Source organism: Streptococcus equinus, assembly GCF_900104225.1.
Lineage (GTDB): Bacteria > Bacillota > Bacilli > Lactobacillales > Streptococcaceae > Streptococcus > Streptococcus equinus_D.
Genome location: NZ_FNJK01000002.1, coordinates 230,686 through 288,356 on the forward strand (window position 1 = coordinate 230,686; position 57,671 = coordinate 288,356).

Consider the following 57,671-nt stretch of genomic DNA (forward strand, 5'->3'; position numbering starts at 1 on the left):
TTGTAATAAAAATTAAAAAATAAATCAGAAAGGAGTGTTCGGTTTTAGTAAACTGAACACGGGACTAAATCTCTTGGAAAAAGATAAGTCTTCCTAGACGCTGGTCGTCTACGTCAGATTTCCTATTTTTCTGTGAGATTTTTCGCTAGCGAAACGTCCCTTTGTATTTTAAATTATGTCTGAATACAAAAATATCATTGTAACCGGTGGTGCAGGTTTCATCGGTTCAAACTTCGTACACTATGTTTACAATAACCACCCAGATGTACACGTTACTGTTCTTGATAAATTAACATACGCTGGTAACCGTGCAAACTTGGAAGAAATCCTTGGTGACCGCGTTGAGTTGGTTGTTGGTGATATCGCAGATGCTGAATTGGTTGACAAATTGGCTGCTAAAGCTGATGCTATCGTTCACTACGCTGCAGAAAGTCACAACGATAACTCATTGAAAGATCCAAGTCCATTTATCCAAACAAACTTTGTTGGTACATACACACTTTTAGAAGCAGCTCGCAAATACGATATCCGTTTCCACCACGTGTCAACTGATGAAGTTTATGGAGATCTTCCACTTCGTGAAGACCTTCCAGGACATGGTGAAGGTCCAGGTGAAAAATTCACTGCTGAAACTAAATACAACCCAAGTTCACCATACTCATCAACAAAAGCAGCATCAGATTTGATCGTTAAAGCTTGGGTACGTTCATTTGGTGTTAAAGCAACAATCTCTAACTGCTCTAACAACTACGGACCATACCAACACATCGAAAAATTCATTCCTCGTCAAATCACAAACATCTTGTCAGGTATTAAACCAAAACTTTACGGTGATGGTAAAAACGTTCGTGACTGGATTCACACAAATGACCACTCAACAGGTGTTTGGGCAATTTTGACTAAAGGACGTATCGGTGAAACTTACCTTATCGGTGCAGATGGTGAAAAGAACAATAAAGAAGTTCTTGAACTTATCCTTGAAAAAATGGGTCAACCAAAAGATGCCTACGATCACGTAACAGACCGTGCAGGTCACGACCTTCGTTACGCTATCGACTCAACTAAACTTCGTGAAGAACTTGGTTGGGAACCAAAATACACTAACTTTGAAGAAGGACTTGAAGCTACAATCAAATGGTATACAGATAACCAAGATTGGTGGAAAGCAGAAAAAGAAGCTGTTGAAGCTAACTACGCTAAGACACAAAAAGTTCTTGATAAATAATGAGAAAAGCCTACCGTACCTCGCATCGCTTGATACGGGGCTTTTTTTATCTCCAAATCGAGGTAAGTGGGAAATGGTATAATTAACTTAATTTTAAGACGAAGGAATGATAGAAATGAAAGATGATGTAAAACTAGCTCACGAAATTGCTAAAAGGGCGCATAAAGGGCAAGTTGATAAGGCTGGTGCACCTTATATTTTACACCCTGAGACAGTTGCGTCATTTGTTACGAAAGACAATGAAAAAATCGTTGCTTATTTGCATGATGTGATAGAAGACACTTCTTATCAACTGAGTGATTTAGAAGAAGCAGGTTTTTCGCATGAAATCATAAAGGCAGTTGATTTATTGACTAGAAAAGCTGGGTAATCATACAAGCAATATCTTAAGCTTGTTAAAACAAATGAGTTGGCGCGTATTGTTAAATTAGCTGATTTAAAGCATAATTCCGATTTATCAAGGCTATCACATGTTACTAAAAAAGATATTGAGCGATTGAAAAAATACCAAGATGCCATTACATTTTTAAGCACCTAGGTATTTCTATGTGCTTTTTATCCCTTAAAAAATAGGAAATACCATATAACTTAACTTTTGATTCAGAATTGTGTTTGGTTTTCTGGTACAATAGAAGAAAACGAGAAAGAAGAGAAAAATGACAAAGTTAGCTACAATTTGTTATATTGACAACGGTGAAGCTCTTTTGCTTTTACATCGCAATAAAAAGCCAAATGATGTTCATGAAGGTAAATGGATTTCAGTTGGGGGTAAACTTGAAGCTGGTGAAACACCAGATGAGTGTGCTAAACGTGAAATTTTTGAAGAAACTCATTTTACTGTTAAAGAAATGGATTTTAAAGGTGTAATTACTTTTCCAGAATTTACGCCTGGACACGATTGGTACACTTATGTTTTTAAAGTGACTGATTTTGAGGGAGAATTAATCTCGGATGAAGAATCACGTGAAGGAACGCTTGAGTGGGTACCTTATGATCAAGTCTTGTCAAAACCAACTTGGGAAGGTGACTATGAGATTTTTAAATGGATTTTAGATGATGTTCCCTTTTTCTCAGCTAAGTTTACTTATGATGACAAGCAACGTCTTGTAGATAAGAGTGTCACTTTTTATGATAATAAGTAGTGTGTGATAGTATAGCTTATAGAGAGGAGTTTTCATGGATCGACATCAAGAAAAGAAGTTTACCGATTCTTGGTTTTTTAAATGGGTATTAAACAGTCAAGCTACTGTGACTGTTATGGTTACTTTTCTTGTCTTTTTGACCCTTTATTTGTTTACCAAGATTTCGTTCTTATTTAAGCCAGTTTTATCATTTTTAGCTATTATTATGCTTCCTTTGGTGATTTCGGCAATTCTTTACTATCTTATCAAGCCTTTAGTTGGTCTTATTGAGCATCGTGGTGTTAGCCGTACGGCTTCGATTTTTATTGTTTATGCCATTATTGTTGCTTTGATTATTTGGGCTTTGGCTAGTTTTATTCCGATGATTGAAGGGCAATTGATGTCATTTGTTGAAAACTTGCCGTCTTATGTCAAAAGTGTCAACGTAGAAGGGGCTAAGTTACTAAAGAGTCCTTGGTTAGCAAATTATCAGTCAGAGCTACAAGATATGTTGGCTAATATTAGTAATAAGGCAGTTGACTATGCAGAAAGTTTTTCAAAAAATGCTATTGATTGGGCATCGAATTTTGCTAGTGCGATTGCTCGTGTGACGGTAGCTATTATCATGTCGCCTTTTATTCTTTTCTATTTCTTGAGAGATAGTCATAAGATGAAAGAAGGTTTGATTAAGGCTCTTCCAACCAGAATGCGTCGTCCATCAGCACGTATCTTAGGTGATATCAATAAACAACTATCTGGCTATGTTCAAGGTCAAGTAACCGTAGCGATTGTTGTTGGTATCATGTTTACGATTTTCTTTAATATCATCGGTTTGCGTTATGCGGCAACTTTTGGTATTATTGCAGGGTTCTTAAATATGATTCCTTATTTAGGCAGCTTTTTAGCAATGGTTCCTGTTGTGATTATGGGGATTGTTCAAGGGCCGATTATGCTGATTAAAGTCTTAGTGACCTTTGTTATCGAACAAACAATCGAAGGACGTTTTGTAGCACCTTTGGTTCTAGGAAGCAAGCTAAGCATTCACCCAATTACTATCATGTTTATTTTGCTAACGTCAGGTTCAATGTTTGGTATTTGGGGAGTTTTTCTTGGAATACCAGTTTATGCCTCAATTAAGGTAATTGTTAAAGAAATTTTTGACTGGTACAAGGTTGTCAGTGGTTTATATGCCGAAGATTATATAGAAGAAGGAGAAGGAAATACAAAAGATGTTGAATAGTGAAAAAATGGTTGCCTCAATCCAAAGCCAGGATTTAGAGCACGCTAATAAATATTTTAAACGTGCTTTGAAAGAAGATGATGCTGAGACACTTTTGGAGTTAGCAGAGTATCTTGAAAGCATTGGTTTTTTACCACAAGCAAAAGAGATTTATTTGCAAGAGCGCGAGGATTATCCTGAAGTTAATATTAACCTAGCTCAGATAGCGACTGAAGATGGTGATATTGAGGGTGCCTTTATGTACCTTGACGCCATTTCACCAGATAGCGACAGCTATTTATCAGCTTTGTTAGTTATGGCTGATATTTATGAAATGGAAGGTTTGGCTGATGTTGCGCGCGAAAAACTTTTGCAAGCAAATGAAATCAGTGACGAACCTTTGGTGATTTTTGGTTTGGCAGAAATTGAAATGGAGCTTGGCAATTATAACCAAGCCATAAAAGAATATGCAAAATTGGATAATCGTGACATTCTAGAATTAACAGGTGTATCAACTTATCAACGTATTGGTCGTGCTTATGCCAGCCTTGGAAAATTTGAAGCAGCTATCGAATTTCTTGAAAAAGCAGTTGAAATTGAGTATGATGATAACACTGTCTTTGAGTTAGCGACTATTTTGTATGATCAAGGTGAGTACCAAAAAGCTAATATCTATTTCAAACAATTGGAAACAATGAACCCTGATTTTGAAGGGTATGAATACGTTTATGCTCATTCTCTTCACGAGGAAAACAAAACAGAAGAAGCGCTTCGCTTGGTTCAAAAAGGTTTGTCTAAAAATGAATTTGATACAAATCTCTTGTTAGCGGCTTCTCAATTCTCATATGAGTTGCATGATTCAAAACAAGCAGAAAGTTATCTTTTAAAAGCAAAAGAAGTTGCTGTTGATGATGAAGATGTTTTGATGCGTTTGACAAACTTGTACTTAGAAGAAGAACGCTATGATGATGTTGTTGCGCTTTATCGTGACAATATTGATAACGTGCTTACAAAATGGAACATTGCCAAGGCTTATCAAGCGCTTGAGGCTGATAAAAAAGCGCTCAAGATTTACGATGATTTGGCAACAGATTTAGCTGATAATCCAGAATTCTTGCAAGATTATGCTTATATTTTGCGTGAGTTTGGTTACGCAGACCGTGCTAAAGATGTCGCTAAACGTTACTTGAACTTGGTTCCAGATGATGTCAATATGGTGGAATTTTTAAATGAAGATGAATTTTAAAAGTCTTTTGGCTAGTAACCTTATAACGGTTATTATCATTTTTGTTTTGTTGTCATTCTTTGATCAAAGTGGTGATCCTATTCGCAATATCCTCGTGGTATTTGGTGGTTTTATCATAATGACCATCTATGATTTTGTTAGAACAAGACGAAAAAAATAGGGAGAAAGAACGTGAGTTTTGTCACGTTCTTTTCTTGTAATTTTCATAGAATTTTTCATTTTCTTGAAGCAAAGATAAATAAAAATTTCACAAGCGAAATTTCACAAACTTTTCGTAAAACTATGGTATAATTGATTCATATTTGTGAAAAAATAAAAATTTGTGATTTAGATTTGACCAATTTTATCGCTTTTTTTATTGCTATTTTGATTAGTTTTTAATAGGCAATAAGTGCTGGAATTAGTCATCTAAAGACATATAGGAGATAAAATGACTGAACAAAAGCAATATGGGGCTGATCTTGTTGTAGATAGCCTTATCAACCATGATATTGATTATGTTTTTGGTATTCCAGGTGCAAAGATTGACCGAATTTTTGACACACTTGAAGATAAAGGGCCGCAATTGATTGTCGCTCGCCATGAACAAAATGCAGCTTTTATGGCGCAAGGTATCGGACGTATCACTGGTAATCCTGGTGTTGTTATCACAACAAGTGGTCCTGGTGTATCAAACTTGGCAACTGGTTTGGTAACAGCCACTGATGAAGGTGATCCGGTTCTTGCCATCTCAGGACAAGTAAAACGTTGTGATTTGTTGAAACGTTCACATCAATCAATGAAAAATGTAGCTATGATGGAACCTGTAACAAAATCAGCAGTTGAGGTTCACGATCCTAACACGCTTTCTGAAATTATTGCCAATGCTTATCGTGTGGCTAAATCAGGTAAACGTGGCGCAAGCTTTATTTCAATTCCGCAAGATGTGACTGATAGTTTGGTATCAGTAAAAGCTATCAAACCATTGACAGATCCAAAACTTGGTTCAGCATCAGTTGATGATGTGAATTACCTTGCACAAGCTATTCGTAATGCTGAATTGCCAGTTCTTCTTTTGGGAAATGGTGCTTCAACACGCGCGGTTACAAAATCAATTCGTAAATTGCTTGAAGCTGTTAAATTGCCAGTAGTCGAAACTTTCCAAGGTGCAGGTATTGTTTCACGTGAACTTGAAGAGGATACTTTCTTTGGGCGTGTTGGACTTTTCCGTAACCAACCTGGTGATATGTTGCTTAAAAAAGCAGACCTTGTTATTGCTATTGGTTATGACCCGATTGAATATGAAGCTCGTAACTGGAATGCTGAAATTTCAGCACGTATCATTGTTATTGATGTGGCTCAAGCTGAAGTTGATACTTATTTCCAACCTGAACGTGAATTGATTGGTGATATTGCTGATACGATTGATTTGCTTTTACCAGCAGTTAATGGTTACACTTTGCCAAAAGCATCAGTAGACTACCTTCAAAATCTTAAGAAAAATGTGGTTGAAGATGTGAAATTTGACCGCGACTCAAATCCTGGTGTGGTTCACCCACTTGATGTGATTGATGTTATGCAAGAAAATATCACAGATGATATGACTGTAACTGTTGACGTTGGTAGTCACTACATCTGGATGGCACGTTACTTTAAATCATACGAAGCACGTCACCTGCTCTTCTCAAATGGTATGCAAACACTCGGTGTAGCACTTCCTTGGGCAATTTCAGCAGCCCTTGTTCGTCCAAATACAACCGTTATCTCTGTATCTGGTGACGGTGGTTTCCTCTTCTCAGCGCAAGAATTGGAAACTGCTGTACGCCTTAACTTGCCAATCGTTCACATTATTTGGAATGATGGTAAATATAACATGGTTGAATTCCAAGAAGAAATGAAATATGGTCGTTCTTCTGGTGTTGAATTTGGTCCAGTTGATTTTGTTAAATATGCTGAAAGCTTTGGTGCAAAAGGTTACCGTGTTGATAGCAAAGAATCATTTGAAACTACTCTTCAGAAAGCTTTGCAAGAAGCAGAAAATGGACCAGTGCTTATCGATATTCCAATTGATTATAAAGATAATATCAAACTTGGTGAAACAATCTTACCAGACGAATTTTATTAAGCTTGCATTTTAGCTCATTTGGCAATAAAATAATAATGTTAGTTAATTTTAAATGACGAAAGTGAAGGAGAATATGTCAGAAGCAATTAAACTTTTTCAATATAATACCTTAAGCGCCTTAATGGCTGGTCTTTATGGTGGAACATTAACCATTGGTGAGCTATTGGAGCATGGTGATTTGGGAATCGGGACACTCGATTCTATTGATGGAGAGTTGATTATTCTAGACGGTAAAGCCTATCAAGCTATTGGCTCAAACGGAAAACCTGAAATTGTTGAGGTTTCTGATGATGTCAAAGTTCCTTACGCTGCAGTTGTTCCTCATCAAGCTGAAGTTATTTTCAAACAACGTTTTGAAATGACAGACGCTGAGCTTAAAAAACGCATCGAATCGTATTATGATGGGGTTAACTTGTTCCGTTCGATTAAAATTAAAGGGACTTTTTCTAACATGCATGTTCGCATGATTCCAAAATCTGCACCAAATACTAAGTTTGCAGAAGTCGCAACACGCCAACCAGAATACTCTCGTGAAAATGTGACTGGTACAATTGTGGGCATCTGGACACCTAAGATGTTTCACGGTGTGAGTGTTGCAGGTTATCATTTACACTTTATTTCAGATGATTTAACATTTGGTGGTCATGTGATGGATTTTGTCATTTCAGAAGGTGTTGTTGAAGTGGGACCGGTTGATCAATTGGATCAACGTTTCCCAGTACAAGATCGCAAATACCTTTTTGCAAAATTTAACATGGACGAATTGAAAGAAGACATCAAAAAAAGCGAATAAATCGTCTAGTTATCGTACATGAAAAAGCACATTACTAAAAACGAGTTTTCTTGTTTTAGCAATGTGTTTTTTTACGCAATAAAATAGGTGTAGAGAGTTGATTTTTACTGCTATTTATCCTAAAATAAAAGACGTTGTGCATACGAGGCTTGTATCAAAAATTGATAGAATTGTAAAAATTGTATGACGATTTTAATTAAAAACAGGAGAATGTATGGATATTTTTCGAAAGACCCCTATGGCGCAAAAGAAAAGCTATTTACAGAGACGCTTGGGGCTTGCTGAACTTATCTTTTTAGGGGTAGGTTCGATTGTTGGGACTGGGATTTTCACGATAACAGGAGTAGGAGCAGCTGAATATGCAGGTCCTGCGATTACCATTTCAATTATTGTTGCTGCTGTCTGTGTAACCATGTCAGCTTTATTCTTTGCAGAATTTTCTTCAAGACTGCCGCACTCAGGTGGTGTTTATCGCTATCTATATACCGTTTTTGGAGAATACCCAGCTTGGATTGCTGGTTGGTTTATGATTATCGAGTTTGCAGGAGCCATTTCGACAGCGGCTTCTGGCTGGGGAGAATATCTAAAGGCTTTCTTAAGAACTTTTGGTATCAGTCTTCCAACCGCACTCAGTGGACCTTTTAACCCTGAAAAAGGAACTTATATTGATATTATTCCAGTTATCTTGTTGCTGTGTGTAACAGCCTTGGTTGTTTTGGGAGTTCAAACGGTACTGAGATTTAATTCAGTTTTGGTTATTTTTAAATTAGCTGTTTTATTGATTTTCATTGCCCTTGGTTTAACAGCTATTAACACGGATAATTGGAGTCATTTTGCACCTTATGGTTTTGGTCAAGTTTATGGTGGTAAAGTTGGTATCATGGCAGGTGCCTCTTTGATGTTCTTTGCTTTCCTTGGTTTTGAGTCTATTTCAATGGCTGCTGATGAAACCAAAGAACCAGAAAAGAAAATTCCACAAGGTATTTTCTTCTCAATTGGTTTGACAACTTTATTGTATGTTTTGGTAACCTTGGTGCTAACAGGAACAGTTCATTATACAAAATTAAATACAGCAGACGTGGTTCCATTTGTACTACGTAGCATTGGTTTCCCATTGGTTGGTAATTTTGTTTCGATTGTCGTGATTTTGACCTTGGTTACTGTATGTATCTCAATGATGTTTGCCTTGTCACGTGTGATTTATAACATTAGTTGCGATGGTTTACTACCAGAACAATTTCAAGAATTGACGCCAAAGAGCAAAGTACCGAAGAAAGCAACGATTTTTGTTGGTTTGGTAACAATGTTTATGTCAGGTTTTTTACAACTTGAAATCCTAGCTTTATTGGTTAATATTGTAACTCTTGCTTACCTTATTTTGCTTGCTTTTGGTATTTTGAAACTTCGTAAAGATTATGGTGAGCCAAAAGAAGGAGAGTTTCGAACACCATGGGTTCCATTCTTGCCAATTGTGTCAATTGTGGTTTGTTTATCTTTGATGACACAATGTAAAGCAATTACATGGTATGGCTTTATCATTTCATTTGTACTCGGAAGTCTCATTTACTTTGGTTATGGTTACAGACATTCTAAATTAAGAGAAGAAAACAAAGATTAAAAAAACTGCCCAGTGGGCAGTTTTTTCACGAGCCAGAAAATAAGAAAGCGAGTCATGCCCAGTGGGCAGTTTTTTCATGAGCTAAAAATAAGAAATCAAGTCAAGCCTAGTGGACTGTTGAGCCTGCCGCCGGGTCAAAACATCCAACGGATGTTTTGAGGTCTGAGTTTAGAAATTGAAAAGCGATGAACCTAAGCTAAGTATCAAAAAAACTTTTTCTTCAGTCTAAAAATAGAGAAGCAAGTCAATGTATAAAGAGTAAAAGAAAAGCCCACTTCAAATCAACCATGTGGAAGATTTAAAGTGGGTTTTCTTTTTTATTTATCAATGCGCATGTTATTGATTTTTTCTTCGGTTGGTGTCACGCGAAGTGTTTTTTGGCCAGTGTAGGTTACAAATCCTGGTTTTGCACCTGTTGGCTTATTGAGTTTTTTAGCTTCTATCATATCAACTTGGATAAGGTTTGATAGACGAGCTTTTGAATAATAGGCCGCTAACTCAGCAGCATCTGTTTTGACCTCGTCGCTTGGATTGAGGTTGTCTTTGATAAGAACGTGACTGCCTGGGATATCTTTGGCGTGGAACCAAAGTTCACCTTTTTTAGCCATTTTGAAAGTTAATTCATCGTTTTGAAGATTATTTCGTCCAACCATGATGATTGTCTTACCATCAGAAGCTAAGTATTGTTCTGGTTTTTTACGTTTGTGACGTTTATCGCGCGTGCGACGTTTGACAAAACCTGTCTCAACCAATTCTTCTCGAATATCTTCGATGTCAGAGATAGAAGCATGGCTTAAAGCTGTTTCAACACTTTCGAGGTAAGCGATAGTATGTTTGGTTTCTTCAATGAGACCGGCTAAGTGTTTAACAGCTTCTTTAAGCTTCTGATATTTTTTGAAATAACGCTGAGCATTTTGGTTAGGGGTCAAACTTTTATCAAGAGCAATAGTGATTTTTTCGTTTGTGTAGTAGTTATCAAGTTCTACTTGGTCTTGATTATTTGGCACCATTGAGAGATAAGTTGTAAGAAGTTCTCCTTTTTGGCGGAATTCTTCAGCGTTTTCAGTAGCTGCCAATTCTTTTTCTTGTTTGCCAAGTTTTTTGATGTTTTTATCCAACTCTGTTTGGACACGGTGAATCAAATCACTTGATTGTTGGTTGACACGATCGCGTTCTGCTTTATCTTGGTAGAAAACATCCAAAAGTTCAGAAAGACTATCAAATTCTTTATCGCTTTTATCAAATAGCACAGCGGCAAATGATTTATCAGTCATATTTGGCTGAACTGGTCTATTGAAGAATGCTCGGAATTGTTTTAGTTTATCATCGCTAAGCTGCGCAGCCAAATTTTCGGCGGTATCACGCCCTAACCCTTGGAAGAGTTTTTGAAGATGACGTGGAGCCAAGTCTTCCGTTTGTAGGATTTCAAATAATTTTTCATCTGAAATTGTAAATGGATTTTGACTACCAGTTTGCGGAGGGGCAAGATAAGTTGATCCAGGTAAGATAGTACGGTAACTGTTTTGTGAGAAACCGATATGTTTAATTGATTCAATGATTTTGCTTTCAGCTTTATCAATCAAGATGATATTACTGTGTTTACCCATAATTTCAACGACTAAGGTTACCTTAATGTTGTCCCCAATTTCGTTTTTATTTGAAAAAGCAATTTCCAAAATGCGGTCATTTTCAATTTGAGTGATGCTCTCAATCACAGCCCCTTGAAGGTATTTACGCATAATCATGGTAAATGTATTTGGGGTTTGGGGATTCTGAAAATCTGTTTTAGTGATTTGCAGACGACCAAAAACAGGGTGTGCAGAAAGCAAAAGTTTATAGTTTTTACGATTATTACGAATGGTTAAAACAAGCTCGTGTTCAAAAGGTTGATTCACTTTTTGAATGCGTCCATAGAGGAGCTCATCTTGTAATTCTTTTGTTAAATGGTGTAGGAAAAAACCATCAAATGACATGATTAAAGTTGCCGCAAGGTTACTAAGAAAAATGCCTAGAAAACTTACGACGTCTCCTTTCTAATCTCATGTTTTCAATTCTTTTATTATACCATATCCCATGACAAATCTCTTGCTTGTGAAATAGGAAAGTTAAGCTAAAGCTATTTTTTTAGTTTTTGAATGATTGAAATTAGGTCCTGATAGTGTTTGTTATCCATTTTGACGATAGCATAGGTTTTGACCAAGATATCTTTGAATTTTTTTGAACTTGAAATGATAGTTTCGTTGTCCAGCAATCTTTCGGCGATGTCTTGGCTAACAATAGTAATCCCTGTGCCTTTGAGTACCTCGTGTTCGATAAGTGAAAGGTTATCAATAGAGATGTGGTGTTGAGTAGGCAGTTGATTGATCTTGATGAACTCCTTCAAGAAATTATGGTAACTGCTTGTCATGTGATAGAGTAAAAAGAGTGTTTTCTCCCCTTTATCAAATGCTTTGATCAAATCTTTTTGCCCGACTATCATCAGTTTATCAGCGCGAAGTGGGATTTTAAGGACACCTTTTTGAGTGTAGCTACCAGACATGATGCCAAGATCAATCTGCTCATCTAACAGTGCTTGGAAAATCTGATGAGAATTACTATAAGTTTGGACGTTTAGTTTGCGATTTTCTGGTAGATTATCTTGGATAGTAGAAAGATAGGTCTTGAGGTAGGAAGTGTCAGAACCAAGAATAATAGTTTCTTCAAAGTTTGATTCTAAATTATCAAGAAGAGTGTTATAAGCCAGTAAGGTCTGATTGGCAAATTGATAAATCTCTCTTCCTTTTGGTGTAAGGGAGATTTTTTTATTTTTACGTAAGAAAACCTCACATAAATTATTGCTAATTTCTTTTACACGCTTAGAAACGGCTGGCTGGCTGATGTTGTTCAGCTTAGCAGCTTCAGAAAAACTTTGCGTTTCATAGATATCTTTGATTAATTTTAAGTCAAAAATAGATAATTTATAATTAAATTTCATATTTTTGATTTTAACATAAACAAAAGTTATATTCAAATCTTCTAAAGTGGGACGTTTTTTCAAAAAAATAGCCAAAAACACATAAAATTTAGTCGATATGTAAGGAAACCTCACATAAACTATTGAAATAAAATTCTGAAAATTATAAAATGTTGACATCAATTGAGAAAGAGGTTTGCAGCATGGTTGCTTTGGAAGAGGAGTTGGCGAGTTTTGATTTAACGGCAAAGTATATGATTGAAATGAAGGGGATTCGAAAGAGTTTTGGTAAGCAAGAAGTTTTGAAAAATATCAATCTTTCCGTTAAAAAAGGTGAAGTTGTGGTTCTAATTGGCCCATCTGGTAGTGGGAAATCAACTTTGATTCGAACGATTAATAAGTTAGAGAAAATTAATGGTGGGAAAATTGCTGTAATGGGGAAAAACATTTACGACATGAACATGAATGATAATTTACTTCGTGAACGTGTCAATATGGTTTTCCAGCATTTCAATCTTTTTAATAATATGACTATTGCCAAAAATATTAGTATTGGTCCAGAGAAATTACATCGGAAAAGTAGCGAAGAAATGCAAGAAGTCGTTTTTAGGTTGTTAATGGCGGTAGGATTGCTTGATAAGAAAGACGCTTATCCTGAAAATCTATCTGGTGGGCAAAAGCAACGTGTGGCGATTGCAAGAGCTTTAGCTATGGAGCCGGATATCATTTTATTTGATGAACCGACATCAGCGCTTGACCCAGAAATGGTTGGTGAAGTTTTGCAAGTGATGAAGGCTATCGCCAAAAGTGGGACAACGATGATTATTGTGACGCATGAAATTGGCTTTGCTAAAGAAGTGGCAGATCGAATTGTTTTTCTTGAAAATGGTGAGTTGATTGCTGACATGTTACCTGAGGAAGTTAATAGTTCTTATCCAAATCAACGTGTGGCAAGTTTCTTAAAACAAATTTTGTAAGTTATAAGTTAAGTGTAGGAGTGTTTTATGTTTGGTGGGTTTCTGGAAAGTTATGGTGGATTTATTTTAGACGGTGCCCTGATGACGGTCTTTTTATCAGTGGTTTCGATGATTCTAGCCTTGATTTTAGGTGGTCTTGTCACAGCAGCTCGAATGAGTGACAATCTTTTGATTAGTGGTTTGACAAAACTTTATATTGAAGTGGTTCGTGGTTTGCCAATGCTAGTCATTTTGTCACTCTTCTTTTATGGCTTGCCTGAGCTAGGGCTTAATATTCCTAAAGGGACTTTATTTGGGGTTGATTTAGATCGTTTGATTGCTGCTTTAACAGGTTTAACGGTGGGTGAGTCGGTATTTGTTGCTGAGATTTATCGTTCTGGGATTCAAGCTGTTGATTCAGGTCAGTTTGAAGGAGCGCGAAGTATTGGTTTTAATAAATTTCAAGCTTATCGTTATGTGATTATTCCACAAGCTTTTAAAAATATTTTGCCAACCTTGGGTAATGAGTTTGCGAATAATATCAAATCAAGTTCGCAAGCGTCTGTTATTGGGGTGGCAGATTTGATGTTTACAGCAAGTACTATTCAAGGGATTTCTTATAAACCCTTTCAGGCAGTCATTGCTGTTGGTATCGTATATTTAGTTTTTACTTTTTCAACGACGCGCATTGTTGCCCACTGTGAAAAGAAAATGAATCGTAGTTCAGAAGAAAGTTTGAGCTTGGGTGAAAAGATTGCACAGTTCTTACAAAGTATTAAATCAAGTTGGAGGAAACTGACTGTGACGACAGCTGTTATTGCAGTTATTATGGGGTTATTTGCTTTGAATCATGGCAGAGCTTCTCAGGCAGCGAGTGGCATTAGTAAGATTCAAGAGTCAGGTCAGTTGGTAGTGGCGACAAATATTGGCTATGCACCGTATGAGTTTTACGACTTGAGTTCAGGACATAAAAAAGCAGTTGGGGTTGACTTAGCTTTTGCCAAACAATTGGCTGACAAGTTGCAGGTGAAATTGGTTGTTAAAAATATGAACTTTGATTCAATCTTAGGAACCATCACATCAGGTAATGCTGATATAGCTATTGCAGGGATGACTAAGACAAAGGAACGTGAAAAGTCAGTTGATTTTACTAAAAACTACGTTAAACAAACCAATAAGGTCATTGTTCGCAAAGAGTTTGCTAGTCAGTATACATCGATAAAATCTTTAGCCCCAACATCAATTGCTGTGCAAAAATCAACAACGCAAGCGGATGTGGTTAAAGATAGTATCAAGCCAAAACAGATTGTTGCTTTAACAAGTCTGCCAGATGCTTTTCTAAATTTATTACAAGGAAAGGTCGATGCGGTTGTGGCTGATGATATGGTGGCAGACCAATACATCGCAAGTAACAGTGACTTAACCTATGCTGATATTGAATTGCCTGGAACAACTGAAACAGCTATGGCTTTGACAAAAGGCAATCAATCATTGAAAGCTTATGTTGATGACCTTATTGAACAAGATAAAAAAGATGGAACTTTTGACAATTGGATGAAAACTTATAGTAATCTTGCTCAAAAGAATACCGGAGAAAATGAATAGGAGAAGAATCTTATGACAGTAGTAGATGGAACTAGTCGTTTACGAAAAGTGTTAATGTGCCGTCCAGATTTTTTGGTCAATGCTGCGCCGATTAATGTGATTTCAGAGCAGTACACAGAGCCTTTAGACCACGATAAAATGATGCGAGAATATGAAGCGGTGGTTAAGGCATATCAAGATAATGGTGTTGAAGTGGTTGAAGTGACTTCAAGTAAGAAAATGCCAAATGCTGTTTTTGCAAGAGACTTTGGAGGTGATGTTAAGGAAGGTTACATCTTAGGACGCTTTAAAAAAGAAATTCGTTTTGCTGAACGTCAGTATTATGAAGACATCATGTCAGGACTTGGCATTCCAAAGATTGCCGAAGTCACTGAAGGTTACTTTGAAGGGGGTGATTTTGCTTTTATTGATAACAAAACGTTAGCGATTGGTGTGATTGACCGCACTAATCTCACGGGTGTTGATGAAATTCGTAAGCAGCTAGAACCATATGGTTATAAGGTTTATGCCGTTAAAGCCAATCCAGATTATTTGCATTTGGATATGTGTTTTAACTTAGTAGCACCTAAACTTGCTATTGCTTATGAGGCTGGATTACCAGATGATTTTATTACCTTGATTAAGGAAAAAGGTATTAAGGTTATTTCTGGAACGCAAGAAATGATTTTTAAACATGGTTATAACGTTGAAGCTTTGGGAGATAATCGTGTGATGAGTTTAAAACAAAATACCTTTATTAACGAAGCACTTCGTAGTGAAGGTATGGAAGTTATTGAGGTCGATATTACAGAGTTATTGAAAGCAGGCGGTGGCGTGCATTGCATGACTTTCCCACTTGAACGTTATTAATCAATTGCTCAGGAATTATTTGTAGATGTGGATTGCCACGTAAAAAACAATTTAGAAAGTTTGTTATGTCAACATTTTTAGCTAAATCATTTGAAACTATTGTCGCTTATGAGCCTGGTGAACAACTTGGGGATGATTATCTTAAATTAAACGCCAATGAAAGTTCACAGGAACCTAGTCCTCGTGTTTTAGAGGTTTTGAAGAATGCTCAGACCTTAAATTATTATAACGATCCATGTCAACATAAATTACGTCAAAAATTAGCTCAGCTACATTCACTTGACCAAGCAAACATCATTGTTGGAACAGGGGCAGATGATGTTTTGGATTTAATTTTTAGGACATTTTTTGATCGTGGGGACAAAATTGCTTTTCCAAAAGTGACTTATCCGTTTTACAAAGGATATGCGGATACGTATGGATATGAAGCATTAGAAGTGCCTTTAACAAAAGATTTACGCGTTGATTTATCAGATTATGAAGATCTTCCACATGCCGTTTTAGTTGTTAATCCGGATGCACCAACAGGATTTTTAAAACCTTTATCAGCCATCAAGAAATTGGTTGCTTCGCATCCAGAGCGCCTGGTTATTGTTGATGAGGCTTATATTGATTTTGGTGGTGCTTCAGAAACAGCTATTAAGTTGGTTGAGGAATTTTCAAATGTTATTGTTGTTCGTACTTTTTCAAAATCGCGTCAATTAGCTGGCGGTCGGATTGGTTACGCGGTTGCTTGTAAAGAACTCATCAAAGATATGGAAGATTTAAAGATGGCGGTTAATCCATTCAATGTGAGTTTGTTACAAGAAGAAGTGGCGATAGCAAGTTTAGAAGATGAATTTCATTTTGAAAGACATGTCAAGGAAATTATCGACAATCGTGATTACTTGACATCTGCTCTTCGTATTTTAGGCTTTAAAGTTTTAAACAGTAAGACGAATTTTGTCTATGCGTCTTCACGTTTGATTTCAGGGGAGGAATTATATGAAAAATTACGTGAACGCCATATCTTGGTTCGTCACTACGAGACAGAAGAAGTCAAAGACTTTGTTCGTATCACCATTGGTACAAAACAAGAAATGCACCATTTAGTTAGTGAGGTAGATGCTATTTTAAAGGAGAAAGATCATGTTAAAAGTGTTAATTTCTGATTATCCAAATGTTTTGGCGGAGCGTGATTTGAGTATCGAAGTTAACCTTTTAAAGGAACTTTTACCTGCTGATAGCGAAATTACTGTTTATCCTTATATCAATGAAGATGAGTTTATTGAAAGAATGTCTGGTGTGGACGTGCTTTTGACAGCTTTTCTTCCACTTAAGGAAGATATTTTAGGGAAATTTCCTGACTTAAAGGGGATTGCAGTTAATGCAACAGGGACAAATACCATTGATACTGACTATGCTGAAAAGTTGGGCATTGCTGTTCGCAATTTAGGAGCTTATTCAACAGAAGATGTTGCCAACCATGCGATTGCTCTCCTGCTTGCTTTAAATCAAAAACTCTTTATACATAGCAAATTCATAGAAGCAGGATTTTGGAGTTATCAAAAGGCTGGCGAAGTGAAGCGTCTTTCTTCGCAAACCTTGGCTATTTTCGGTCTTGGTCGAATCGGACAGGCAGTTGCTAAACGTGCAAAAAGTTTTGGAATGTCTGTGATAGCTTATGACCCTTTTATTCCTGATGAAGTGGCAAATGAGCTTGGCGTCAAATTGGTTTCAGTTGAAACCATTCAAGCTGAGGCAGATGTCATCAGTTTGCATTTGTTTGCTAATTCGGCTAACGAGCATTTCTTTAATCGGGACTTCTTTAAGAAGTTGAAAAAACCAGTGATTTTTATCAATGTGGCGCGTGGTAGTCTTGTGGATGAAGCAGCACTGATTGAAGCGTTAGATGAGGGAAAAGTAATCGGTGCGGGATTGGATGTTTTAGAGAGTGAAAATCCAGACCTTTCAGATAATCCATTTCTTAAACGAGATAATGTTATCTTAACCCCTCATTCTGCCTTTTATAGTCAAGACAGTCTGAATACCTTGCAAGTTCAAACGGTTAAAAATGCAGTTGCTATTTTGAAGGAGTATCATCATGAAATTTGAAACCATTGAAGAATTGAGCACGCCAGAACGTATAGAATCCATTGCTAAATATTTGGTGTCTATACTTTCAGTTAATGGTACAGAAGGCGAAGTCAATTTGGCTGATGCTATCTATGAATTGGTGCAGTCAGCGCCATATTTTACAGCTCACCCTGAGTGTGTTTGGCAACAAGTTTTAGAAGATGATTCCTTAAAACGTAAAAATAATTTTGCATTGCTTAAAAAAGCTGGAACATCAAAGACAGTAATCCTGCATTCTCATATGGATACTGTTGGGATTGAAGATTATGGTCCTATAAAAGGCATCGCCAATGATTCAGATGCGCTTCAAGAGTTCTTTAAAAACTATGACGAAGACCCACTTATTCAAGAGCAAGCTAAATCTGGTGACTGGTTGTTTGGTCGCGGAATGCTTGATATGAAATCAGGAGATGCAGTCAATATTGCGACACTTTTCTACTATATGGAACATCCAGATGAACTTCCTTGCAATTTACTTTTGATGACCAATTGTGTTGAGGAAAATGACCATACTGGTGCCATCCAGGCCTCAAGTGAACTGTTACGTCTTCGTCAAGCAGGTTATGAGTTTCAAGCAGCGGTTAATACGGATTTTATTTCTCCTTCATATGACGGTGATGAGAAGAAATATATCTACACGGGCGCTGCTGGGAAAATGCTGACATGTTTTTATATTAAAGGGAGAGAAACACATGTCGGCAGTTGCTTGATGGGGATTGATGCGACTTTAATATCGAGTGCTATTAATCTCAAAATCAATACCAACCTTGATTTAGTTGAAACAATTGACAACGAAGACATTTTACCTAGTTCTGCCTTGCTTCAACGTGATTGTAAAGACTTCTATAATGTACAAACTAACAAGCGTGCTAATCTTTACTTCAATACTTTTCTTTATGAAAAGAGTGCAGATGATGTCTTACAAATTTTACTTGAAGCAAGTAAAAAAGTGGTTCAAGAGTTGTCAATGACCTATCGTAAACGGTTTAAAGCCTATTCTGAAAGAAGTCACATTCACAGCAGTATCTCACATGATATCGATGTGACGACATTTGCCCAATATCTTGATGCCTTAGAACAAAAAGGGTATGATACCAAAACTTTGATTAGAGAGTTTTTCGAAAGCATTGGAGATTATGATAAACGAGAAGTTGGCTTTGATTTAATTGATTACTTGGAAGCTAAGACACAATCAGATGAAGCAAAAGTAATTGTCTTTTTAGCACCACCGTTTTGCCCTCATAATTATGTTGATTTAGGTAGTGAAGTTGACCGAGCTCTTGAAGAAGTGATGGCAGAATTTCCTCAAGAACATTTCGTGAAACGACGTTTTTTCCCATTCTTAAGTGATTCAAGTTATCTTGCTATGCGAGAAAGCTTAGAAGACATTGACAAGTTGAAGGCTAATTTTCCTTTGATGGATGCTATTTATCCTTTGCCAGTTGAGACAATCAGGAGTCTCGATATTCCTGCTGTAGATTTAGGGGTCTACGGTATTGGTGCTCATACATGGAAGGAGAGACTCTATAAACCTTATTCTTATCACACTCTTCCAAAGGTTATTAGAAGCTTTATCAAGCATCTTAATTAGGAATTTCACTAAAAAATTCTTGTGTTTTGAATAAAAATAAGAAAATTTCGAAAAGAGGTTGAAATTTTCAGAATTTAGGTTATAATTATTAAAAAACACAGGAGGAAGCTAAGATATGAACATGACACAAACTCTTACAAGTTGGCAAAGTTGGCGTATGTAAAAGTTGTGTTTATGTTATGGCATAGATACGACTTTTGGAGTACTTCTAAAAAGTATCTATGCGCTAATCTTAGTTACAAGATAAAAAAGCGTGTAGTAAGTTTTTACTAGACGCTTTTCTTTTTAGTTGACTCATCGGGATTACACATTAGTAAATTAATAATAAAGCATTCAACGGAGAAAAAGATGAAAAATAAAGCACTTATTGGAACACTTATTGCCCTTGTTATTTTAGTTGCTGGTTCAATGATTTATGACCAGACAAAAAATGAGTCAGCAAAAAATGGAGATATTAAAATCGGTATTTTACAATATGTTACCCACGATGCTCTTGATGAAATCGAAAGAGGGATTGAAGATGGCTTAGCTGATGCTGGCTACGACAAAGCAAATGCGAAGATTACCGTTTTAAATGCCGAAGGTGACCAAAGTAAAATCCAAACCATGAGTAAACAATTGGTTCATGCTAAAAATGATGTGGTTATTGGGATTGCCACACCAGCTGCTCAAGGACTAGCTTCAGCAACCAAAGACATTCCAGTTGTAATGGGAGCTATTTCAGACCCAGTCGGAGCAAAATTGGTTAAGCATTTGAAAAAACCGGAAGGAAATGTAACAGGAGTTTCTAACCAAGTGCCGATTAAACAAACGGTTGAGATGATTCAAGAAATTACACCAAACGCAAAAACAATCGGAGTTTTGTATGCTAGTAGCGAAGATAATTCTGTATCTCAAGTGGCTGAATTTAAAAAGTACGCTAAAGCAGCTGGTATCAATGTAATCGAGTACGCTGTCCCATCAACCAATGAAATTAAAACAACCATGTCTGTCATGACTGGTAAAGTCGATGCTGTTTTTGTCCCACAAGATAATACGATTGCCTCAGCCTTCACAACGGTTGTTAACTCAGCTAATGCAGCGAAAATTCCAGTTTATTCATGTGTGGATACCATGGTTGAACAAGGAAGTATCGCTTCAGTTGCTCAAAGCCAATATGATTTGGGTGTTGAAACAGCTAAGATTGCTGTTAAATTACTAGCAGGCAAAAAAGTATCTGACGTACCGGTTAATATCGTTAATACTGGTACACCAACCCTTAACTTAAAAGAAGCACAAGAACTAGGAATTACGATTCCAGACAGCGTTCTTTCAAAAGCAACTGTAGCTGTCAAAGCAGATGAAAATTAGGAGAGAAGGAGAAAACATCATATGATTATTTCGTCAGTTTCACAAGGACTTTTGTGGGGGATTCTTGGTTTAGGAATTTACCTGACTTTCCGAATTCTTAATTTTCCAGATATGACGACTGAGGGTTCTTTCCCTCTTGGTGGAGCAGTAGCTGTTACTTTGATGAATCACGGAACACATCCTTTGTTAGCTACTTTGGCAGGTATGCTTGCGGGTTGTTTAGCTGGTCTTGTTACTGGTCTACTTTATACTAAAGGAAAAATTCCAACGCTTTTAGCAGGGATTTTGGTAATGACGTCATGTAACTCCGTTATGCTTATGGTTATGAAACGTGCCAACCTAGGTTTGCTTAACATCAAACCTTTGCAAGCCTTGCTTCCATTTGCTGACAGTACAAATCTTTTGGTAATCGGTCTTTTGGCAGTGGTAATCGTCATTTCAGCGTTGATTTTCTTTCTATACACACGTCTTGGTCAAGCTTACATCGCAACTGGTGATAACCGTGATATGGCAAAGAGTTTTGGAATCAATACTGACCGTATGGAAGTTATGGGACTTACCATTTCAAATGGTTTGATTGCTTTGTCTGGTGCGCTTGTTAGTCAACAAGATGGCTACGCTGATGTGTCAAAAGGGATTGGTGTCATTGTAATCGGTCTTGCAAGTATCATTATCGGTGAGGTACTTTACTCAACTGGTTTGACACTACTTGAACGTTTGATTGCTATCGTGGTTGGGTCAATTTTGTACCAATTCTTAATCACAGGTGTGATTGCCCTTGGTTTCAATACCAACTACCTCAAATTATTCAGTGCCATTGTCTTAGCTATTTGTCTTATGGTTCCTGTTCTTAAAAATAAATTCTTTAAAGGAGTGACCTTATCACGATGAAAAAAATTGTCGAATTAAAAAATGCAACCGTTCAAGTTAATAATGGTCTTGATGAGGTCAAAACAATCCTTGACGATGTGAATTTGACCATTTATGAACATGACTTTTTAACGATTTTAGGTGGAAATGGTGCTGGTAAATCAACTCTTTTCAATGTGATTGCTGGGACTTTGATGTTAACTAGCGGAAGCATTTCAATCCTTGGAAAAGATGTGACGCATCTGCCTGCTGAAAAACGTGCCAATTATCTTGCGCGTGTCTTTCAAGACCCTAAAATGGGGACAGCACCGCGTATGACGGTGGCAGAAAATCTTTTGATTGCCAAATACCGTGGTGAAAAACGTGGTCTCTTGCCACGAAAAATCCATGCTTTCACAGATGAATTTAAAGCACTTGTGGCACGAACTGGTAATGGTCTTGAAAAACATTTAGATACTCCAACGGGTCTTTTATCAGGTGGGCAACGTCAAGCGCTCAGCCTTTTGATGGCTACGCTGAAACGTCCAGAATTGCTATTGCTCGATGAACACACCGCAGCACTTGACCCTAAAACAAGCGTGTCTTTGATGAACTTGACAGATGAATTTGTAACGGGTGACCAATTGACTGCGCTCATGATTACCCACCATATGGAAGATGCTCTTAAATATGGAAATCGCTTGATTGTTATGAAAGATGGTAAAATCATCAAAGATCTTAATCAAGACGAAAAAGCCCAACTGGCAATTGCTGATTACTATCAATTATTTGAATAAAATGAAACGCCCTCGGGCGTTTTTTTATGTGCCCAAGTAACTTTTCCAAATCACAAAGAAGAAAATCTTCTGAAAATATGTTACAATTAAATTGCTGTAATTCGACTTGCTAACCTTTTTGGAGGCAAGGACCGTTAGTAAAATTCATAAGCAATTAAGTTGCACGTATAAAAAAATAAAAAAGAGGAGAAAACATCGTCATGAGCGATATTAAAATTATTGCCCTAGGTGGGGTTCGTGAAAATGCGAAAAACCTCTATGTGGTAGAAGTTAATGACTCAATTTTCGTTTTGGATGCTGGACTGAAGTATCCTGAAAATGAGCAACTTGGTGTGGATGAAGTGATTCCAAACCTTGATTATCTAATTGAAAACAAAAAACGTGTACAAGGGATTTTCTTGACACACGGGCACGCCGATGCTATTGGAGCTTTGCCTTATATTTTGCAAGAATTCAAAGCGCCAGTCTTTGGTTCACCACTGACTATTGAGTTAGCTAAGCTTTTCGTTAAGAAAAACAATAACGTTAAAAAATTCAATAACTTCCATGTTATTGATGCTGAAACAGAAATTGAATTTGCGGATGCGACAATTTCATTCTTCAAAACAACACACTCAGTTCCTGAAAGTTTGGGGATTGTTGTTGGTACTGATGAAGGAAATATTGTCTACACTGGTGACTTCAAATTTGACCAAGCTGCGCGTAAATATTACCGCACTGACTTGGGACGTTTGACAGAAATTGGACGTGAAGGTGTTCTTGCCCTTCTTTCTGATTCTGCTAACGCTACAAGCCATGTAATGACAGCTAGTGAAGCAGAAGTTGCTGCTGAAATGGATAGCGCCATTGCTGACGCTGAAGGCCGTGTGATTATCGCTGCGGTTGCTTCAAACCTTGTGCGTATTCAACAAGTCTTTGACTCAGCTGCTGAATACGGTCGTCGTGTGGTCTTGACTGGATTTGATGCTGAAAATATTGTTCGCACAGCTATCCGCATGAAGCGTCTTCGTTTGGTTGATGAAAAATTAATCATCAAACCAAAAGACATGCATAAATACGAAGATCACGAATTGATTATCCTAGAAGCTGGTCGTATGGGTGAACCAATCAACGGTTTGCACAAAATGGCTCTTGGTCGTCACCGTTATGTTCAAATTAAAGATGGTGATTTGGTTTACATCGTTACAACACCAAGTCTTTCAAAAGAAGCAGCTGTTGCGCGTGTTGAAAATCTGATTTACAAAGCTGGTGGTACAGTTAACCTTATTACGAAGACTCTTAATGTCTCAGGTCATGCCAACGGTCGTGATTTGCAGTTGATGCTTAACCTTCTTCAACCCAAATACCTTTTCCCAGTTCAAGGTGAGTACCGCAATTTGGCGGCTCATGCTGAATTGGCCCAAGAAGTTGGTATGTATCCTGAAAACATCTACATCGTCAAACGTGGTGATGTCATGGTTCTTGGTAAAAATGGTTTCAACCATGAAGGAAGCGTCCCAGCTGGTGATGTCATGATTGATGGTAATGCCATCGGTGATGTTGGTAACATCGTACTTCGTGACCGTAAAGTCTTGTCAGAAGATGGTATCTTCATTGTTGCACTAACTGTTAATAAACGTGAGAAGAAAATTGTATCAAAAGCGAAAATTCACACGCGCGGATTTGTTTACGTTAAGAAGAGCCGTGATATTCTTCGTGAATCAGCTGAACTGGTTAACCAAACCGTTGAAAACTATCTTGAACAAGATAGTTTTGACTGGGGTGAATTGAAGGGAGCTGTCCGCGATGAAGTGGCTAAATTCCTCTTCGACCAAACCAAACGTCGCCCAGCTATCTTACCAGTCGTTATGGAAGTGAGATAAAAATAATTTGAAGCTAGTTTTTTTACTAGCTTCTTTTTTGTTGTGTACCGAAATGTTTATTTTTTCTTGTTTTTTTAAGCTGGGCTTGTTATACTAAAGCCCGAGGTAATTTGTTATTGCTTAGAATTCTAGAAAGAAAGGGTATGTATGAGAACAATTTTTAAGATTATCTTTTTTATTCCCAGCCTTATAATCAATATTATCTGGAATTTTTTCTGGGCAATTATTAAGACGATTGTTCTGATTGCCATTTTATGTTTTGGCCTTCTTTATTACGCCAATAACAGCAGTTCTCAGTTAGCAAATTCCATTTCAAATATTGCTAATAGTGTCGTTACGTACTTTGATGCTAATAAAGATGATATTGCTAATAATTTAAAAGACTTGTCAACAGATGATTTTACTCATTATTCTGGTGCTCGTTGGTCTAGCAATTCGGCTAATGTTTATATTAAAACAACTAATAAGACGCTAGTTAACGCTTATGAAGAAGCGATTAATGCTTGGAATGCCACTGGGGCATTTACCTTTACACTTGTTAGTGATGAGAGTTCAGCAGATATTGTTGCAACTGAATATTCGGATGCAAGTTCAAAAGCAGCTGGTTTAGCTGAAACAGAGACAAATGCGTTGACTAATCAGATTACGCATGTCGATGTGAAGTTAAATACTTATTATCTGCTTGAAAAAGATTATGGTTATACGCACAATCGAATTGTTTACACTGCGGAACATGAGTTGGGCCACGCTATTGGACTTGACCATGATGATAAGGAAGAATCAGTTATGCAATCGTCAGGTTCATACTATGGCATTCAAGATGTCGATATCCAAAAAGTTCAATCAATTTATAATCAATAAAATATAAACATACGAAAATCTGTTCCTTTGAGCAGATTTTTTGATATTATCCTAGTTTAACGAGTGAGGATTTGTTAAAATAGAACTATGATTATTTTACAAGGAAACAAAATTGAACGCTCATTTTCGGGCGATGTCTTATTTGACAATATTAATATTCAAGTTGATGAAAAAGACCGCATTGCGCTTGTTGGGCGAAATGGTGCTGGTAAATCAACTTTGCTTAAAATTTTAGTCGGTGAAGAAGCACCAACATCAGGTGAAATCAATACAAAACGTGACTTGAGTTTGTCATATTTGGCGCAAGATAGCCGTTTTGAGTCAGAAAATACCATTTTTGATGAAATGTTGCACGTTTTTGATGATGTGCGTAGCATGGAATCTCGTCTTCGTAAGATGGAAATGCAAATGGCAGAGCTAACAGGTGATGCTTTTGATAAATTGATGTCGGATTACGACCGTTTATCAGAAGAATTTCGTGTTAAAGGTGGATTCACTTACGAGGCAGAAATCAAAGCCATTTTAAACGGCTTCAAATTTGATGAATCGATGTGGCAAATGAAGATTTCTGAGTTGTCTGGTGGGCAAAATACGCGCTTGGCTCTTGCTAAAATGTTGCTTGAAAAGCCTGAACTTCTTGTACTTGACGAACCAACCAACCACTTGGACATTGAAACAATTGCTTGGCTTGAAAATTACTTGGTCAATTATCAAGGCGCATTGATTATTGTCAGCCACGACCGTTATTTCCTAGATAAAGTAGCAACAGTGACTCTCGATTTGACAACACATTCGCTTGATCGATACGTTGGAAACTATTCTAAATTTATGGATTTGAAGGCTGAGAAATTAGCGCTCGAAGCCAAAAATTATGAAAAACAAGCGAAAGAAATTGCTAAGTTAGAAGACTTCGTTCAACGTAACATTGTGCGTGCCTCAACGACAAAACGTGCTCAAGCTCGACGTAAACAATTGGAAAAAATGGAACGCTTGGACAAACCAACCGCTGGTCAAAAATCAGCTAATATGACTTTCCACGCTGATAAAGTGTCAGGAAACGTTGTATTGACAGTAGCAGATGCAGCGATTGGCTATGATGACCAAATCTTGTCAGAACCAATCAACATTGATGTCAAGAAATTTGATGCCATTGCCATCGTTGGACCAAATGGTATCGGAAAATCAACCTTGATTAAATCAATTGTGGGTCAGATTCCATTTATTAAAGGCTCATCGACTTATGGCGCTAACGTTGAAGTGGGTTACTATGACCAAACACAATCCAATTTAACACGTACCAATACTGTCCTTGATGAGCTATGGAATGATTTTTCAACAACACCAGAAGTGGAAATTAGAAATCGCCTGGGAGCCTTTCTCTTCTCTGGTGACGATGTTAAGAAATCTGTTAGTATGCTTTCTGGTGGTGAGCGCGCTCGACTATTGCTTGCTAAATTGTCAATGCAAAATAATAACTTCCTTATCCTTGACGAACCAACCAACCACTTGGATATCGACAGTAAGGAAGTTTTGGAAGACGCCTTGATTGATTTTGACGGGACACTTTTATTTGTCAGTCACGACCGTTATTTCATTAACCGTGTGGCAACGAAAGTGCTTGAAATCTCTGAAGAAGGTTCAACACTTTATCTAGGTGACTATGATTATTACCTTGAGAAAAAAGCAGAGCTTGAAGAATTGGAACGCTTGAAAGCTGAAGAAGCACAAGAAAAGACAGCTACGGTTGTTGAAAAAGCGCCCGCAAATGATTATCAAGCCCAAAAAGCTAACCAGAAAGAACTTCGTAAGCTCACACGTCGCATTGCTGAAATCGAAAATCAATTAGAAGAGATTGAGGCGCGTGAAGAAGAAATCAATCAAGCTATGTTGGCTACAAATGATGCAACAGAACTTGTTGATCTTCAAAAAGAACTTGATGAATTAACTGAACAACAAGAAAACCTCATGTTAGAATGGGAAGAACTCAGCGAAAAAGTTGAGGGGTGAAATTGACCTAATGAGTGCAATGCTGAAGTGGGGAAAGGAGAATTTATGCAAGATTATGGACCAATCTTTAAAGAATCTCGAATCAATCGTGGTTTTTCTTTGAAGCAGGTAGCCTGCGATGATTTATCCATTTCACAGCTATCGCGTTTTGAACGAGGTGAGTCCGATATTTCTCTAAATAAATTTCTTCTAGCCTTGCAAGCCATTCAACTTTCACTTGATGAATTCATGAATCGAGCCAATAACTACAAAAAACTGGGACAGAAGAAATTGATGTCTCAAATGGCTGTTTACCATTATCAGAAGGATGTTCAAGGCTTGGAGAAAATGATTCAAGAGGAACAAAAGAAACTTGAAAAAGATTTTACTGATATCCAAGCAAAGCTTAATATCATTCTCTTTCGAGGCATGATTTGCCAATGCGACGACACTCGTACTATGTCAAAAGAGGATTTGGATTTTGTGATTGATTACCTCTTTCAAAAAGAAAACTGGGAAATTGGTGATTTAATCTTAATTGGTAATTTTTACACCTTTTATCCAACTCCTTTGATGAGTCGCATGGTTAGAGAAATTCTGAAACGAGTCGATTATTATTCTGAGATTTCAACGAATCGAAATTTGGTTGAATGCACCTTGATTAATATGATAGAGATTTGCACAGAGCGTGGGGAATTAGGGGAAGCGAGCTTTTTTGAGAAAGAAGCTGAAAAGTTATTGTCAAATGAGCGAAATGCTTATCACCGTACGGTTTTTCTCTACGAAAAGGGGTTCTTAAAATATGCTAAAGGTGATTTCAGCGGGATAGATGATATGAAAAATGCCATTTTTTGTTTTGAAGTGACTGGTGCTATCAATCACGCGAAACACTATCAATCTCATATGGAAAAAGTTTTAAAATGAAAAATTCTCGTATTCGGGAATTTTTTTATTCCCTTAAAAATCTCATTTATAGTAATGGAAAAGATTTAAGGGGGATGAAAGTGGAGAAAAACAGTTTAAAACTTTTAGCAAGTAGGGCAGTTAACAAACTTGGAGATGTTTTATATGATTATGGGAATAGCAGTTGGATTGCGTCCATGGGCAGTTTTGGACAAAAGATGTTGGGAATTTACCAAATTGTCGAAGTTGTGATTGCTATTATCCTTAATCCATTTGGTGGAGCAATTGCAGATAGGTTTAGGCGTCGCAAGATTTTGCTTTGGACTGATGGACTTTGTGCTTTGCTGTGTGTAATCTTGGCATTTATTCCTAGTAATCGCTTGATGTTATACGGTTTGATTCTGGCAAATATGCTGCTTGCTGTATCGAATGCTTTTTCTAACCCAGCTTATCGAGCTTATGTTCCTGAGGTTGTCAAAAAAGAGAAGCTTGTTAGTTATAATTCGTATTTAGAAACCTCTGTTCAAATCATTAAGGTGAGTTCACCTCTATTAGGATTTCTTATTTACCATTATTTGGGGATTCGTTGGACTTTAATTGTGGATAGTTTGACTTTTGGGATTTCTTTTCTTTGTCTGCTGATGATTAGGCATGTTGACTATGTTGGACACGAAATCAGACAGAATTTAACATCTAGAGAGATTCTTAAAGATATTTGGAAAGGATTTTTATATATTGTTGCTCAAAAAGAGATATTTTTTCTTTTGATAATGGCTACAACGGTAAATCTTTTCTTGGCAATGCTGACTTATTTATTGCCTTTTAGTTCTAGTATTTTTAAAATGTCGAGTGCTTATGCGACACTCCTTAGTTTATCGGCAGTTGGTTCTATTTTCGGTGCGATAGTGTCCAAAAGAGTTCCTAATACGATATCAGCATTATTATGGGCATTAGGGTTTAGCGGGCTAGGAATAACTGTTTTGGCTATTTCACCCTTAACAGGTTTGCCTATTTTTTTGAGTTTTTCTGGAGTGTTGTTTTACAATCTTTTTGAAACTATCTTTAATATTCATTTCTTTAGTCAAGTTCAAAGTCGTGTCGCTAATGAGTATATGGGACGAGTGATTTCAAGTATTTATACTTTAGCGATTCTATTTATGCCATTAGGAACTTTAGTGATGACTTTGATAAGAAGTAGTATTTCGGCTTATAGTTTTATCATTATTGGCTTAGCTGTTTTTCTATTAGCCATGGTAGGATTATGTTATAGCAACAAACGATTGAAACTATCTCACGAAAAAGAAGGGTAACTCTTTAATGGTATGCAGCTGTCTGGGATTGGCAATATGCTAATTTTGGATAAGTTTGCATATCATTTTTTAGTTTTTTGAAAATCAATAGCAGGCTATTGACTTTTTGACTCAAAGTTTTATAATAATGAATGGAATAAAATGAAATGTTTAGCAAACTTTAAAAAATGTCTACAAATTCTGACGGATGTTTTTTAGGGACTTGCTTTTTTATTGTCGGAGGTAACTATGAATCCTAAAAATGCTCCATATGGTTGGCTTGTTAAGCGAATTGCGCATCGTTTGGAACAAAACATGAATAATTTCTTGAAGCCTTATAACATTACTATTATGCAATCTTGGGTGTTGTTGTACTTAAAAGATGACAAGGATTGTTGTACTTATAAGGAATTAGAGAGAGAATTTGAAGTGTCGCAACCAACCATGGCTGGGATTATCTCGCGTTTGGAACAAAAGGAATTAGTTATTACAGGTCAGGATGAAAAAGACAAGCGTATCAAGAAAGTGCGTATTTCTGATAAGGGCTTGGACTTGATTATGCTGGTTTGTGGTCACTTGGAAGAGTCTGAAGACGATATCATTAGAGGCTTTTTTGATAAAGATCAAGAAACATTTCATTCATTGCTCGAACGAGCTTATTATAATGTTGTAGAAAGAGGTGACGAGAATGATTAAAACTCTTTTAGCTCAAGTTAAGGAGTATAAAGCTCCATCTTTATTAGCTCCTTTGTGTGCAGCTTTAGAGGTTTTCTTCGATATGTCAGTCCCTTTTGTCATTGCTAAGTTAATTGACCAAGGGGTACAAGCTGGGAATTTAGCTGTTGCCATGAAGTACGGAATTTTAATGTTGGTTCTTGCTTCATGTGGTTTGACAACAGGTTTCTTGGCTGGTAAATTCGCTGCGCAAGCCTCAGCAGGATTTGCCGCTAATTTGCGTGAAGGAATGTATGAAAATATTCAAACCTTCGCCTTTTCAAATATTGATAAATACAGTACAGCTGGTCTTGTCACTCGTATGACAACAGACGTTACAAATGTTCAAAATGCTTATCAAATGATTATTCGTATCGTTGTGCGTGCACCGCTGACAATCATTGTTAGTATGATTATGTGTTTTGTGGTGGATCGTCGCTTGAGTTTGATTTTCCTTGCTGCAGTTTTGATTTTAGGAGCAGCGCTTTTATTTATCATGCGTAAGGCTATGACAACTTTCAATTACGTCTTTCGTAAATACGATGATTTGAACGCGAGTGTTCAAGAAAATATTTCAGCCATTCGAGTGGTGAAAGCATTTGTACGTGAAAAATATGAAAATAAAAAATTCACGAAGGCTGCTGAGAATATTTATCGTCTTTTTGTAAAAGCTGAAAAAATTATCATCTTTAATGTGCCAGTCATGATGTTTATCATCTTTACATGTATTATTTGCTTGTCATGGTTTGGGGCACAGTTTATCGTTGATGGTAGTTTGACAACTGGGGAATTGACTTCATTGATGTCATATATTTTTGCCATGATGATGTCACTAATGATGTTGTCAATGATTATGGTCATGATTTCAATGAGTACAGCCAGTGCCGAACGTATTGCAGAAGTGCTTAATGAAAAAGCTGATATCGTAAACCCTGAAAATCCATTGATGGAAGTTCCAAATGGAAACATCGAGTTTAACCACGTGCATTTTTCATACAAACACGGTGGTGGAGAAGAAGTGTTATCTGACATTGACCTTAGTGTCAAATCTGGTGAAATCATCGGTGTTATCGGTGGTACTGGTTCTGGTAAGACATCATTTGCTAACTTGATTTCTCGTCTTTATGATGTGGATGCAGGGTCAGTTAAAGTTGGTGGACACGATGTTCGCGAATACGATTTGGAAGTTCTTCGTGACCAAGTTGCCGTAGTGCTTCAAAAAAATGTCCTTTTCTCAGGTACTATTCTTGATAACCTTCGTTGGGGGAATGAAAATGCGACTGACGAAGAATGTATGGAAGCTTGTCGCCAAGCTTGTGCAGACGAATTTATCGAACGCTTCCCTGACAAATACAATACATGGATTGAACAAGGCGGAAGTAATGTCTCAGGTGGACAAAAACAACGTCTTTGTATCGCTCGTGCTTTGCTGAAAAAACCAAAAGTTTTGATTTTGGATGATTCAACAAGTGCCGTAGATACTGCGACAGATGCTAATATCCGTCAATCATTTGAAGAAACCATTCCTGGAACAACTAAAATCATCATTGCTCAACGTATTTCAAGTGTGCAACACGCTGATAAAATTTTGGTCCTTGATGATGGTAAAATCTCAGGTTTTGCTAGTCACGATGAATTGCTTAAAACAAACGCTATTTACCGTGAAATCAACGAGGTTCAACAACAAGGTAGCGGGGATTTTGATGAGGAAGGAGGTAATAACTAATGTCTCAACCTAAAAAAGAAGTGAACAAACAAGCCACACTAAAACGCGTTTTGGCTTATGTGATTAAGAATTATAAATGGCGATTCATGGCTGTTTTTGTCTTGATTCTAATTGCTGCGCTTTGTATGGTTCGTTTTAGTTTGTTCATGCAAACCTTGATTGATAGTTATGTCACACCTCTTTTAGCTGCAAAAAATCCTGACTTTTCTGGTTTAGCACATGCCATTTTCCAATTAATCATTATTGGAATCATCGGGGTAGCAAGTACTTACACTTATAACCGTTTGATGGTTTATGTGGGACAAGGAACAATGCGCCGTATTCGTATTGACCTCTTTACGCACATGGAAAGCTTGCCAATCAAGTACTTTGATACGCATGCTCACGGGGACATCATGTCAATCTATACCAATGACGTTGATACTCTTCGTCAATTGATTGGACAAAGTATCCCGCAAGTGGTCAACTCAAGCTTTTCGATTTTGACAACTTTTGTCAGCATGTTAGTTCTAAATGTGCCATTGTCAGCCTTGTCAGTTTTCATGGTTATTGTTTTGCTTTATGTAGCTCGTAAAATCGCTGCGCAATCATCTAAATATTTCCATGACCAACAAAATGACCTTGGTCGTGTCAATGGTTTTATCGAAGAAATGATGGATGGTCAAAAAGTTGTTAAAGTCTTTAACCACGAAGAACGTGCGAAAGAAGATTTCCGTAAACTCAATCAAGAACTTCGTCATTCAGCTACAAATGCCAATATCTTTGCTAACATCTTGATGCCAGTATCTGCTAATATTGGTAACTTATCTTATGTTCTTTGTGCAATGCTGGGTGCTGTTTTAGCTCTTCATGGTTATGCTGGATTGACTTTGGGAACTTTGGTTTCTTTCCTGGCTTTGAACCGTGGATTTACTAACCCAATTACTCAAATCAGCCAACAAATCAACTCAGTGGTTATGGCGATGGCTGGTGCCAATCGTGTCTTTAAACTGCTTGATGCTGAAGTAGAAGTTGATGAAGGTTATGTTGAATTGGTTAATGCCAAAGAAGATGCTGATGGTAATCTTCAAGAAGTTGAAGAAGCTACTGGTACATGGGCATGGAAACATCCACATGAAGATGGTACAGTGACTTATCACAAGCAAGAAGGTCGCGTGACTTTCACAGACGTTACCTTTGGATACAATGATGATAAGATGGTGCTTCATGACATCAATCTTTTTGCAGAACCTGGCCAAAAGATTGCCTTTGTCGGTTCAACTGGTGCTGGTAAAACAACTATTACGAACTTGATTAACCGTTTCTACGATATCCAAGAAGGTAAGATTCATTACGATGGCATCAATATCCGTAAAATCAAAAAAGCAGATCTTCGTCGCAGTTTAGGGATTGTGCTTCAAGATACACACCTCTTTACAGGAACAGTCATGGATAATATTCGTTATGGACGTTTGGATGCGACCGATGAGGAATGTATCGATGCTGCAAAATTGGCAAATGCGCATGATTTCATTAAACGCTTGCCTGAAGGTTACGATACTGTTTTGACAGGTGACGGAAGTAACCTGTCTCAAGGTCAACGTCAATTGCTTGCGATTGCGCGTGCAGCCGTGGCAAATCCACCTGCTTTGATTTTGGATGAAGCAACATCATCAATCGATACGCGTACCGAAGTTCACGTTCAAGAAGGTATGGACGCTCTTATGAAAGGTCGTACAACCTTTGTCATTGCCCACCGCTTATCAACGGTTCGCAACGCTGATTGCATTATGGTTCTTGAACAAGGACGCATCATTGAACGTGGTAACCACGACGAATTAATCGCTCAAAAAGGCCGTTACTACCAACTCTACACAGGTAACGCCATTAGCGAATAATAGTTTTAGACAATCTTTGGAAAATAGCAGAGCTGTTTTTCAAGGGTTGTTTTTTGTTTGAAATAAATTTCTGAAAACTGTTTCAATTTATGATATAATGATTAGAAAAAATCGGTTAAATTTGGGGAGAGATTTATGAAGATTAAGATGAGCGAGGTAATAGCGCAGCGCGATAGCCTCAAAAGCTCTATCAGTCAAACAAAGAGTCAGCTTTCAAGCGCAAAGAAAAAGCTCAAAAGCGCAGCCAATTCAGAGGCTCTAAAAGGTGATGTTAAAGATGTGATTGACAATAAAATCAATAACTACCAAGTGCCGTTGCTGACGAACTATGTGAACAGTTTGGATGTCATTTCGCAAGGTTATGACAATCTCATCAGCACTTTTAAGAGTATTGTGAGTGAAAATAGTGACTCTGCCATTATCGACACGGATGTCTTGCAACAAATGGTGGACAAGTTTGACTCACCGTTAGAGCAATTAAAGACAAGCTCAGACGCGATTAACAAGGCAATTGACGATGTCGCAGACATTGTCACACTAACTAAAGTAACAACGGATGATGCCATTTCAGAATTTAGAGGTGCCAAGAAAGTCCTAACTAACACTATCAAGGACATGGGGACGTTTAACAACACAGTCTTTACCAGCGAAGTAGGTAGTATCCTCGATGAGCAAAACACGCAAATTGGCAGTCTGTCAGACCTAGGCAGCAGCTCATATACAAGCAAGAAAGCCAAAGATTTCTATAGGAAAACAGACTTCAAAATACAGTGGATATATGAATTTATCGGGTGCCGGGTGCCCTAACGCTTGAGGCAACAATGCCACTTATGCTGACTTTGAGAAAGAGTGCTAAGGTTAACAAAATGCTATCTAAACCAGGTGGTCCAAGTTAGAAAGATTTAGAAAACATCGGTGTAGGAATCAAGGAAGATAAAGAAATTCTCTTATATGATAACCTGTATGGTTATGCCAAATGTACCTTTGAAAGCTCAGCATCAAGCAAAGGAAAGATTGCTTTTACTTTTAATCGTTCAGGTTTGAACAATATTAAGTCGGGAGATACTAAGCTGAAAAAAGGAGAATTAACCTTACCAGTTTCTGGGTCAGCTATAGAAAATTATCCATCATACGATGTTACTGCAACTTCTAAGGGGATCGCTGGTGTATCAGGCAGTATCGGAAATGAAAAGTCTAAGACAACATATGGTGTTAAGTATATCAATGGCGCTCTGGCAGCCTATACCAGCAATGAATCAAACTTCACCTTACCTTAAGAAAATAGAAACGGAGTCCCTAACCTAAAAGAAAAAGTCACTTTTGAACAAGGACAATATCTGAGAGATGGCGGGGATGGACCACATTTAACTAAGTATGATTATTGGGTTAGAAAACACAAGACTGAAATCGCTATAATTGGAGGAGTTGGGGCATCTGCACTTGCTATATATTTTTCAGGTGGATTAGCAGCCATTCCCAAAATAGCTGATGGACTTTTTACAGTTGGTTCGGTAGCAGCCTCAGGTGTTGCTTTATTAATTTCAAAAGTTATTACGCCAAAGGGAGATTAAAAATTGTTTGAAAAATTATCGCTAATGTCAGCGAAGAATTTTGTGACTGTATTAAAAATAAGATTATTACTTTATTATTTACTTGAAGCGTTATTTATTGGCTTGTACTTTTATTTTGCGTTGTCTAAAAAGCAGTACAGTGTTGGATGTGTAATGCTTCTGATTGCTTTTATTATTATAATGTTAAATCAGTTAATGATGGCAATCATTTTGAGTCAAAGAAATAACATTCTTATTGAACGTTTAGAATTGCAAAAATTTAAGTCATTAATTGAAACGATTTATTCAAAACAGTTGGCTAAGGGAAAGATAAAATTAAAAAAAGAAAGACTAGATTTTTATTTGTCAAAAGCTAAAGTTTTGTTTTATCAAGGAAATTTTGAAGAATCATTAAAGAGTCTAGGACTTCTTCAGAAAAATGATTTTTTGGGGTTAAATAGTGAAATTTGGATGTTGGACTATTATTATTTATTGTATTTGAACAATATTTTTTTAGAAAAAACGTTTAGTGCAGAAAAAATATTATCAGAAATATCCAAAATTAATGGTGGTGAAAAAGTACAACTTCAGAAAAAAGAGTACTCACAAGAAGTAAATGCTTTAAATGATATATTTGTTTTAAAACAAAATAATGCTTTTTTTGAAATACTACCTAATCGAAATAAACTTGGATTAGTGACATCAATTTACTATAGTGGAATGAATAATTACTTTCAAAATGAATTTAAAAAAGCCAAAGAAAACTTCCAAAAAATCGCAAATGAGAATCCAGAACTTTTCTACGTTCGTGAGGCTAAGAAGTATTTAGAGGAGTTAGACGATGAATAGAGAGCATTTGCCAATTGGGACTGTCGTTCGTGTAAGGAGAATATCTTTTGTTCAATAATATTTCAAAAAAAATATCAAAAATGTCGACTGAGAATATTCAAAACTATCAGTTTCGTATAAAACTGTTAATGTTTTTACTTACAATTATTTATATTATCGGTACGTTTTTTCTGCTTAGTAAGGACATGATGTTTGTTTTTGGGCTATTAACTATCGCAATGGTAACATTTATAGTTTTTTATCTATTAATAGCTGCTGCTATAACAAAAGGAGTTTACATGATTTTAACTGATGTCTTATCTCCTGAGCGTTATCTTAAATCATTGGATAAAATTTCTTCTTACAAACAAGGTGGTATAGGATCAAATAATTATAACTTAAGGATATTATATGAATCTAATAAAGCTTTTGGATTGATAGCAAATGGAAAATTTTTTGAAGCACTTGACTGTTTAGAAAATATTGATGCAAGTCGATTCAATAAATATCAGAAAAAGCGTTATTATCCTAACTATCTTCTTCTTAAATTTATGGCATTGTTATTAAGTGGGCAATCATATCATTTACCTGATTTTACATCATCATTTGAAAAATTAGGAGTTGATATCAATGATACAACTATTGGGAATCGACAGTTGAACATGATTGAGGCAATGGACAGTATTATTACAAACAAAGAAGTTAATTATTATTTTGAAGCAGCTGATGCTAAGAGCAGATATTCAAGCCTTGAGAATAATTATTTTAAAGCCAAAAACCAACTATTGTTGGGAAATTATAAAGATGCCAAAGAAAACTTCCAAAAAATCGCCAATGAAAATCCGGAGCTTTTCTATGTTCGTGAGGCTAAGAAATATTTGGAGGAATTGGATAATGAATAGAGAGCATTTGCCAATTGGGAGTGTTGTTCGTGTGAATGGTGGTTCGCAGAGTTTAATGATTACGACACTTTTTCCTGTCACTGAAAAAGGTGGAAAAAAAGGTTATTTTGATTTTGGAGCAGTGCCTCTTCCTTTAGGAGTGGTTAATCAGGATTTAGCTTTTTTCAACAAAGAAGATATTGATGAAGTTCTCTTTTTGGGCTATGTTGATGTGTCATTTCAGCAATTAATCGCTAATTACGATGAACTCATTTCAAATATTCAATATCCTAAATTTACAGTTGAAGGTTATAAAAAATAAAGAAGCGGACCGCTTATATCAAAGTAGAATATAAATTGTAGGCTATTTTTATAAGATGTGTCCTGTTCTTTCTATTTTATAGTTAGTATCAAGAAGTATTTGGAATAGAAAAATGAAAAAATCTATATTTAATGCAAGTTTTGAAGAAAGTCTGAATTTAGAAGATGATGGATTTTTACAATACTATGAGAAGGAACAAAATGAAAAAACTAAAAAATTATCTCAAAAAAAATTTCCAACATTAATAACTAGTCTGACTAGTTTGGTATTGACACTTCTTTTTCCAATAGGCCTTAATTTTATACTAGTCGCAATTATTATGACTTTTAGGGATGATGCTGAAAATTTGACAATTCCAATATCTAAACATGAATTATTAACAGAAAAAGTATATTTATATTGCTTATTATTATGGTTGTTATTTGTGCTGATTGGGAAATTAATTAAGCGTTCTTATCTCTTACCTTATCGTCTTCATTTCCACACAGTTACTTATCTTATTTGGTTAATATTTGAGGTTGATTTGGTAGCTATTGAAATTACATTACCTACCCTTACCATATATGGGATATTGATTTTTATGGTAATACTTTTGCTATTGGGTTATTGCATGTTTAGGATTAGATATCGCACTCTGAAAGAGAAATTATATGCGGAAAAATCAATTATTACAAAGGGAGATAAAATTATCAAAATGCTATCTATTTATGGAGTTGCATTTTTAGGGATAATGTTACTTATTAAGCAATTTTTACTAATTTTCATGGGAGAATTTTCAACTTCCTTAAAAGGTTTGGGGTTGTTTGCCACTTGGTTTATTTTAAATATTGGTGTTGTCGCAATGCTAATATTTATGGAATTTCCATATTATTTATATGCCTACTACAAACTCAAATATCCAGAAGAATATCGTAATTGGGAAGGTAAATCTCTTGAAGAATGGTATGGGAAAAAATATTTGAAAAAACACAAGGAGCTACTAGAACATGAATAAGTTAAAAGAATTATTACCACTAGGAAGTATTGTTTATCTTGAAGAGGGAACACAAAAGTTAGTGATTGTTGGTCGCTGGGCTATTTTTGAAGATCCAGATACAGGTGAACAGGTCTTTGCGGACTATATTGGTGTTCTTTATCCAGCAGGACTGCAAACAAATTCAACGTTATTTTTCCAACATGAAAATATTGATGAAGTTGTTTTTGAGGGTTATCATGATGATGAAGAAGACAGATTTTTAAAAGTTTATCATGAGTGGGAAGAAAATTTGAAAATTCCCCGAAAACAGATTGATTGATTTTAAGGCGCTTTTGCGATTTTTCTATATCTATTAACGCTAGAAGCGACTGTTGGTAGTATCGCAACACCTTACTTGGTGGGTAAAAAATACTATAAAACTGCTAAAAAGTGGGCAACAGCAGCTTATGCTGAACATCGTTTTTCAGAAGATCGACTTGGAAATACAATCATCAAAAAATCTGAGAAAACTGTTGATCATGTTTTGGATTTTGTTTTTGGGACAAGTAAAACTCTTAAAAAGAAAAAGTCACACAGTATTGTTCAATATCGTGGCAATAAGACAGTGACTAAGAGTTTTGAAAAAATGATGAAAACACTTGGTGAAACGGACTATTCAAAAGAAGTCAGAAAGTCATTAAAAACAATTGAAAAGGATGGCTTAAAAGGGGCAGCTAAAGCCAAAGAAATTGCGAAGGGTGTTGTAAGAGGAACAAAATCTAATGTGATTTCTGAAGCAGAAGAAGCATTTAATGTCAAAACACTAAAAAATGTAGTTAAAGCCACTAAGAAAACAGGGCAAATCACTAAAGGTGTGAAAACAGCATTTAAAGAATCAAATATTGGAATGGCTCTAAAAACTGGTTCAAAATTTGCCAAAGGTGTAGCGGTTCTTAATGTCATTGATGGTGCTATTGAGACTTTTGATAATGTCGGAAAAAATAAGACACAAGCTAAGAAGCAAGGCCTACATGGTGCAGAAGTCTCAGCTAGTGTAGCGACAGGTTTTGTCGTCGATGCTGCCAAAGCCACTGTTAAAGGTGTCGCAAGTACAGCAGCTGCTACAGCAGGAGCGGCATTGGCAGGGATGGTTATTGGGGCAGGAGCGCCTGTGATTGCTACAGGGTTAGTTGGAGTAGCAGTTGGTGTAGGAGTGGCTAAAGGAATTGATTTATTGGATAAAAAATATAATATTACAGGTAATATAAAATCTATGGCAAATTCAACTATCAAGGGTTGTGGTGATTTTATAAAAGGAATGGAAGGCTGGCAAAATGGGTTTAATTAAGCGTTTTAAGATATTGTTGAAGTATCAGTCAATTAGTGTAACAAGCGGAGTAAATCAAGCAAGTAATTGTGGTACTTTATTTATTTTTTATCCAATAGCATTTTTTATGTTTTATAGTACAATGAGTGAATCAGAATTATCACTTTTAGTAGGAAATTTAATATTATATGCTGGGATTTTTATATGGGGAGTCGCGTTTTTAATTACTATTCTAGCCTTCTTCAAACATAATAAATTTTTTACAGGGCTTTCTCTGTATTTACTTGGAATTTATATACTTTTTACCCTACCAATTTCTGCAACAACTGCTTGGAGTGGCGGTAGCTTAAAATTAATTATTTTACAAGAAGTCTCAATTATTTTATGGCCGGTTATTAGTTATCTTGTTGCAGCATATAGTTTAGTAGATAAAGATGGAAAAATTATTCAATCAGATAAGATTAAGAAGAGATTTAATTATTTTATATCTTTACCAGTCTTAATAGTTGTTCCTGTTGCATTGCCTTTAACGTATTTTATCTCAGATTATTATTGTACTTATTTATTTTGGAGTGTGAGTATGCTTTTAGCTAATTCATTGATTAAAGGCTGGTTCTTTATTCTTTACCCACTCCGTCACAAGGATGATGAAGTTGCTGATTTGGCAGAAGCTTCAGAAGTTCAAAGTAAAGCAGTGAATGCATTAAATGAGACGTTACAAGAACAACATTTTGATAAAGATGAATTTAAGGAAGATTGATGGTCACATGGGATTAATTGAGCGTTTAAGAATATTGCTAAAGTATCAAGAAGGGAATATAAAAAAGGGAGCAAGTCAATTAGGAAATTGTAGTTTATTATTTATTTTATATCCTCTTGTATTCTTAATATTTTATGGAACAATGCAAGATTCAGAATTACCAACATTATTAAGTGAAATTATTTTTTATATTGGAATTCTTGTGTGGATGGCAGCTCTTTTATTAGCAATTCTATCATATTTCAAAAAAAATCAAGTTCTTGTTGGAATTTCTACGTATCTTATGTCTGTATACGGGTGTTTTACATTACCAGTTTCATCAACAACAGCATGGGGAAATGGTCATTTGAACTTTATTATTTTGCAAGAAGTATCTATTATTTTATGGCCATTGATTTCATATCTTATTTTTGTCTATTGTATGGTAAATAGAAATGGTGAAATTATACATTCTGAAAAGTGGAAAAAATTGCTACTTTATGTAGTAATGGGACCAGGATTATTTTTGTCTTTTATTTCCTTACTATTGATATATTTTGTATCAGATTACTATTGTATTTACTTAGTTTGGGGATTAGAATTAGCTTTATCTCCAGCTTTAATTTCCGGCTGGTTTACTATCCTCTACCCCCTCCGTCACAAGTCTAACTTAGCAGTTGCTTCAGAAGTACAAAGCCAAGCAGTGGATGCCTTGAGTGATACGTTGCAAGAAAAATATTTTGATACTGATAAGTTTTAGGGAGGTTGATGGCAACATGGGGTTAATTGAGCGTCTTAGAATTTTGTTAAAAAAACAGCAAGAAAATATTTCTGGAGGAGTTCCTTATTGGGGTGTATATTCAGGTTTGTTAATTTTATATCCATTGGTCTACTTTGGATTTTTAATAATAGTTAGCAACTCGATAGTTCCTAATTCTTTAGTAAGCTTTGGAATATGGCTTGGTGGTATAATTTGGCTACTTTCTATTCTTTTGGTAGCTATTTCACATAAATTAAAAAATCAGTTTTACTCAAGTTTAGCAGTATTTTTCATGGCAGTATACGGTTTTTTAGCTTTACCCTTTATTACAACTGCTTCAGAGGGGGGAACTTTAAGATTTATAGTAATCCAAGAAATTTTAATTTTTATCTGGCCATTGATATCTTATGTTATTTTAGCTTTATTTATTTTAGATGATAAAGGGAACTATATAGATGATAGCCAAAAAATAAAGTATATGCACTTGATATACTTGCCTATGTATTTAGGAAGTTTATGCATACCATTCAATATTCTCTTAGGAAATTTTATGAGGTTTGTATTTTTAGGATTTGAAATGACAATGTCAAATTCTTTAATTCTTATATGGTCATATATTCTCTACCCTCTCCGTCACAAGGATGATGAAGGTCTTGATTCAACAGTTCAAATTCAAGCTGTCAATGCTTTGAATGACACGTTACAAGAACAGCATTTTGATAAAGATGAATTTAAGGAAGATTGATGGTAACATGGGACTAATTGAGTGTTTAAGGCTACAGCAAAAACGAAAAAAAGAGGCTGTAAAAAAAGGAATATCTCGTTTGGGAAATTTATCAGGACTGTTTATTTTATATCCTCTTATATTTTTAATGTTTTATGCCACTATGAATGATTCGAAACTTCCAATGGTATTAAGTAGAATGATTTTTGGCTTAGGACTTTTAATTTGGATAATTTCTTTATTCTTAACTATTTGGGATTTTCTTCATAATAATCAAGTTCTTGTTGGACTTTCAACATATTTAATGTTTATTTATGGTCTTTTTGTAGGTCCTATTGTATCAATAACAGCTTGGGGTGATGGTAGTTTACAGTTTATCATTTTGCAGGAAGTTTCCATTATTCTGTATCCAATTATATTTTCGCTTATAATGGCTATGGTATTCACTGGTAGAGATGGTAATTTTCGCTTCGCTAAATTGAGAAATATAGTTGGCAATATTTATATTTATATCCCAGTTCTTATGACAGTATTTGGACTATTAATGTCGTATCTTGTTTCAGAATATTATGTTGTCTACCTATTCTGGGGGTTAGCAATGTTTTGTTCTATTATGATTGATTTGGCATGGTATATGGCATTATACCCCTTCCGTCACAAGTCTGACTTAGCGGTTGCTTCAGAAGTACAAAGCCAAGCAGTAGATGCATTGAGTGATACGTTGCAAGAAAAACATTTTGATAAAGAGAGATTTAAATAAAAGGGAGTTAAAATGATTGAAAAAGCTATTATTAAGCAGACACATTTGGTGAAAAAGACAGTTCGTATTGCGGCAGACCAGCTACCTGATTTATTTGAATATACGGAGTATTTGCCGTTTGAATTTGGAATTTATAAAGATGGTCCAACATTCTTTGAAATCACACCATGTTGTTGGAAGATAAGTGCCAAGAGGCTTCACCAATCTTTTTCATGTCTTCAAAGATTAACGGAATAGTTTATACAGATATTAGAATAGGTGTTCGTTTTGAGTAAATCAAAAAAACAAGAAGTAATTATTTTAGAGCGTTACCATGGCCCTTTAATCACGAACGGTGTGGAACTAGGGTATATTAAAATAGTTCCGTGGTTGAATTTAGTAGCTGATATTTTCTGGTATTTTGCAGCAGGATATAATGATAATTTAGGAATATTGAAAGGAACCTTTTTGCTTTGTATACTTATCAACCTTTTTAGTATTTTGTACTCATTCTTCAATTATACTATTGTAAAACATAAAGTCTTAACGTACCTTTTATTAACCTTAAATTTTCTTACTATGATAATTTGGTTGAATTTTATCGGCTTAATGATGTTTGTATCTAATATAGATGATTCTATGGATGCTAATACTTTTTATGATTCTCCTTTAACAATGTTTTATGTCATTCCTATGATTGCTCTTTTTGTTATTATGATCTTCTTTGTCTACCCTTACTTCTACAGACGAGACCGTAGGACAAATGGTGCTTATCGAGAAAAAGAATCAAAATTTAATAGCTATGACAATAAGATGTTTTCAAGTAAATTCTTGATAATCTTCGGTTTGGTTGTTTTTGTTCCGCCATTGTTAACAGGTTATATAGAAAATGCTTTTGGATTATTCTCAGGATTTTTATTTACTTCGACACTTTCAGCTTTGGTAGTTGATTCATTTTATGCAGCGCTTTATGCCAAACAACATCCAGAAGAGATTGATGAGCTTTAGGAGAGAAAAAATGGATATTAAACTGAAAAAATTAAGTTTCGTTCAAATCGTTGGCTTTGAAGCAAGTTTGCCGGGAAAGCTGCCATGGTAGTAACTTTTGCGGATTTAGCTGTTTCTGGTGTTTCTGGTGGGGCTAAAGAATTTTCAAAAACTGGAGATGTCGGTAAAGGTGTTATTGCTGGGACCTTCTCAGCAGTTAAAAGTGTAGGATCTTTGGAAGGTGCAACGATTGGAGCAGCTGTTGGATTAGGGATATACATTCTTGATAAAACGGGAGTATTGGATACTGCTGAAGATCTTACAATGAAATTCTATGATAAATCTAAAGAAGTAGTCGGAAAAGCTGTTAAATCAGTAGGTGAAGCTATTTTAACTACATTTGGAGGTATTGGAAAGGCAATAGGTTTTGGGTGATAAATAATGGAAAAAAAATCAATATTCAATGCAAGTTTTGAAGAAAGTATCAATTTAGAAAATGATGATTTTAGAAAATTTAATCAAAAATCTTATGACGATCTTCTAAAATATTTTGAAAATGGAGGCCCATCTACTAAATTTAAATTAACCTATTTCTTCCTTTCACTAATTTTTCCAATTGGAATAAATTATTTATTTACTGTATTGACACAAGAGGCAGTTACTCAAAAACAATTTATGGGGTATCTTGCTTTAGAACATAATATTCTACCGATAAAATATTATGGATTTTTTCTAGTTATTTGGCTGGGAATTATCTTAATAGGAAAATGGTTTAATCAAGTGTTTATTTTATGTTATCGAATGCAGTTTCACGCTCAAGTTACAGCTTTTATTTGGCTATTTATAGAAGCTAATTTAACCTTTATTACAATTTATTTCCATACAATAACTATATGGGGAGTCTTATTATTGTTATTGATTTCTATTATGTTAGGTTATGCGATGATGCAAACTCAACTAAGACGGTTGAAACGTATTTTGTATGGTGAAAAGTTTCCTATTTCGACTATTGAAAAACTTGTAATGAAATTTTCTATTTATGGTATGGGATTGCTAGGGGGAGCAATTATTGTCAAAATGATAACGAAAGTATTCTCAGTTAATTTGACTAATTCAATGGAGTATTTTGCTTTCTTTTTATGTTGGCCAATTAGCAATGTCTTATTTTTAGCTTTGTTCATATTTGTAGAGTTGTCCCATTTCCTTCCAGCCTACTACAAACTTAAATATCCTGAACAGTATCGAAAGTATGAAGGTAAATCTCTTGAAGAGTGGTATGGGAAAAAATATTTGAAAAAACACAAGGAATTAACAGAAAATGAATAAGTCAAAAGAATTATTACCGTTAGGAAGTATTGTTTATCTTGAAGAAGAAACTCAAAAAATAGTTATTGTTGGTCGAGGGGCTATTTTTGAAGATCCAGAAACTGGTGAACAGGTCTTTGCGGACTATATTGGTGTTCTTTATCCAGCAGGACTGCAAACAAATTCAACTTTGTTCTTCCAACATGAGAATATCGATGAAGTGGTTTTTGAAGGTTATCATGATGATGAAGAAGACAGATTTTTAAAAGTTTATCATGAGTGGGAAGAAAAATTGAAAATTCCACGAAAGCAAATTGACTAATTGATTTTAAGACGTTTTTGCGATTTTTCTATATCTATTAACGCTAAAAGCGACTGTTAGAATCGGAGCCTGTTTTGAGTGAAAAACAAGAAGAAATTATTTCTGAAAACTGTTTCAATTTATGTTATAATGATTAGAAAATATCGGTTAAATTTTGGGAGAGATTTATGAGATTAAGATAAGCGAGGTTTTGGAGCAAAAAGCTAGCCTCGCAAGTTCGATAAGTAAGACAAAAAGCCAACTTTCAAGTGCTAAAAAGAAACTCAATCAAGCAAGTAATTCTGACGCCTTAAAGGGAAATGTCAAGGACGCTATTGATGATAAAATCAACAATTATCAAGTGCCTTTGCTGACAAATTATGTCAACAGCCTTGATGTCATTATGCAAGGTTATGACAACCTGATTAGCACTTTTAAGAGTATTGTCAGCGAAAACAGTGACAGTGCCATTATCGACACGGACGTCCTCCAACAAATGGTGGATAAGTTTGATTCGCCACTAGAGCAGTTAAAAACTAGCTCAGATGTTATAACAAGGCTATTGATGAAGTCGCAGACATTGTCGCACTGACCAAAGTGACAACAGACGATGCCGTCTCAGAATTCAAAGGTGCCAAAAAAGTCCTTACCAATACCATCAAGGATATGGGGATTTTTAATAACACTGTCTTTACAAGTGAAGCAGGGGATATTCTAGAGGAGCAGAATACGCAACTCAGTAGCTTGTCAGATTTAGGAAGTAGCTCATATACAAGTAAGAAAGCCAAAGATTTTTACAAAGATAGCACCTTTAAAGCTGAAGTCAAAGAGGTTAAGTTAGTTGTTAACGGCAAAGCTAGGAAAAGTCACTTAAAAAACGAACTCGCTAAAAATTTGTATGATTCCAAGTATAGTGGGTATATGAATGAGAAAATTTTATCATCTACTAATGTGCCTGAACCAGTTATGGTGACCTGTAAGAGTTCTAAAAAACAAAGTGAGAAACTTGATAAAAACTCACAAGCACTTTTGAAAAAAGCTAAAGAGGACAGGGATAAGGGACTTATTTCTGAATCAACTTATCAATCTATAAAAAGTGGACTGGTCAGTGGTGGCGGAGCGTTTTTGAAAGAATTTGCTCAAGAAAAAATTACTGATGAAGCTGCTGAAAAATTCACTAAAGGAGCATGAGAGTGGCTGGTACAAAATACTCAAAACACACAATATGCTGCAGTAGGTGCACTTGCTGGAGGTGGAGTTCACACTGTTCCAATTGATGTAAATCCTGCTTATAGTCATTTTGTTGTTGGTGTTGCAAAATATGGCGCTCCCGTAGTTGGCTCAGCTTTAGATTTTGGTATGCAGCTGTCAAGTGGTGAGGATATTGTTGATCCAGGAATAAAGACTGGAGCACATACGGCTATTGGAGTAGCGGGAGCAGAGTTAGGAGCGACCTTAGGGAGCGCAATCCCAGTTATTGGTACTATTGGAGGTGGCGCTGTTGGTTTTGCACTAGGTGTAAGCGGATGATTCTGCGTATGACAATGTTATTAAAACTTTGGCGGAGAATCCAAAAGAGTATATGAATGATGTCGGTAAGGCAGTATATGGATTTTTGAATGGATTTGGAAGTGCAATTCAATAAGTGAGGTTATATGTTATATTCTAATAAATTAACAGCAATTGGAAACTATAGAGGTGATTCTGTTTTTTATGATGAGGAAAAGGAAGCATTTTATTTAGCGAGTCAGAAGCATGAGGAAAAAGCTCTTTCAAATACAGTACTTGCTGGATTAATATTGGCAAGCTTGCCACTGATTAGATGGTTAGATGATTCTTTTAAAGTAGATAATATTGTTTTTAGGGTAATTCTTTTAGGTATTTCAAGCCTTTTTATGGTATTTTTGGCTAGTCACTATTTAAAACAGAGATATCTCCGTTTGCAATTAGAAAGATTATATTTTAGTGATGTTGAATTTAGAAGTTTTATCATTCAGGAAGAAAAAAATGCAAGAATTGCCTTGTCAGTTCTTTATGCTTTATTTTTAATAATTTTTATTTCTGGAATAGTATACCTCGTAACATCAATATTTCTATTTTTATTTCTAACAGTGATTTTCTTATTTCCGTTGATACTTTTTTTATTAATTAAACCCTGGAAAAGGCGGATTATTATTTTGAAATTGTCAAAAATTTATAAGTAAAAATATCTTAGTAAGAGGAGAATGATGTTAACAGATAATACTAAAGTGACATTGGTTAAAAAAGATGATTACTATCTTTATGGTGATTCTTTAACAGGTGGTTTTTATAAAGTTTTTGAAACAAAACAGCTGATTATTAATAAATACAAGCAAGTCATTTTTTATATCATAGGTGCGACTGTCGTTAAACAATTGGAGAGACTTTATTTGTCCATCTCTTCTATGGGATTAAATTCTTGCTTGCTTCTGGTGGTAATGATATTGATTTCTTTCAAATCATATCAGCAGTTAATTGAATGGCAAGATGAAATTGATTTTGAGAAAGTTCAGATACCTCAAAATCAAGTAGCATTAATAGCTGAAGATGCAGCAAAGAGTCTAAAACAAAATCTGATATTAGTGGTCATTTTAATAACTTTATGGGGAATGGTATCTTTCTTTTTTCTTATCTTTTCTTCGACGTTTTTTCTAGTTATTTCACTAGTCTTATGGTATGTTTTAACACTTATTGTTCCGACTATTCATTTATGTAAACGAAAATATTTTATAAAAGAGAAGTTACAATGACGAAAATACCGTTATACCCGATTGACAAAGATTTTTATCTTTATTTTGACATTGATGATAAGTCATTTTATCGTGCCTTTAATCAGTCAATGTATGAAAAATCAAAAGAAAAAGAGATTGTTTCAAAGATATCAATACTTAGAAAAAGCATTCCCATTTTTCTTCCCATTTTCCTGATGCTAGGAACATTTTTTACAAATAAATATAGCATTTGGTCGACTTTATTTGTCAATATTGTTAATTTAGCTATTGTCACCTTGATCTGTATTTATGGCATAACGATGTATGCGATAAATTTCAAAAAGAGAGTTACTGAACACTATAAAACATTGACCTATATTAAAGTTGACTGCTGCCAGGAAGAGGTATTAGAAAAACTGAAGCAGCATAGTTCTAAAATTTTAAAAATTAGATTACTTTTTATTGTGTCAACTATTGTTTTAGGATTAGTTTTTCTGTTATTTTCAAATGTATTAGTGCTTTTCTTATATTTTTTGATGTTTTTAGTGACAAATTATCTTTTTATTGTAACTACAGTAAAGCCATATGCTATTTTAAAAAGGGTATTTAATAAATGAATTATCAAGACAAAATTGAGTTATATCATGATGGAGAGAAGACGTATTATTACGATCTTGATGAGAAAAAATTGTATGTTCAGTTGATGAATACAATGAACCATAGAGAAAAAACAAGAATGTTTTTAAAAAAATCTTCAGAATTGTCACTAGCAGTAGGAATTCTATCCATTATTCTCAATCGGTGGTATAGAGAAGTGGCTAGTTTGGAGCTTAACTTATCTCTTTTAGTCTTTTCTTGTCTTGTGCTTATTGGTTTGATATGTTGGCTAAGTAATTTTTTTACAAAGCAACAAAGTAATCCTTTTTCATTTGTACTAGTTAATATGGATGAATTTGATGTTGAAAATCTAATTGAACAATCAGGAAAGTTAGCTGATAGCTTGCGAAATTTAAGTATCATTTCACTTATCATTGTGATGCTTGGGTTGCCTTTATTTCTGATTAATTCTTTATTAATTGCTTTAGTGGTGGCAATATTCGGTGCTCTGCTATTTTGGGGAAGTCTTTCTTATTTTGATATTTTAAAACGTTACAAAGCTATTGATAGTTTAAAAGAAAATTATTTCAATGTGAAAAGGGGTTGAAATGAGTACTTTATTACCTATCGGAAGTGTTGTGCAATTAGAAAAAGGTGAAGCGAAACTGATGATTGTTAGCCGTTTTCCGCTTTACAATAATAATGGTGAGATAGGTTATTTTGATTATTCAGCCTGTCTTTATCCAAATGGAAATGTAGATAATCAAGCATACTTCTTTAATCAAGAAAATATCGAGAAGGTTTGGTTTAAAGGATATATTGATGAAAATGAAGAAAAATTACTGCAAAAATTTGAATCAGAGAGAGCCAATATCAAGTATCCTCGATTAGAATTGAAGTAGTAGATTATATGCTCTAATAACGATGTTAAAGAATAAGCTTGTCATAATAAAATAGTGATTATGATTCCAGAAGTAAGCGTGTAAAACGTTTACTTTAATTTTTTCTTCAAAAAAACTTACGAAGAAAATTTTTTTATGGTAGACTAACTCCTGTTGACTGTAAACTGGAGTTGATTGGAGAAGTGTTGGAGTAAAAAATCCATTCAGGCACTATCCTAGCGGAGGACATATTGTTGTACGCCGACCTAGGTTGAGGGTTGATAATCGATTATATAAGATGAATGGAGAATAAAATGCCTCGTAATTTTAAAGAAGCAATGGTTTTTACGTGTTTGATGTGTGGAATGATGGTTTTTGGAATGAGTATTTGGAATTTAGTTGTTGCAGGTGCTTTTTCATGGCAACATGTCTTTTTAGGTTTCATTCCAGGATTTATCGTTGCTTTTATTTTAGATACTCTAATTGTTGGACCAATTGCTAAGAAAATTGCTTTTGGAATCCTACCAAGTGGTTTAAAACACCAATTAGTAAAAATCCTTACAGTGTCGGGCTGCATGGTTCTTGGTATGGTAACTTGCATGTCACTTTATGGAATGATTTTTAGTCATGGCTTGTCAAATGTTAGCTTGACTTTGTACGGTCGTACGTGGTTGACAAACTTTGTTGTTGCTTTACCTTATAACTTTATCATTGTCGGTCCAATTGCACGTTTCTTCTTGGGAGAAATTCAAAAACAAGGAATTTTGGCCGCAGAATAAGCATAAAAAAAGCTGGAGTAATCTCCAGTTTTTTTATTATAAATTATTAATTAAATCGGTTAATGAGTATTTTTCAAGAGTGTCATGGTTTAATCGGACAAATTTATTTTGCCCAGCTTTTCGGGTAATCGTTAGGCCAGCCTCGCGTAGAGTTTTAAAGTGGTAAGAGACAGCGGATTTGCTCATATTGAGCAATTCACCGATTTCACCACACCCAAGCTCACTTTCTCTCTTCGATAAGATACGAAGAATATTTAATCTGACTGGATCAGCTAAGGCTTTAAAAATTTTGATTAAATCTTCATCATTATAGTTAGAATATTGTTCAATAGTCATACGAAAATTGTACTATCGAAAGTTTTATTTGTCAATTTATTAAGTGTTTTTTTAATTTTCTGAAAATAAATCTTGACAGTATTTCCTTTGAGTAGTAATATTATTACATAATATTTCAAAAGTCTTTGAACTATTTAACTAGAGTGAGAGGAGATTGCAAATTTTTGATTGCTGGGTGATGCTGATAATATCAGCTTGCTTTTCAATTAATAGAAAGTGTGATTATAAAAATGAAAAAATATGCTTCCTTGTTCTTTTTAACAATGTTTATCATTGGAACAGATACGTTTTTGATTTCTCCATTGTTAACGACTTTATCTAGTCTTTATCATATTGATACGTCAATTTCTGGATGGATGGTTAGTGCGTATGCTATTGGTTATGCTCTATTTGCTTTGGTTTCAGGGCCAATTTCAGATGGAAGAGATCGAAAAAAAGTGATGGTCTATGGTCTATTAGCCTTTACGATTTCAACTTTTTTGTGTGGCTTTGCCAATTCATTTACTTTGATGCTTTTGTTTCGTTTTTTGGCTGGGATTAGTGCCTCTTTTGTGACACCTCAAGTTTGGGCATCGATTCCAGTGGTGGTTGATAAAAAACACATTGTTCAGGTGATGGGTTATGCAACTGCTGGTTTATCTGTTTCTCAAATGGCGGGTGTTCCAATCGGTGGTTATCTTGCGGGAATTTCATGGCGTGCACCATTCATTACCATTTCAGCGGCTTCTTTGGTCTTATTACTTCTTATCAATTTTTGTATGCCAAAATTGGAAATTGGAACGGGACACAGAATTTCCTTTACAGTAGCTTATAAAAATGTTTTAACGAATAAAAAATCCGTGTCTTATCTTCTAGCTTATTTTGTGTTTCAGACGGGATCATTTACAGCAATCACTTTTATTGCGACTTGGTTTAATCATAGCTTTGGTTTGTCTTTAGCTAATATTAGTACAGCAATTATTGCTATTGGTGCTGGTAATCTTGCTGGATCACTTTTGGGCAGTCATATTGTTAAACGTTTTGGTTTACAAAAGACATTTAAAACAGAACTGATGACACTTGTTATTCTTAACGTGGCGCTGTTATTTGTTCATCATTTTTGGATGGCAGAAGTATTATTGACTATTATTTATGTGAACAATGGATTTATTTTTCCATTATTTATGACGACATTGCAAAGTACTGTTGAAAATGCTCGAAGTACTATTTCGTCATTATCAAATGCCGTGATGTATTTGGGTGAAACCATTGCAGGGATTGTTGGTGGTATCTTATTTGAACAATTTACAGGATTCTCAGGAATTGCTGTTTTTGCAGCAGTAATGATTGCTCTTTCGTTGCTATTGTATTATCAAGCAGGAGCTTTTAAGAAGGTTGATAATTAATGGTTCTTTGTTGTAACAAGGTGGGCAAATGAAAAGAAATTTGAAAAAGGTTCTTAGTGATATTTTATTTCAAAATACTGGCTCGACTACTTCAATTTTAGAAGCAATAACAAATAAAAGGGTTGAAGTAGAAATAATTCAAGAACGTATTATTTGTGATAGAGACTATTCTATTCGGTATAATTGGGGAGATTCTTTGATTTTGCGAGCTACAACATTAAAAGCTGGTGGTATTGATATCTCAAATAATATTGTTATTTATGATACTGATAAAGTAAATCAATTGGATGATTTTCATGTTCAGAATTGTTCAATACCGATTGGTAAAATTTTAGAAAAAATTGATTACAGGAGAGTAATAATTTTTTCTGGCCTAAAAAACCCGGCTTATATAAGCAAATACTGTAACTTTTTTAATCTAACAACTGCAGAGTATCCAGTAAAAGAGTACCAATTTATACATGATGGTGAAGTTTATTTTCATATCATTGAGTTATATTTAGAAGAAAATTTACTTGATCTTTTGAATGATACGTTAATAATTTAGAGTATATTTTTAAAATACAAAAACATCTTAGATATATAGGTCTAAGATGTTTTTGTACACATATGAAATGTCTGTTGAAAATGCTTTGAAAAGCTGACTTCATTTATCTCTTTATTTTTAAAAAGTAGTATAATGGCCTTAAGAACGTGAAACCGTTTTTAGAAATCGAGGAACAAGTTATGACTGATAGAACACAAAAAAATAATGTTCAACTTGGCCTTGAAACTTACGCAGCAAAGGACGTTTATCAGGCCGCTGCTACGCAAAGCTCTGGACTAAGTCGAAAACAAGTTAAAGAACGTCAAAAACAATATGGTCCTAATCGGTTAAAAGAAGCGCAAAAAGAACCTATCATTGTGACCTTTATTAAAAACTTCACCAGTCTAATGGCGATTTTGCTTTGGGTAGGTGGAGCGGTGGCTATTTTATCTCATAGTGTTGAACTAGGGCTTGCTATCTGGTTTGTCAATATTATCAATGGGGTTTTTAGCTTTGTTCAAGAATATCGGGCTAGTCAAGCAACTCAGGCGTTGAAGAAAATGTTGCCTTCTTATGCGCGTGTTATTCGTGAGGGGCAAGAAGAAAAAGTCTTAGCTGAAGAATTGGTGCCTGGTGACCTTGTCTTGATTGAAGAAGGAGACCGTATTTCAGCTGATGGTCGTATTATCTTTGCGACTGATTTGCAGGTTAACCAATCTGCCTTAACCGGTGAATCAAATCCTGTTTATAAAAATAGCGAAGCTGATACTGACCCGCAAAAAACAGCTCTCGAGTATGACAATATGGTCTTTGCCGGAACGACTGTTTCATCTGGTTCAGCTAAAATGGTTGTGTCTGCAATCGGTATGTCAACACAATTTGGGCAAATCGCTCATTTGACGCAAAATATGACTGATGACAAGAGTCCACTTCAAAAAGAATTGGACCATTTGACCAAACAAATTTCGGTCATTGCCATTACAGTAGGTGTTATCTTCTTTATCGCAGCAACTTTATTTGTCCATGAACCTTTTGCTAAATCTTTCATTTTTGCGCTTGGGATGATTGTTGCTTTTATCCCAGAAGGCTTGCTTCCAACAGTAACCCTTTCTTTGGCAATGGCGGTGCAACGCATGGCTAAGTCCAATGCCTTGGTTAAAAAATTATCGTCAGTTGAAACCTTGGGAGCAACTTCAGTCATTTGTTCGGATAAAACTGGGACATTGACTCAAAACGCCATGACTGTCAATCACCTCTGGCAAGTATCTGGTCAATATGAGGTGACTGGCCTTGGTTATGCAGCTGAAGGTGATATCCGCAACAGCAATGGTAAGAAAGCTGCGCTTGTCGAAAATCAACCGCTGGAATACTTAGTCCGCTTCGCTCATCTCTGTAGCAATGCACAAGTCTTGGCGCCAAATGATGATAATCCTTCTTACACAGTACTTGGTGACCCAACGGAAGCCTGCTTGAATGTCTTGGCGGAAAAAGCTGGCTTAACCTTAGAGAAAAATAATGACTGGGCACCGCGTTTGAAAGAATTACCTTTTGATTCGGTGCGCAAGCGTATGACGACGATTAATCGTGTTGATAGCCAAGTAGATGGTAGTTCTTTGGTGTCAATCACCAAGGGAGCTCCGAAAGAAATGGTTGAGCTCTGCCATTTTTACAAAGACCAAACAGGTATTCATGAAATGACTGCAGACGTTCAATCACGTATCTTAGCCGCAAACGATGCCTTTGCAAGAGATGGTTTGCGTGTTTTGGCGCTAGCTTATCGTACTTTGGAAAGTGATCGTTTGAGTCAAGAAGATGATTGGACACAAGAAACTCTTGAAAAGAATATGATTTTTCTTGGTTTGATTGCCATGAGTGACCCACCACGTGACGGTGTTCGTGAAGCTATTGAAAAGTGCCATAAAGCAAGTATCCGTATTATCATGGTGACTGGTGATTATGGTTTGACAGCTCTTAGTATCGCTAAGAAAATCGGTATTGTGCGTGGCGATGATGCGCGTGTGGTAACAGGTCTTGAATTAGAAGAGATGTCTGATGACGCCTTAAAAGAAGCTCTTAAAGGTGAGATTGTCTTTGCGCGTGTGGCACCAGAACAAAAATACCGTGTGGTAACAGCTTTGCAAGAATTGGGCGAAGTCGTTGCTGTAACAGGTGATGGCGTCAACGATGCTCCTGCTCTTAAAAAGGCTGATATCGGTGTTGCCATGGGGGTAACTGGTACTGATGTTGCTAAAGAGTCTGCGGATATGATTTTAACAGACGACCACTTTGCTTCCATCGTTGATGCGGTTGAAGAAGGACGTGCCGTTTACCATAACATCAAGAAATTCTTGACCTACATCTTTAATTCCAACACACCAGAAGCGGTGCCATCTGCCTTCTTCCTCTTGTCACGTGGTTTTGTGCCACTTCCTTTGACTGTTATGCAAATTCTAGCAGTTGATTTGGGAACAGATATGATTCCAGCGCTTGGTTTAGGGGTTGAACCTCCAGAACCAGGTGTGATGAACCAACCACCTCGCAAATTGACTGATCGTTTGCTGGATAAGAAATTGCTGATAAAAGCTTTTTTATGGTATGGTTTGATCGAATCAGTTCTTGCCATGGGTGCATTCTTCATCACTTATCTACTTCATAATGGTAATTTAGCGGTGCTTGCAGGTTCAGGTCAACTTTATCAAGAAGCTACAACTATGACTCTTGGTGCTATTATTTTCTGTCAAATTGGTATGGTGATGAATAGTCGAACATCTGATCAATCGATTCGCAAGTTACAATTATTTGGTAACCCTTTGATTAATATCGGTTTGATTGTTGAATTGATTATTTTTGTCATTTTAGTTTATGTGCCTATTTTCCATAATCTATTCAATACCGCAAGTCTAGGTTTTTGGCATTGGGTATATTTGGTACTGTGTCCGTTTGTCATTGTTGGGCTTGAGGAATGGCGTAAGCGCATCATGCGGAAGTAGAATGACTTGCTATTGTGGTCTGGTTTTTCCTTGACACTCTTTGCAAATCTCTGTAAAATTCAAGAGTTAGGGGAGAATTATGGCAACAATTAATGATTATTTAGACTGTAATGGTAGTCGTACGTTTGACGAATTTGCATTTAACGAAGCTGATATTTTATGTTTAAATGAGCTTGGTTATTTTTGCTTTGAAGAGTTGGATGCGTCAATTGATTTTAAAAAGACCGTTAATCTACATGAGGTCTTATTACCTTATATCACAGGAGAAAAGACCTTTAGTCATAGTTTTTTAGTGACTGAAGAGCGGATTAAGCTCTTGCAGAAAGTTGTGGCTTCAAAACGTTTTGCCAATTTGAATTTGTCTGATTATGTCAATGACGTTGATGCGGAATACGAAAGACAGTTTTCAGCTATGGTCTTTACTTTACCTGAAATTAACCATCATCAGCTGGTTTTTCGCGGGACAGATGATACCATGATTGGCTGGAAAGAGGATTTTAAACTGACTTATGTTCAAGAAATTCCTGCTCATCGTGCGGCTGTGGCTTATCTTGAAAACTACCTTGAAAAATACGCTGGTAAAGTGACCGTTAGCGGGCATTCCAAGGGTGGAAATTTGGCCCTTTATGCTGTGGCCCATGTTAATGACTTGCTTTGTGAGCAAATCGAAAAAGTTTATATGCTTGATGCGCCAGGTTTGCAAGAAAAAGGTCTTGAAAGTGATGGCTATAAGGCGATTCGCGAGCGCGTGACGGTGATTCGACCAGAAGAATCTATCGTTGGCATTATGCTTTACAATGACATTGAGCCGATTGTGGTTAAGAGTAATGCTTCAGGCATCATGCAGCATGCCCTTACGTCGTGGCAATTTAATGAAGAAACAGGTGAGCTAATCTTAGCTGAGCGCCAAACTGATTTAAGCCAAAATCTTGAGAAGACTTTCAAGCAATGGATGAATGAATTATCTAGTCAAGAATTGAAAATACTTTTTGACACTCTCTTTGATACCTTGATGTCAAGCGGAATTCATAGCATCAATGACGTCACAATCGACCGAGAATTTGGTACCAAATTAGCCACCAGCATTGCTTCCTTCTATTCAATCGGAACGGAAAAGAAACTCTTGCTTGCCAAGTCAGCCAAGTTATTCTTGCAGGCTTTTGTTGGTTATAGCAAACTTGGTAATTTTGGTAAAGATAGATTGTTGATTAACTTGCCTGATTTTAACAGTTTCTTATCTAATTTAAATAATAAAAAATTGAAATAGAACTTGAGAATTTTCTCAAGTTTTTTTCTTGACTTGGAGTCAACTCTAAGGTATATACTGATAGTGAAATAAGAAGGGAGATGACCTATGAACATAAAAAAAGTAAGTGAACAAACAGGAATTTCAGCAGATACTATCCGTTATTATGAACGCATCGGCTTACTTCCGCGTGTTAAACGTAATAAATCTGGTATTCGTGATTTTTCAGAGAAAGATATTGCTGCTCTTGAGTTTATTCGTTGTTTTAGAAGTGCTGGCATGAGCGTGGAATCTCTTATTGAGTATATGGCTTTGTTTAAAGAAGGTGAAGGAACTGAAGAAGCTCGTCTACATATTTTAGAAGAACAACGTGAAAAGTTAGTGACACGTATCAATGAATTACAGACAGCATTGAATCGGATGGATCATAAGATTGAAAATTATAAAAAGCTGATTCTTAAGCAATAGGGTATTAGCCAATCGTGACAATTTCCTTATGTCATGTTAAACTAGATTTTATGACGCAATATAAACATATCAGAATAGTGCAGGCTGGGCATTTTCTAAAGCTTTTTAAAAATGATTCGCAGTTTGCCACACCAATTTTTAGAATAGATCAAAAACGTAAAAACTTGCAATTTGTCATTGTCTTTAAGTTAGAAGATGATGGCTTTTATATTCTTAATCACTCAAAACTTGGTTACAGTAGCGATATAAAGCGTATCAGACTGTTTACTAAATCTATGCTTTATCAGGGCATGATGTCAGTCCCTTTAAGGGCGCGTGAGACGATTCAGATTTTACAAGTTCCTAGCAGTCAAGATAGTCAAAAAGATTATATAACTTATTATAATCAAGCAGCGATAGCGTGGATTGCCTATGGGAAGAAAATCGATGATGTTTATGATCCTTTTAGAGATGCTCATTCAGCTATTTTTCATAATGAATGGCAAGAAGAGCAGTTGTTATCGTATGAAGATTATCAAGGCATTCAAGATTTTCACCCTTTTTCAGTAAAAGAAGATCAGGAAAATCCCTTGTCGTGTTTTTACAAAGACCCGATAAGAAAGCAAAATATTAACCTTCAAGTGATGGGCTGGTATTATCTTGGTCAGCAGTTAAAAATCAGCTGGAAACCAGATAATCAGTACAAAGCGCGTTGGCGCTCGTCG

Annotated in this window: 61 protein-coding genes and 1 pseudogene (2 of these 62 only partly in view); 59 read left to right on the forward strand and 3 right to left on the reverse strand. The window is 35.8% G+C overall.

What is annotated here, in order from left to right; translation table 11 throughout:
* From BLP98_RS03895 to BLP98_RS03940, 10 genes and pseudogenes are all read left to right on the forward strand, one after another.
* Positions 1 to 6: the 3' portion of a dTDP-4-dehydrorhamnose 3,5-epimerase family protein gene (locus BLP98_RS03895; RefSeq protein WP_074482011.1), read on the forward strand. 588 nt of this gene lie to the left of the window's left edge; 6 of the gene's 594 nt are visible here — the last part of the coding sequence; its start codon lies beyond the left edge, outside the window; it ends in the stop codon at positions 4 to 6.
* A gap of 169 nt (positions 7 to 175) precedes the next feature.
* The gene (gene rfbB / locus BLP98_RS03900) at positions 176 to 1,225 is read left to right on the forward strand and encodes a dTDP-glucose 4,6-dehydratase (protein ID WP_006532368.1); all 1,050 of its coding nucleotides are present in this window, start codon (positions 176 to 178) and stop codon (positions 1,223 to 1,225) included.
* Positions 1,226 to 1,340: 115 nt separating this feature from the next.
* Positions 1,341 to 1,763 (forward strand): annotated as a pseudogene (locus tag BLP98_RS03905) (GTP pyrophosphokinase).
* Positions 1,764 to 1,881: 118 nt separating this feature from the next.
* Positions 1,882 to 2,367, forward strand: coding sequence for an NUDIX hydrolase (locus tag BLP98_RS03910; RefSeq protein WP_074482012.1), 486 nt, complete (start codon positions 1,882 to 1,884; stop codon positions 2,365 to 2,367).
* A gap of 34 nt (positions 2,368 to 2,401) precedes the next feature.
* Positions 2,402 to 3,586 carry an AI-2E family transporter gene (locus tag BLP98_RS03915; protein ID WP_074482013.1) on the forward strand — a complete coding sequence of 395 codons (1,185 nt, stop codon included), beginning with the start codon at positions 2,402 to 2,404 and terminating at the stop codon, positions 3,584 to 3,586.
* Positions 3,576 to 4,811, forward strand: coding sequence for a tetratricopeptide repeat protein (locus BLP98_RS03920; protein WP_074482014.1), 1,236 nt, complete (start codon positions 3,576 to 3,578; stop codon positions 4,809 to 4,811). The genes BLP98_RS03915 and BLP98_RS03920 overlap by 11 nt, the downstream gene beginning before the upstream one ends.
* The gene (locus BLP98_RS03925) at positions 4,795 to 4,971 is read left to right on the forward strand and encodes a sec-independent periplasmic protein translocation protein TatC (RefSeq protein WP_074482015.1); all 177 of its coding nucleotides are present in this window, start codon (positions 4,795 to 4,797) and stop codon (positions 4,969 to 4,971) included. Before BLP98_RS03920 ends, BLP98_RS03925 begins: the two co-directional genes overlap by 17 nt.
* A 270-nt stretch (positions 4,972 to 5,241) precedes the next feature.
* Complete coding sequence (gene alsS, locus BLP98_RS03930) at positions 5,242 to 6,915, forward strand: acetolactate synthase AlsS (RefSeq protein WP_074482016.1); 1,674 nt, start codon at positions 5,242 to 5,244, stop codon at positions 6,913 to 6,915.
* A gap of 73 nt (positions 6,916 to 6,988) precedes the next feature.
* A complete protein-coding gene (gene budA / locus BLP98_RS03935; protein ID WP_039697121.1) occupies positions 6,989 to 7,708 on the forward strand; it encodes an acetolactate decarboxylase in 720 nt (239 codons plus the stop codon).
* Between the two features lie 214 nt (positions 7,709 to 7,922).
* Positions 7,923 to 9,326 carry an APC family permease gene (locus BLP98_RS03940; protein WP_074482017.1) on the forward strand — a complete coding sequence of 468 codons (1,404 nt, stop codon included), beginning with the start codon at positions 7,923 to 7,925 and terminating at the stop codon, positions 9,324 to 9,326.
* Positions 9,327 to 9,643: 317 nt separating this feature from the next.
* Here BLP98_RS03940 and BLP98_RS03945 read toward each other — a convergent pair whose 3' ends face one another.
* Positions 9,644 to 11,299 (reverse strand): Rqc2 family fibronectin-binding protein, encoded by a 1,656-nt coding sequence (locus BLP98_RS03945; RefSeq protein WP_074482018.1) that lies wholly within the window; start codon positions 11,297 to 11,299, stop codon positions 9,644 to 9,646.
* 143 nt (positions 11,300 to 11,442) lie between these two features.
* Complete coding sequence (locus tag BLP98_RS03950; RefSeq protein ID WP_074482235.1) at positions 11,443 to 12,300, reverse strand: LysR family transcriptional regulator; 858 nt, start codon at positions 12,298 to 12,300, stop codon at positions 11,443 to 11,445.
* Positions 12,301 to 12,482: 182 nt separating this feature from the next.
* On the opposite strand from BLP98_RS03950, the gene BLP98_RS03955 reads away from it, so the two are divergent.
* From BLP98_RS03955 to BLP98_RS04155, 43 genes are all read left to right on the forward strand, one after another.
* Positions 12,483 to 13,256 carry an amino acid ABC transporter ATP-binding protein gene (locus BLP98_RS03955; RefSeq protein ID WP_081341158.1) on the forward strand — a complete coding sequence of 258 codons (774 nt, stop codon included), beginning with the start codon at positions 12,483 to 12,485 and terminating at the stop codon, positions 13,254 to 13,256.
* Between the two features lie 27 nt (positions 13,257 to 13,283).
* Complete coding sequence (locus BLP98_RS03960; RefSeq protein ID WP_074482019.1) at positions 13,284 to 14,840, forward strand: ABC transporter permease subunit; 1,557 nt, start codon at positions 13,284 to 13,286, stop codon at positions 14,838 to 14,840.
* A 12-nt stretch (positions 14,841 to 14,852) separates the two neighbouring features.
* A complete protein-coding gene (locus BLP98_RS03965; RefSeq protein ID WP_074482020.1) occupies positions 14,853 to 15,689 on the forward strand; it encodes a dimethylarginine dimethylaminohydrolase family protein in 837 nt (278 codons plus the stop codon).
* Between the two features lie 65 nt (positions 15,690 to 15,754).
* Positions 15,755 to 16,840, forward strand: coding sequence for a histidinol-phosphate transaminase (hisC, locus tag BLP98_RS03970; RefSeq protein ID WP_074482021.1), 1,086 nt, complete (start codon positions 15,755 to 15,757; stop codon positions 16,838 to 16,840).
* Positions 16,818 to 17,783: an NAD(P)-dependent oxidoreductase gene (locus tag BLP98_RS03975; protein ID WP_074482022.1), complete on the forward strand. Its 966-nt coding sequence runs from the start codon at positions 16,818 to 16,820 to the stop codon at positions 17,781 to 17,783. Before hisC ends, BLP98_RS03975 begins: the two co-directional genes overlap by 23 nt.
* Complete coding sequence (locus tag BLP98_RS03980; RefSeq protein WP_074482023.1) at positions 17,773 to 19,395, forward strand: zinc-binding metallopeptidase family protein; 1,623 nt, start codon at positions 17,773 to 17,775, stop codon at positions 19,393 to 19,395. The genes BLP98_RS03975 and BLP98_RS03980 overlap by 11 nt, the downstream gene beginning before the upstream one ends.
* A gap of 348 nt (positions 19,396 to 19,743) precedes the next feature.
* On the forward strand, positions 19,744 to 20,745 hold the full coding sequence (gene trpX, locus BLP98_RS03985) for a tryptophan ABC transporter substrate-binding protein (protein WP_074482024.1): 1,002 nt from the start codon (positions 19,744 to 19,746) through the stop codon (positions 20,743 to 20,745).
* Positions 20,746 to 20,766: 21 nt separating this feature from the next.
* On the forward strand, positions 20,767 to 21,636 hold the full coding sequence (locus BLP98_RS03990; protein WP_039697113.1) for an ABC transporter permease: 870 nt from the start codon (positions 20,767 to 20,769) through the stop codon (positions 21,634 to 21,636).
* Positions 21,633 to 22,391: an ABC transporter ATP-binding protein gene (locus BLP98_RS03995; RefSeq protein WP_074482025.1), complete on the forward strand. Its 759-nt coding sequence runs from the start codon at positions 21,633 to 21,635 to the stop codon at positions 22,389 to 22,391. The genes BLP98_RS03990 and BLP98_RS03995 overlap by 4 nt, the downstream gene beginning before the upstream one ends.
* Positions 22,392 to 22,591: 200 nt before the next feature.
* Positions 22,592 to 24,253 (forward strand): ribonuclease J, encoded by a 1,662-nt coding sequence (locus tag BLP98_RS04000; protein WP_039697111.1) that lies wholly within the window; start codon positions 22,592 to 22,594, stop codon positions 24,251 to 24,253.
* Between the two features lie 147 nt (positions 24,254 to 24,400).
* Entirely contained in the window at positions 24,401 to 25,114 is a 714-nt protein-coding gene (locus tag BLP98_RS04005; protein WP_074482026.1) for a matrixin family metalloprotease, read from the forward strand.
* A gap of 87 nt (positions 25,115 to 25,201) precedes the next feature.
* Positions 25,202 to 27,121 (forward strand): ABC-F family ATP-binding cassette domain-containing protein, encoded by a 1,920-nt coding sequence (locus BLP98_RS04010; RefSeq protein WP_074482027.1) that lies wholly within the window; start codon positions 25,202 to 25,204, stop codon positions 27,119 to 27,121.
* 45 nt (positions 27,122 to 27,166) lie between these two features.
* Positions 27,167 to 28,024 (forward strand): Rgg/GadR/MutR family transcriptional regulator, encoded by an 858-nt coding sequence (locus tag BLP98_RS04015; protein WP_074482028.1) that lies wholly within the window; start codon positions 27,167 to 27,169, stop codon positions 28,022 to 28,024.
* Positions 28,025 to 28,104: 80 nt separating this feature from the next.
* Complete coding sequence (locus BLP98_RS04020) at positions 28,105 to 29,313, forward strand: MFS transporter (RefSeq protein ID WP_093815401.1); 1,209 nt, start codon at positions 28,105 to 28,107, stop codon at positions 29,311 to 29,313.
* Between the two features lie 228 nt (positions 29,314 to 29,541).
* Positions 29,542 to 29,988, forward strand: coding sequence for a MarR family winged helix-turn-helix transcriptional regulator (locus BLP98_RS04025; protein ID WP_074482029.1), 447 nt, complete (start codon positions 29,542 to 29,544; stop codon positions 29,986 to 29,988).
* Entirely contained in the window at positions 29,981 to 31,732 is a 1,752-nt protein-coding gene (locus tag BLP98_RS04030) for an ABC transporter ATP-binding protein (protein ID WP_074482030.1), read from the forward strand. Before BLP98_RS04025 ends, BLP98_RS04030 begins: the two co-directional genes overlap by 8 nt.
* Positions 31,732 to 33,609 (forward strand): ABC transporter ATP-binding protein, encoded by a 1,878-nt coding sequence (locus BLP98_RS04035; protein ID WP_074482031.1) that lies wholly within the window; start codon positions 31,732 to 31,734, stop codon positions 33,607 to 33,609. The genes BLP98_RS04030 and BLP98_RS04035 overlap by 1 nt, the downstream gene beginning before the upstream one ends.
* A 135-nt stretch (positions 33,610 to 33,744) precedes the next feature.
* Positions 33,745 to 34,416, forward strand: a complete 672-nt coding sequence (locus BLP98_RS04040; RefSeq protein ID WP_234792785.1) for a T7SS effector LXG polymorphic toxin — start codon at positions 33,745 to 33,747, stop codon at positions 34,414 to 34,416.
* 233 nt (positions 34,417 to 34,649) lie between these two features.
* Positions 34,650 to 34,886 (forward strand): hypothetical protein, encoded by a 237-nt coding sequence (locus BLP98_RS04045; RefSeq protein WP_074482032.1) that lies wholly within the window; start codon positions 34,650 to 34,652, stop codon positions 34,884 to 34,886.
* Between the two features lie 297 nt (positions 34,887 to 35,183).
* Complete coding sequence (locus tag BLP98_RS04050; protein WP_074482033.1) at positions 35,184 to 36,008, forward strand: hypothetical protein; 825 nt, start codon at positions 35,184 to 35,186, stop codon at positions 36,006 to 36,008.
* Between the two features lie 47 nt (positions 36,009 to 36,055).
* Positions 36,056 to 36,889, forward strand: a complete 834-nt coding sequence (locus BLP98_RS04055; protein ID WP_093815405.1) for a hypothetical protein — start codon at positions 36,056 to 36,058, stop codon at positions 36,887 to 36,889.
* A complete protein-coding gene (locus BLP98_RS04060; RefSeq protein WP_074482035.1) occupies positions 36,882 to 37,190 on the forward strand; it encodes a DUF4176 domain-containing protein in 309 nt (102 codons plus the stop codon). The genes BLP98_RS04055 and BLP98_RS04060 overlap by 8 nt, the downstream gene beginning before the upstream one ends.
* Before the next feature lie 112 nt (positions 37,191 to 37,302).
* Positions 37,303 to 38,184: a hypothetical protein gene (locus tag BLP98_RS04065; protein ID WP_074482036.1), complete on the forward strand. Its 882-nt coding sequence runs from the start codon at positions 37,303 to 37,305 to the stop codon at positions 38,182 to 38,184.
* On the forward strand, positions 38,177 to 38,485 hold the full coding sequence (locus BLP98_RS04070) for a DUF4176 domain-containing protein (RefSeq protein ID WP_074482037.1): 309 nt from the start codon (positions 38,177 to 38,179) through the stop codon (positions 38,483 to 38,485). The genes BLP98_RS04065 and BLP98_RS04070 overlap by 8 nt, the downstream gene beginning before the upstream one ends.
* A gap of 78 nt (positions 38,486 to 38,563) precedes the next feature.
* On the forward strand, positions 38,564 to 39,493 hold the full coding sequence (locus BLP98_RS04075) for a hypothetical protein (protein ID WP_234792786.1): 930 nt from the start codon (positions 38,564 to 38,566) through the stop codon (positions 39,491 to 39,493).
* The gene (locus BLP98_RS04080; RefSeq protein WP_074482039.1) at positions 39,480 to 40,232 is read left to right on the forward strand and encodes a hypothetical protein; all 753 of its coding nucleotides are present in this window, start codon (positions 39,480 to 39,482) and stop codon (positions 40,230 to 40,232) included. The genes BLP98_RS04075 and BLP98_RS04080 overlap by 14 nt, the downstream gene beginning before the upstream one ends.
* A 7-nt stretch (positions 40,233 to 40,239) precedes the next feature.
* Positions 40,240 to 40,971 carry a hypothetical protein gene (locus BLP98_RS04085; protein ID WP_074482238.1) on the forward strand — a complete coding sequence of 244 codons (732 nt, stop codon included), beginning with the start codon at positions 40,240 to 40,242 and terminating at the stop codon, positions 40,969 to 40,971.
* A gap of 16 nt (positions 40,972 to 40,987) precedes the next feature.
* A complete protein-coding gene (locus BLP98_RS04090; RefSeq protein ID WP_074482040.1) occupies positions 40,988 to 41,716 on the forward strand; it encodes a hypothetical protein in 729 nt (242 codons plus the stop codon).
* A 7-nt stretch (positions 41,717 to 41,723) separates the two neighbouring features.
* Positions 41,724 to 42,455, forward strand: a complete 732-nt coding sequence (locus BLP98_RS04095) for a hypothetical protein (RefSeq protein ID WP_074482041.1) — start codon at positions 41,724 to 41,726, stop codon at positions 42,453 to 42,455.
* Positions 42,456 to 42,467: 12 nt separating this feature from the next.
* Positions 42,468 to 42,692: a hypothetical protein gene (locus BLP98_RS09395; protein WP_074482042.1), complete on the forward strand. Its 225-nt coding sequence runs from the start codon at positions 42,468 to 42,470 to the stop codon at positions 42,690 to 42,692.
* Positions 42,693 to 42,722: 30 nt separating this feature from the next.
* Positions 42,723 to 43,442: a hypothetical protein gene (locus tag BLP98_RS04105; protein ID WP_074482043.1), complete on the forward strand. Its 720-nt coding sequence runs from the start codon at positions 42,723 to 42,725 to the stop codon at positions 43,440 to 43,442.
* Between the two features lie 84 nt (positions 43,443 to 43,526).
* Positions 43,527 to 43,856 carry a hypothetical protein gene (locus BLP98_RS04110; RefSeq protein WP_074482044.1) on the forward strand — a complete coding sequence of 110 codons (330 nt, stop codon included), beginning with the start codon at positions 43,527 to 43,529 and terminating at the stop codon, positions 43,854 to 43,856.
* 6 nt (positions 43,857 to 43,862) lie between these two features.
* On the forward strand, positions 43,863 to 44,747 hold the full coding sequence (locus BLP98_RS04115; RefSeq protein ID WP_074482045.1) for a hypothetical protein: 885 nt from the start codon (positions 43,863 to 43,865) through the stop codon (positions 44,745 to 44,747).
* Positions 44,740 to 45,048 (forward strand): DUF4176 domain-containing protein, encoded by a 309-nt coding sequence (locus BLP98_RS04120; RefSeq protein WP_074482046.1) that lies wholly within the window; start codon positions 44,740 to 44,742, stop codon positions 45,046 to 45,048. Before BLP98_RS04115 ends, BLP98_RS04120 begins: the two co-directional genes overlap by 8 nt.
* Before the next feature lie 154 nt (positions 45,049 to 45,202).
* Positions 45,203 to 45,619 carry a hypothetical protein gene (locus BLP98_RS09535; RefSeq protein WP_234792787.1) on the forward strand — a complete coding sequence of 139 codons (417 nt, stop codon included), beginning with the start codon at positions 45,203 to 45,205 and terminating at the stop codon, positions 45,617 to 45,619.
* A gap of 5 nt (positions 45,620 to 45,624) precedes the next feature.
* Complete coding sequence (locus tag BLP98_RS09540) at positions 45,625 to 46,218, forward strand: hypothetical protein (protein WP_234792788.1); 594 nt, start codon at positions 45,625 to 45,627, stop codon at positions 46,216 to 46,218.
* Between the two features lie 168 nt (positions 46,219 to 46,386).
* A complete protein-coding gene (locus BLP98_RS09400) occupies positions 46,387 to 46,557 on the forward strand; it encodes a hypothetical protein (RefSeq protein ID WP_159427427.1) in 171 nt (56 codons plus the stop codon).
* 125 nt (positions 46,558 to 46,682) lie between these two features.
* Positions 46,683 to 47,231, forward strand: a complete 549-nt coding sequence (locus BLP98_RS04130; RefSeq protein ID WP_074482047.1) for a hypothetical protein — start codon at positions 46,683 to 46,685, stop codon at positions 47,229 to 47,231.
* 21 nt (positions 47,232 to 47,252) lie between these two features.
* Complete coding sequence (locus BLP98_RS04135) at positions 47,253 to 47,798, forward strand: hypothetical protein (protein ID WP_142349352.1); 546 nt, start codon at positions 47,253 to 47,255, stop codon at positions 47,796 to 47,798.
* Positions 47,795 to 48,376 carry a hypothetical protein gene (locus BLP98_RS04140; protein ID WP_074482049.1) on the forward strand — a complete coding sequence of 194 codons (582 nt, stop codon included), beginning with the start codon at positions 47,795 to 47,797 and terminating at the stop codon, positions 48,374 to 48,376. The genes BLP98_RS04135 and BLP98_RS04140 overlap by 4 nt, the downstream gene beginning before the upstream one ends.
* Positions 48,373 to 48,963, forward strand: coding sequence for a hypothetical protein (locus BLP98_RS04145; protein WP_074482050.1), 591 nt, complete (start codon positions 48,373 to 48,375; stop codon positions 48,961 to 48,963). The genes BLP98_RS04140 and BLP98_RS04145 overlap by 4 nt, the downstream gene beginning before the upstream one ends.
* Before the next feature lies 1 nt (position 48,964).
* A complete protein-coding gene (locus BLP98_RS04150; protein WP_074482051.1) occupies positions 48,965 to 49,258 on the forward strand; it encodes a DUF4176 domain-containing protein in 294 nt (97 codons plus the stop codon).
* 293 nt (positions 49,259 to 49,551) lie between these two features.
* Positions 49,552 to 50,016 carry a DUF2798 domain-containing protein gene (locus BLP98_RS04155; protein ID WP_074482052.1) on the forward strand — a complete coding sequence of 155 codons (465 nt, stop codon included), beginning with the start codon at positions 49,552 to 49,554 and terminating at the stop codon, positions 50,014 to 50,016.
* Positions 50,017 to 50,052: 36 nt separating this feature from the next.
* Here the strand turns inward: BLP98_RS04155 and BLP98_RS04160 are convergent, their stop codons facing one another.
* Entirely contained in the window at positions 50,053 to 50,352 is a 300-nt protein-coding gene (locus tag BLP98_RS04160) for an ArsR/SmtB family transcription factor (RefSeq protein ID WP_074482053.1), read from the reverse strand.
* A 230-nt stretch (positions 50,353 to 50,582) separates the two neighbouring features.
* Between BLP98_RS04160 and BLP98_RS04165 the strand changes: the two genes are divergently transcribed.
* The 6 genes from BLP98_RS04165 to BLP98_RS04190 form a co-directional block, all read left to right on the forward strand.
* Positions 50,583 to 51,737, forward strand: a complete 1,155-nt coding sequence (locus BLP98_RS04165) for an MFS transporter (protein WP_081341159.1) — start codon at positions 50,583 to 50,585, stop codon at positions 51,735 to 51,737.
* Between the two features lie 28 nt (positions 51,738 to 51,765).
* The gene (locus BLP98_RS04170) at positions 51,766 to 52,284 is read left to right on the forward strand and encodes a chorismate pyruvate-lyase family protein (RefSeq protein ID WP_074482054.1); all 519 of its coding nucleotides are present in this window, start codon (positions 51,766 to 51,768) and stop codon (positions 52,282 to 52,284) included.
* Positions 52,285 to 52,463: 179 nt separating this feature from the next.
* Positions 52,464 to 55,253 (forward strand): cation-translocating P-type ATPase, encoded by a 2,790-nt coding sequence (locus BLP98_RS04175; RefSeq protein WP_074482055.1) that lies wholly within the window; start codon positions 52,464 to 52,466, stop codon positions 55,251 to 55,253.
* 79 nt (positions 55,254 to 55,332) lie between these two features.
* Positions 55,333 to 56,520, forward strand: coding sequence for an Mbeg1-like protein (locus BLP98_RS04180; protein WP_074482056.1), 1,188 nt, complete (start codon positions 55,333 to 55,335; stop codon positions 56,518 to 56,520).
* An 87-nt stretch (positions 56,521 to 56,607) separates the two neighbouring features.
* Positions 56,608 to 56,967, forward strand: a complete 360-nt coding sequence (gene nmlR, locus BLP98_RS04185; RefSeq protein WP_074482057.1) for a stress response transcriptional regulator NmlR — start codon at positions 56,608 to 56,610, stop codon at positions 56,965 to 56,967.
* A gap of 50 nt (positions 56,968 to 57,017) precedes the next feature.
* On the forward strand, positions 57,018 to 57,671 hold the 5' portion of the coding sequence (locus tag BLP98_RS04190) for a hypothetical protein (protein WP_074482240.1). 207 nt of this gene lie beyond the right edge of the window; only the first 654 of its 861 coding nucleotides appear in the window; it begins with the start codon at positions 57,018 to 57,020; its stop codon lies beyond the right edge, outside the window.

Excerpts from the sequence above, each read along its gene's own strand:
- rfbB (WP_006532368.1), top strand. The coding sequence starts at position 176 with ATGTCTGAATACAAAAATATCATTGTAACCGGTGGTGCAGGTTTCATC.
- BLP98_RS03910 (WP_074482012.1), top strand. The coding sequence starts at position 1,882 with ATGACAAAGTTAGCTACAATTTGTTATATTGACAACGGTGAAGCTCTT.
- BLP98_RS03915 (WP_074482013.1), top strand. The coding sequence starts at position 2,402 with ATGGATCGACATCAAGAAAAGAAGTTTACCGATTCTTGGTTTTTTAAA.
- BLP98_RS03920 (WP_074482014.1), top strand. The coding sequence starts at position 3,576 with ATGTTGAATAGTGAAAAAATGGTTGCCTCAATCCAAAGCCAGGATTTA.
- BLP98_RS03925 (WP_074482015.1), top strand. The coding sequence starts at position 4,795 with ATGAAGATGAATTTTAAAAGTCTTTTGGCTAGTAACCTTATAACGGTT.
- alsS (WP_074482016.1), top strand. The coding sequence starts at position 5,242 with ATGACTGAACAAAAGCAATATGGGGCTGATCTTGTTGTAGATAGCCTT.
- budA (WP_039697121.1), top strand. The coding sequence starts at position 6,989 with ATGTCAGAAGCAATTAAACTTTTTCAATATAATACCTTAAGCGCCTTA.
- BLP98_RS03940 (WP_074482017.1), top strand. The coding sequence starts at position 7,923 with ATGGATATTTTTCGAAAGACCCCTATGGCGCAAAAGAAAAGCTATTTA.
- BLP98_RS03945 (WP_074482018.1), bottom strand. The coding sequence starts at position 11,299 with ATGTCATTTGATGGTTTTTTCCTACACCATTTAACAAAAGAATTACAA.
- BLP98_RS03950 (WP_074482235.1), bottom strand. The coding sequence starts at position 12,300 with ATGAAATTTAATTATAAATTATCTATTTTTGACTTAAAATTAATCAAA.
- BLP98_RS03955 (WP_081341158.1), top strand. The coding sequence starts at position 12,483 with ATGGTTGCTTTGGAAGAGGAGTTGGCGAGTTTTGATTTAACGGCAAAG.
- BLP98_RS03960 (WP_074482019.1), top strand. The coding sequence starts at position 13,284 with ATGTTTGGTGGGTTTCTGGAAAGTTATGGTGGATTTATTTTAGACGGT.
- BLP98_RS03965 (WP_074482020.1), top strand. The coding sequence starts at position 14,853 with ATGACAGTAGTAGATGGAACTAGTCGTTTACGAAAAGTGTTAATGTGC.
- hisC (WP_074482021.1), top strand. The coding sequence starts at position 15,755 with ATGTCAACATTTTTAGCTAAATCATTTGAAACTATTGTCGCTTATGAG.
- BLP98_RS03975 (WP_074482022.1), top strand. The coding sequence starts at position 16,818 with ATGTTAAAAGTGTTAATTTCTGATTATCCAAATGTTTTGGCGGAGCGT.
- BLP98_RS03980 (WP_074482023.1), top strand. The coding sequence starts at position 17,773 with ATGAAATTTGAAACCATTGAAGAATTGAGCACGCCAGAACGTATAGAA.
- trpX (WP_074482024.1), top strand. The coding sequence starts at position 19,744 with ATGAAAAATAAAGCACTTATTGGAACACTTATTGCCCTTGTTATTTTA.
- BLP98_RS03990 (WP_039697113.1), top strand. The coding sequence starts at position 20,767 with ATGATTATTTCGTCAGTTTCACAAGGACTTTTGTGGGGGATTCTTGGT.
- BLP98_RS03995 (WP_074482025.1), top strand. The coding sequence starts at position 21,633 with ATGAAAAAAATTGTCGAATTAAAAAATGCAACCGTTCAAGTTAATAAT.
- BLP98_RS04000 (WP_039697111.1), top strand. The coding sequence starts at position 22,592 with ATGAGCGATATTAAAATTATTGCCCTAGGTGGGGTTCGTGAAAATGCG.
- BLP98_RS04005 (WP_074482026.1), top strand. The coding sequence starts at position 24,401 with ATGAGAACAATTTTTAAGATTATCTTTTTTATTCCCAGCCTTATAATC.
- BLP98_RS04010 (WP_074482027.1), top strand. The coding sequence starts at position 25,202 with ATGATTATTTTACAAGGAAACAAAATTGAACGCTCATTTTCGGGCGAT.
- BLP98_RS04015 (WP_074482028.1), top strand. The coding sequence starts at position 27,167 with ATGCAAGATTATGGACCAATCTTTAAAGAATCTCGAATCAATCGTGGT.
- BLP98_RS04025 (WP_074482029.1), top strand. The coding sequence starts at position 29,542 with ATGAATCCTAAAAATGCTCCATATGGTTGGCTTGTTAAGCGAATTGCG.
- BLP98_RS04030 (WP_074482030.1), top strand. The coding sequence starts at position 29,981 with ATGATTAAAACTCTTTTAGCTCAAGTTAAGGAGTATAAAGCTCCATCT.
- BLP98_RS04035 (WP_074482031.1), top strand. The coding sequence starts at position 31,732 with ATGTCTCAACCTAAAAAAGAAGTGAACAAACAAGCCACACTAAAACGC.
- BLP98_RS04040 (WP_234792785.1), top strand. The coding sequence starts at position 33,745 with ATGAAGATTAAGATGAGCGAGGTAATAGCGCAGCGCGATAGCCTCAAA.
- BLP98_RS04060 (WP_074482035.1), top strand. The coding sequence starts at position 36,882 with ATGAATAGAGAGCATTTGCCAATTGGGAGTGTTGTTCGTGTGAATGGT.
- BLP98_RS04065 (WP_074482036.1), top strand. The coding sequence starts at position 37,303 with ATGAAAAAATCTATATTTAATGCAAGTTTTGAAGAAAGTCTGAATTTA.
- BLP98_RS04070 (WP_074482037.1), top strand. The coding sequence starts at position 38,177 with ATGAATAAGTTAAAAGAATTATTACCACTAGGAAGTATTGTTTATCTT.
- BLP98_RS04080 (WP_074482039.1), top strand. The coding sequence starts at position 39,480 with ATGGGTTTAATTAAGCGTTTTAAGATATTGTTGAAGTATCAGTCAATT.
- BLP98_RS04085 (WP_074482238.1), top strand. The coding sequence starts at position 40,240 with ATGGGATTAATTGAGCGTTTAAGAATATTGCTAAAGTATCAAGAAGGG.
- BLP98_RS04090 (WP_074482040.1), top strand. The coding sequence starts at position 40,988 with ATGGGGTTAATTGAGCGTCTTAGAATTTTGTTAAAAAAACAGCAAGAA.
- BLP98_RS04095 (WP_074482041.1), top strand. The coding sequence starts at position 41,724 with ATGGGACTAATTGAGTGTTTAAGGCTACAGCAAAAACGAAAAAAAGAG.
- BLP98_RS09395 (WP_074482042.1), top strand. The coding sequence starts at position 42,468 with ATGATTGAAAAAGCTATTATTAAGCAGACACATTTGGTGAAAAAGACA.
- BLP98_RS04110 (WP_074482044.1), top strand. The coding sequence starts at position 43,527 with ATGGTAGTAACTTTTGCGGATTTAGCTGTTTCTGGTGTTTCTGGTGGG.
- BLP98_RS04115 (WP_074482045.1), top strand. The coding sequence starts at position 43,863 with ATGGAAAAAAAATCAATATTCAATGCAAGTTTTGAAGAAAGTATCAAT.
- BLP98_RS04120 (WP_074482046.1), top strand. The coding sequence starts at position 44,740 with ATGAATAAGTCAAAAGAATTATTACCGTTAGGAAGTATTGTTTATCTT.
- BLP98_RS09400 (WP_159427427.1), top strand. The coding sequence starts at position 46,387 with ATGCAGCTGTCAAGTGGTGAGGATATTGTTGATCCAGGAATAAAGACT.
- BLP98_RS04130 (WP_074482047.1), top strand. The coding sequence starts at position 46,683 with ATGTTATATTCTAATAAATTAACAGCAATTGGAAACTATAGAGGTGAT.
- BLP98_RS04135 (WP_142349352.1), top strand. The coding sequence starts at position 47,253 with ATGATGTTAACAGATAATACTAAAGTGACATTGGTTAAAAAAGATGAT.
- BLP98_RS04140 (WP_074482049.1), top strand. The coding sequence starts at position 47,795 with ATGACGAAAATACCGTTATACCCGATTGACAAAGATTTTTATCTTTAT.
- BLP98_RS04145 (WP_074482050.1), top strand. The coding sequence starts at position 48,373 with ATGAATTATCAAGACAAAATTGAGTTATATCATGATGGAGAGAAGACG.
- BLP98_RS04150 (WP_074482051.1), top strand. The coding sequence starts at position 48,965 with ATGAGTACTTTATTACCTATCGGAAGTGTTGTGCAATTAGAAAAAGGT.
- BLP98_RS04155 (WP_074482052.1), top strand. The coding sequence starts at position 49,552 with ATGCCTCGTAATTTTAAAGAAGCAATGGTTTTTACGTGTTTGATGTGT.
- BLP98_RS04160 (WP_074482053.1), bottom strand. The coding sequence starts at position 50,352 with ATGACTATTGAACAATATTCTAACTATAATGATGAAGATTTAATCAAA.
- BLP98_RS04165 (WP_081341159.1), top strand. The coding sequence starts at position 50,583 with ATGAAAAAATATGCTTCCTTGTTCTTTTTAACAATGTTTATCATTGGA.
- BLP98_RS04170 (WP_074482054.1), top strand. The coding sequence starts at position 51,766 with ATGAAAAGAAATTTGAAAAAGGTTCTTAGTGATATTTTATTTCAAAAT.
- BLP98_RS04175 (WP_074482055.1), top strand. The coding sequence starts at position 52,464 with ATGACTGATAGAACACAAAAAAATAATGTTCAACTTGGCCTTGAAACT.
- BLP98_RS04180 (WP_074482056.1), top strand. The coding sequence starts at position 55,333 with ATGGCAACAATTAATGATTATTTAGACTGTAATGGTAGTCGTACGTTT.
- nmlR (WP_074482057.1), top strand. The coding sequence starts at position 56,608 with ATGAACATAAAAAAAGTAAGTGAACAAACAGGAATTTCAGCAGATACT.